The 57671-nt window shown below is 36.6% G+C and carries 66 protein-coding genes, 1 tRNA gene and 1 riboswitch (1 of these 68 running past the window's edge); of the genes, 66 read left to right on the forward strand and 1 reads right to left on the reverse strand.

What is annotated here, in order from left to right; translation table 11 throughout:
• Positions 1-8: 8 nt before the first annotated feature.
• From N0K73_RS03170 to N0K73_RS03200, 7 genes are all read left to right on the forward strand, one after another.
• A tRNA-Pro gene (locus N0K73_RS03170) sits at positions 9-82 on the forward strand.
• A 128-nt stretch (positions 83-210) separates the two neighbouring features.
• The gene (locus N0K73_RS03175; RefSeq protein WP_112250656.1) at positions 211-678 is read left to right on the forward strand and encodes a CtsR family transcriptional regulator; all 468 of its coding nucleotides are present in this window, start codon (positions 211-213) and stop codon (positions 676-678) included.
• A gap of 14 nt (positions 679-692) precedes the next feature.
• Positions 693-3173 (forward strand): ATP-dependent Clp protease ATP-binding subunit, encoded by a 2481-nt coding sequence (locus tag N0K73_RS03180; RefSeq protein WP_112250654.1) that lies wholly within the window; start codon positions 693-695, stop codon positions 3171-3173.
• Positions 3174-3281: 108 nt separating this feature from the next.
• On the forward strand, positions 3282-4628 hold the full coding sequence (gorA, locus tag N0K73_RS03185) for a glutathione-disulfide reductase (RefSeq protein WP_112250652.1): 1347 nt from the start codon (positions 3282-3284) through the stop codon (positions 4626-4628).
• A gap of 265 nt (positions 4629-4893) precedes the next feature.
• Positions 4894-8484 (forward strand): DNA-directed RNA polymerase subunit beta, encoded by a 3591-nt coding sequence (gene rpoB / locus N0K73_RS03190; RefSeq protein WP_181647393.1) that lies wholly within the window; start codon positions 4894-4896, stop codon positions 8482-8484.
• A gap of 95 nt (positions 8485-8579) precedes the next feature.
• Complete coding sequence (rpoC, locus tag N0K73_RS03195; RefSeq protein ID WP_057974649.1) at positions 8580-12233, forward strand: DNA-directed RNA polymerase subunit beta'; 3654 nt, start codon at positions 8580-8582, stop codon at positions 12231-12233.
• A gap of 144 nt (positions 12234-12377) precedes the next feature.
• Positions 12378-12475, forward strand: a riboswitch (purine riboswitch).
• Between the two features lie 64 nt (positions 12476-12539).
• Complete coding sequence (locus tag N0K73_RS03200) at positions 12540-13865, forward strand: nucleobase:cation symporter-2 family protein (RefSeq protein WP_112250650.1); 1326 nt, start codon at positions 12540-12542, stop codon at positions 13863-13865.
• Between the two features lie 35 nt (positions 13866-13900).
• Here the strand turns inward: N0K73_RS03200 and N0K73_RS03205 are convergent, their stop codons facing one another.
• Positions 13901-14593, reverse strand: coding sequence for a prepilin peptidase (locus N0K73_RS03205; protein WP_112250648.1), 693 nt, complete (start codon positions 14591-14593; stop codon positions 13901-13903).
• A gap of 252 nt (positions 14594-14845) precedes the next feature.
• Between N0K73_RS03205 and rpsL the strand changes: the two genes are divergently transcribed.
• The 59 genes from rpsL to N0K73_RS03500 form a co-directional block, all read left to right on the forward strand.
• A complete protein-coding gene (gene rpsL / locus N0K73_RS03210) occupies positions 14846-15256 on the forward strand; it encodes a 30S ribosomal protein S12 (protein ID WP_057974646.1) in 411 nt (136 codons plus the stop codon).
• Positions 15257-15301: 45 nt separating this feature from the next.
• On the forward strand, positions 15302-15772 hold the full coding sequence (gene rpsG / locus N0K73_RS03215) for a 30S ribosomal protein S7 (protein WP_057974645.1): 471 nt from the start codon (positions 15302-15304) through the stop codon (positions 15770-15772).
• Between the two features lie 93 nt (positions 15773-15865).
• Complete coding sequence (gene fusA, locus N0K73_RS03220; protein ID WP_057974644.1) at positions 15866-17959, forward strand: elongation factor G; 2094 nt, start codon at positions 15866-15868, stop codon at positions 17957-17959.
• Between the two features lie 344 nt (positions 17960-18303).
• Positions 18304-18612: a 30S ribosomal protein S10 gene (gene rpsJ, locus N0K73_RS03225; RefSeq protein ID WP_057974643.1), complete on the forward strand. Its 309-nt coding sequence runs from the start codon at positions 18304-18306 to the stop codon at positions 18610-18612.
• Positions 18613-18657: 45 nt separating this feature from the next.
• Complete coding sequence (rplC, locus tag N0K73_RS03230) at positions 18658-19290, forward strand: 50S ribosomal protein L3 (RefSeq protein ID WP_057974642.1); 633 nt, start codon at positions 18658-18660, stop codon at positions 19288-19290.
• 20 nt (positions 19291-19310) lie between these two features.
• On the forward strand, positions 19311-19934 hold the full coding sequence (rplD, locus tag N0K73_RS03235) for a 50S ribosomal protein L4 (RefSeq protein ID WP_057974641.1): 624 nt from the start codon (positions 19311-19313) through the stop codon (positions 19932-19934).
• Positions 19934-20218: a 50S ribosomal protein L23 gene (gene rplW, locus N0K73_RS03240; protein WP_057974640.1), complete on the forward strand. Its 285-nt coding sequence runs from the start codon at positions 19934-19936 to the stop codon at positions 20216-20218. Before rplD ends, rplW begins: the two co-directional genes overlap by 1 nt.
• 31 nt (positions 20219-20249) lie before the next feature.
• On the forward strand, positions 20250-21083 hold the full coding sequence (rplB, locus tag N0K73_RS03245) for a 50S ribosomal protein L2 (RefSeq protein ID WP_057974639.1): 834 nt from the start codon (positions 20250-20252) through the stop codon (positions 21081-21083).
• 45 nt (positions 21084-21128) lie between these two features.
• Positions 21129-21410, forward strand: a complete 282-nt coding sequence (gene rpsS / locus N0K73_RS03250) for a 30S ribosomal protein S19 (protein WP_057974638.1) — start codon at positions 21129-21131, stop codon at positions 21408-21410.
• 14 nt (positions 21411-21424) lie between these two features.
• Positions 21425-21778 (forward strand): 50S ribosomal protein L22, encoded by a 354-nt coding sequence (gene rplV / locus N0K73_RS03255; protein ID WP_057974637.1) that lies wholly within the window; start codon positions 21425-21427, stop codon positions 21776-21778.
• Positions 21779-21791: 13 nt separating this feature from the next.
• A complete protein-coding gene (gene rpsC / locus N0K73_RS03260; RefSeq protein WP_057974636.1) occupies positions 21792-22448 on the forward strand; it encodes a 30S ribosomal protein S3 in 657 nt (218 codons plus the stop codon).
• A gap of 3 nt (positions 22449-22451) precedes the next feature.
• Positions 22452-22886: a 50S ribosomal protein L16 gene (rplP, locus tag N0K73_RS03265; RefSeq protein WP_057974635.1), complete on the forward strand. Its 435-nt coding sequence runs from the start codon at positions 22452-22454 to the stop codon at positions 22884-22886.
• Positions 22876-23070, forward strand: a complete 195-nt coding sequence (gene rpmC, locus N0K73_RS03270) for a 50S ribosomal protein L29 (RefSeq protein WP_057974634.1) — start codon at positions 22876-22878, stop codon at positions 23068-23070. Before rplP ends, rpmC begins: the two co-directional genes overlap by 11 nt.
• 25 nt (positions 23071-23095) lie before the next feature.
• Complete coding sequence (gene rpsQ, locus N0K73_RS03275; protein WP_057974633.1) at positions 23096-23362, forward strand: 30S ribosomal protein S17; 267 nt, start codon at positions 23096-23098, stop codon at positions 23360-23362.
• Positions 23363-23414: 52 nt separating this feature from the next.
• Positions 23415-23783, forward strand: a complete 369-nt coding sequence (gene rplN, locus N0K73_RS03280; protein ID WP_057974632.1) for a 50S ribosomal protein L14 — start codon at positions 23415-23417, stop codon at positions 23781-23783.
• Between the two features lie 32 nt (positions 23784-23815).
• The gene (gene rplX, locus N0K73_RS03285) at positions 23816-24124 is read left to right on the forward strand and encodes a 50S ribosomal protein L24 (protein WP_057974631.1); all 309 of its coding nucleotides are present in this window, start codon (positions 23816-23818) and stop codon (positions 24122-24124) included.
• A gap of 27 nt (positions 24125-24151) precedes the next feature.
• The gene (gene rplE, locus N0K73_RS03290; RefSeq protein WP_057974630.1) at positions 24152-24694 is read left to right on the forward strand and encodes a 50S ribosomal protein L5; all 543 of its coding nucleotides are present in this window, start codon (positions 24152-24154) and stop codon (positions 24692-24694) included.
• 18 nt (positions 24695-24712) lie between these two features.
• A complete protein-coding gene (locus N0K73_RS03295; RefSeq protein ID WP_057974629.1) occupies positions 24713-24898 on the forward strand; it encodes a type Z 30S ribosomal protein S14 in 186 nt (61 codons plus the stop codon).
• Positions 24899-24932: 34 nt separating this feature from the next.
• Entirely contained in the window at positions 24933-25331 is a 399-nt protein-coding gene (gene rpsH, locus N0K73_RS03300) for a 30S ribosomal protein S8 (protein ID WP_057974628.1), read from the forward strand.
• Positions 25332-25361: 30 nt separating this feature from the next.
• Positions 25362-25898, forward strand: a complete 537-nt coding sequence (gene rplF, locus N0K73_RS03305; RefSeq protein WP_057974627.1) for a 50S ribosomal protein L6 — start codon at positions 25362-25364, stop codon at positions 25896-25898.
• 53 nt (positions 25899-25951) lie between these two features.
• Complete coding sequence (gene rplR / locus N0K73_RS03310) at positions 25952-26308, forward strand: 50S ribosomal protein L18 (protein WP_083478987.1); 357 nt, start codon at positions 25952-25954, stop codon at positions 26306-26308.
• A gap of 19 nt (positions 26309-26327) precedes the next feature.
• The gene (gene rpsE / locus N0K73_RS03315; protein WP_057974625.1) at positions 26328-26828 is read left to right on the forward strand and encodes a 30S ribosomal protein S5; all 501 of its coding nucleotides are present in this window, start codon (positions 26328-26330) and stop codon (positions 26826-26828) included.
• Positions 26829-26840: 12 nt separating this feature from the next.
• Positions 26841-27023, forward strand: coding sequence for a 50S ribosomal protein L30 (rpmD, locus tag N0K73_RS03320; RefSeq protein WP_057974624.1), 183 nt, complete (start codon positions 26841-26843; stop codon positions 27021-27023).
• A gap of 45 nt (positions 27024-27068) precedes the next feature.
• Positions 27069-27503 (forward strand): 50S ribosomal protein L15, encoded by a 435-nt coding sequence (rplO, locus tag N0K73_RS03325; RefSeq protein WP_112250646.1) that lies wholly within the window; start codon positions 27069-27071, stop codon positions 27501-27503.
• On the forward strand, positions 27503-28798 hold the full coding sequence (gene secY / locus N0K73_RS03330) for a preprotein translocase subunit SecY (RefSeq protein WP_057974622.1): 1296 nt from the start codon (positions 27503-27505) through the stop codon (positions 28796-28798). The genes rplO and secY overlap by 1 nt, the downstream gene beginning before the upstream one ends.
• Positions 28799-28873: 75 nt before the next feature.
• Positions 28874-29536 carry an adenylate kinase gene (locus N0K73_RS03335; RefSeq protein ID WP_284060691.1) on the forward strand — a complete coding sequence of 221 codons (663 nt, stop codon included), beginning with the start codon at positions 28874-28876 and terminating at the stop codon, positions 29534-29536.
• 197 nt (positions 29537-29733) lie between these two features.
• Entirely contained in the window at positions 29734-29952 is a 219-nt protein-coding gene (gene infA, locus N0K73_RS03340; protein ID WP_057974621.1) for a translation initiation factor IF-1, read from the forward strand.
• 35 nt (positions 29953-29987) lie between these two features.
• Positions 29988-30104, forward strand: coding sequence for a 50S ribosomal protein L36 (rpmJ, locus tag N0K73_RS03345; protein WP_057756760.1), 117 nt, complete (start codon positions 29988-29990; stop codon positions 30102-30104).
• Between the two features lie 24 nt (positions 30105-30128).
• Positions 30129-30494 (forward strand): 30S ribosomal protein S13, encoded by a 366-nt coding sequence (gene rpsM, locus N0K73_RS03350; protein WP_057974620.1) that lies wholly within the window; start codon positions 30129-30131, stop codon positions 30492-30494.
• A gap of 28 nt (positions 30495-30522) precedes the next feature.
• On the forward strand, positions 30523-30912 hold the full coding sequence (gene rpsK / locus N0K73_RS03355) for a 30S ribosomal protein S11 (RefSeq protein ID WP_057974619.1): 390 nt from the start codon (positions 30523-30525) through the stop codon (positions 30910-30912).
• 85 nt (positions 30913-30997) lie between these two features.
• Positions 30998-31936 (forward strand): DNA-directed RNA polymerase subunit alpha, encoded by a 939-nt coding sequence (locus N0K73_RS03360; protein ID WP_057974618.1) that lies wholly within the window; start codon positions 30998-31000, stop codon positions 31934-31936.
• A 27-nt stretch (positions 31937-31963) separates the two neighbouring features.
• Complete coding sequence (gene rplQ / locus N0K73_RS03365; protein WP_057974617.1) at positions 31964-32344, forward strand: 50S ribosomal protein L17; 381 nt, start codon at positions 31964-31966, stop codon at positions 32342-32344.
• Positions 32345-32597: 253 nt separating this feature from the next.
• Positions 32598-33119, forward strand: a complete 522-nt coding sequence (locus N0K73_RS03370) for a GNAT family N-acetyltransferase (RefSeq protein WP_181647391.1) — start codon at positions 32598-32600, stop codon at positions 33117-33119.
• 169 nt (positions 33120-33288) lie between these two features.
• Entirely contained in the window at positions 33289-34134 is an 846-nt protein-coding gene (locus tag N0K73_RS03375; RefSeq protein ID WP_057974615.1) for an energy-coupling factor ABC transporter ATP-binding protein, read from the forward strand.
• Complete coding sequence (locus N0K73_RS03380; protein WP_112250679.1) at positions 34110-34988, forward strand: energy-coupling factor ABC transporter ATP-binding protein; 879 nt, start codon at positions 34110-34112, stop codon at positions 34986-34988. Before N0K73_RS03375 ends, N0K73_RS03380 begins: the two co-directional genes overlap by 25 nt.
• Complete coding sequence (locus N0K73_RS03385; RefSeq protein ID WP_112250642.1) at positions 34981-35775, forward strand: energy-coupling factor transporter transmembrane component T family protein; 795 nt, start codon at positions 34981-34983, stop codon at positions 35773-35775. Before N0K73_RS03380 ends, N0K73_RS03385 begins: the two co-directional genes overlap by 8 nt.
• Before the next feature lie 12 nt (positions 35776-35787).
• The gene (gene truA, locus N0K73_RS03390; RefSeq protein ID WP_112250640.1) at positions 35788-36552 is read left to right on the forward strand and encodes a tRNA pseudouridine(38-40) synthase TruA; all 765 of its coding nucleotides are present in this window, start codon (positions 35788-35790) and stop codon (positions 36550-36552) included.
• A gap of 202 nt (positions 36553-36754) precedes the next feature.
• A complete protein-coding gene (rplM, locus tag N0K73_RS03395) occupies positions 36755-37198 on the forward strand; it encodes a 50S ribosomal protein L13 (RefSeq protein ID WP_057974611.1) in 444 nt (147 codons plus the stop codon).
• A gap of 13 nt (positions 37199-37211) precedes the next feature.
• The gene (gene rpsI / locus N0K73_RS03400) at positions 37212-37604 is read left to right on the forward strand and encodes a 30S ribosomal protein S9 (protein ID WP_057974610.1); all 393 of its coding nucleotides are present in this window, start codon (positions 37212-37214) and stop codon (positions 37602-37604) included.
• 84 nt (positions 37605-37688) lie between these two features.
• The gene (locus tag N0K73_RS03405) at positions 37689-38240 is read left to right on the forward strand and encodes a hypothetical protein (protein ID WP_112250638.1); all 552 of its coding nucleotides are present in this window, start codon (positions 37689-37691) and stop codon (positions 38238-38240) included.
• A gap of 88 nt (positions 38241-38328) precedes the next feature.
• Positions 38329-38712, forward strand: coding sequence for a hypothetical protein (locus N0K73_RS03410; protein ID WP_225416496.1), 384 nt, complete (start codon positions 38329-38331; stop codon positions 38710-38712).
• Positions 38713-39110: 398 nt separating this feature from the next.
• On the forward strand, positions 39111-39830 hold the full coding sequence (locus N0K73_RS03415) for an endonuclease/exonuclease/phosphatase family protein (RefSeq protein WP_112250636.1): 720 nt from the start codon (positions 39111-39113) through the stop codon (positions 39828-39830).
• Between the two features lie 41 nt (positions 39831-39871).
• Positions 39872-41509 carry a DUF6994 family protein gene (locus N0K73_RS03420; RefSeq protein ID WP_112250634.1) on the forward strand — a complete coding sequence of 546 codons (1638 nt, stop codon included), beginning with the start codon at positions 39872-39874 and terminating at the stop codon, positions 41507-41509.
• A gap of 683 nt (positions 41510-42192) precedes the next feature.
• Positions 42193-42996, forward strand: a complete 804-nt coding sequence (locus N0K73_RS03425; RefSeq protein ID WP_112250632.1) for a metallophosphoesterase — start codon at positions 42193-42195, stop codon at positions 42994-42996.
• Positions 42997-43099: 103 nt separating this feature from the next.
• A complete protein-coding gene (locus N0K73_RS03430; RefSeq protein WP_112250630.1) occupies positions 43100-43714 on the forward strand; it encodes a hypothetical protein in 615 nt (204 codons plus the stop codon).
• Between the two features lie 294 nt (positions 43715-44008).
• A complete protein-coding gene (locus tag N0K73_RS03435) occupies positions 44009-44548 on the forward strand; it encodes a metallophosphoesterase (RefSeq protein WP_112250628.1) in 540 nt (179 codons plus the stop codon).
• Between the two features lie 315 nt (positions 44549-44863).
• Entirely contained in the window at positions 44864-45322 is a 459-nt protein-coding gene (locus N0K73_RS03440; protein WP_146744983.1) for a protein-tyrosine phosphatase family protein, read from the forward strand.
• A gap of 1083 nt (positions 45323-46405) precedes the next feature.
• Positions 46406-47890 (forward strand): DUF6287 domain-containing protein, encoded by a 1485-nt coding sequence (locus N0K73_RS03445; RefSeq protein ID WP_112250624.1) that lies wholly within the window; start codon positions 46406-46408, stop codon positions 47888-47890.
• A gap of 365 nt (positions 47891-48255) precedes the next feature.
• Positions 48256-49776, forward strand: coding sequence for a ribosomal protection-like ABC-F family protein (gene abc-f / locus N0K73_RS03450; RefSeq protein WP_225416495.1), 1521 nt, complete (start codon positions 48256-48258; stop codon positions 49774-49776).
• Between the two features lie 229 nt (positions 49777-50005).
• Positions 50006-50149, forward strand: a complete 144-nt coding sequence (locus N0K73_RS03455) for a hypothetical protein (protein WP_057974603.1) — start codon at positions 50006-50008, stop codon at positions 50147-50149.
• Positions 50150-50275: 126 nt separating this feature from the next.
• Positions 50276-50905, forward strand: coding sequence for an endonuclease III domain-containing protein (locus tag N0K73_RS03460; RefSeq protein ID WP_112250622.1), 630 nt, complete (start codon positions 50276-50278; stop codon positions 50903-50905).
• A gap of 132 nt (positions 50906-51037) precedes the next feature.
• Positions 51038-52915 (forward strand): glycoside hydrolase family 2 TIM barrel-domain containing protein, encoded by a 1878-nt coding sequence (locus N0K73_RS03465; RefSeq protein ID WP_112250620.1) that lies wholly within the window; start codon positions 51038-51040, stop codon positions 52913-52915.
• Positions 52899-53855 (forward strand): beta-galactosidase small subunit, encoded by a 957-nt coding sequence (locus N0K73_RS03470; protein ID WP_112250618.1) that lies wholly within the window; start codon positions 52899-52901, stop codon positions 53853-53855. The genes N0K73_RS03465 and N0K73_RS03470 overlap by 17 nt, the downstream gene beginning before the upstream one ends.
• A 155-nt stretch (positions 53856-54010) precedes the next feature.
• On the forward strand, positions 54011-54226 hold the full coding sequence (locus N0K73_RS03475; RefSeq protein ID WP_057974599.1) for a helix-turn-helix transcriptional regulator: 216 nt from the start codon (positions 54011-54013) through the stop codon (positions 54224-54226).
• Between the two features lies 1 nt (position 54227).
• Positions 54228-54665: a hypothetical protein gene (locus N0K73_RS03480; RefSeq protein ID WP_112250616.1), complete on the forward strand. Its 438-nt coding sequence runs from the start codon at positions 54228-54230 to the stop codon at positions 54663-54665.
• A 120-nt stretch (positions 54666-54785) separates the two neighbouring features.
• Positions 54786-56537 carry a DNA helicase RecQ gene (gene recQ / locus N0K73_RS03485; protein WP_112250614.1) on the forward strand — a complete coding sequence of 584 codons (1752 nt, stop codon included), beginning with the start codon at positions 54786-54788 and terminating at the stop codon, positions 56535-56537.
• A 20-nt stretch (positions 56538-56557) separates the two neighbouring features.
• Positions 56558-57019 carry an ASCH domain-containing protein gene (locus tag N0K73_RS03490; protein ID WP_112250612.1) on the forward strand — a complete coding sequence of 154 codons (462 nt, stop codon included), beginning with the start codon at positions 56558-56560 and terminating at the stop codon, positions 57017-57019.
• 2 nt (positions 57020-57021) lie between these two features.
• A complete protein-coding gene (locus N0K73_RS03495; RefSeq protein WP_112250610.1) occupies positions 57022-57402 on the forward strand; it encodes a VOC family protein in 381 nt (126 codons plus the stop codon).
• Between the two features lie 114 nt (positions 57403-57516).
• On the forward strand, positions 57517-57671 hold the beginning of the coding sequence (locus tag N0K73_RS03500) for a Gfo/Idh/MocA family protein (RefSeq protein ID WP_112250608.1). 790 nt of this gene lie beyond the right edge of the window; the window shows 155 of its 945 coding nt (coding positions 1-155); it begins with the start codon at positions 57517-57519; its stop codon lies off the right edge, out of view.

The raw sequence follows: 57671 nt of genomic DNA on the forward strand, positions 1-57671 counted from the left end.
TTTGTGTTCGGGAAATAGCTCAGCTTGGTAGAGCACCTGGTTTGGGACCAGGGGGTCGCAGGTTCGAATCCTGTTTTCCCGATTAATTAAAAAAGAACCTAAACGTAATGTTTAGGTTCTTTTTTTGTCTCAAGACAAATGACTTTCAATTTTGATATATATTTCGTATAATTAAAGTCAACATTAGTCAAACTATTTGAGGTGATGAATATGCAGGGTCAGAATATTTCTGATGTGATTGAAAAGTACTTCAAAAAATTTCTGTTGGATGAAAAAGCAATCGTTATTAAACGCTCTGAAGTTGCTGAATTATTTAATTGTGTACCATCGCAGATAAATTACGTAATAAATACTCGCTTCACTATCCAAAATGGATACGTGGTTGAGAGTAAACGTGGTGGCGGTGGGTATATAAAAATTGAAAAAGTAAACCTTTTTGCGGATCAAGAATTTATTCAAACACTAGAAAATTTAATTGGCACGGATGTGTCTCAGCAAGAAGGATACGATATTATACAAAGCTTATATGATGAAAAAACGTTAACGAAAAAAGAATCTAATTTAATTTTGGCCACGATAAAAAAAGATGCTTTTCTTGGGATGGATACCAACTTGGAAAACACGGTACGTGCTAAAATGTTAGTTAATTTAATTAATCGCTTACGATATGAAGAGTAGAAAGAGGTAATATTATGGATAATTTATTTACTCCGAGCGCAAAGGAAGTTCTTATCAGGGCTCAGGAAGCGGCCAAACATTATCGTCAACAAGCTGTCGGTACTGAACATTTACTTTTAGCCTTATCTGAAGTTCAAAATGGTGTTGCAGATAAAGTGTTAAAGCAGTTTGATGTTGATCCAGAAGATATAATGGAAGAGATTGAAAGATTTACCGGTTATGGTTCATTGAGATTAACCAAAAATGACACTTATTTACCATATTCACCAAAGGCAAAAATGATTTTATCAATTGCTAATGATGAGGCTAAAAATTTAAATGCAAGTAAAGTCGGTACGGAACATCTTCTGCTAGCACTTACAAGTAATAATGAGATATTGTCATCGAGAATTATGGGCAGTCTGAGTGCAGATATTAAACAGGTTCGTAAGATAATATTCCGTCAACTTGGCGTTAGTGAAGTTCAAATGAGACAGAAAAATCGTGGTAATAAAGATAATGCAGAGCAAGGTACGCCCACATTAGATGAATTAGCTCGTGATTTAACTAAAATGGCACGTGACAAACAGATTGATCCTGTGATTGGCCGAGATTCTGAAGTGAAAAGATTAACTCAAGTCCTAAGTCGCCGAACGAAGAATAACCCCGTATTAATTGGTGAACCTGGTGTTGGTAAAACGGCGATTGCCGAGGGATTCGCACAACGATTAGTTGACGAAAATGTTCCCGAAGATATGATTGGTAAACGATTAATGATGCTCGATATGGGTTCATTAGTTGCGGGCACAAAATATCGTGGTGAATTTGAAGATCGATTGAAAAAGATTTTGAAGGAAGTTTACACAACTAAAGATGTTATTTTATTTATTGATGAATTGCACACGTTAATTGGTGCCGGCGGTGCTGAAGGCGCTATTGATGCATCAAATATCTTGAAACCAGCTTTGGCTCGTGGTGAGGTCCAAGTTATTGGCGCAACCACTTTAGACGAATATCAAAAATATATTGAGTCTGATGCCGCTTTGGAACGTCGTTTTGCAACAATAACGATTAAAGAACCAACGGAAGCACAAACGGTTGATATTTTAAAGGGTCTTCGACCTAAGTACGAGGCGCATCATCATGTTCAAATTACTGATGACGCAATTGAAGCGGCTGTAGAATTGGGAAATAGATATATTACTGATCGTTTCTTACCAGATAAGGCCATTGATTTAATGGATGAGGCTGCTGCTCAAGTTCGTATTGAACGTCCAAGTACTAAATCAAAATTAAGTAAAAAACAAGATCAGCTTGATGAATTACGTCAACAAAAGGATGATGCGGTTAGTCAACAAGATTTTGAGTTGGCTGCGGGCATTCGAACAAAGGAAATGCGTGTTAAGAAACAGGTTGAAGATTTAGAAGCTGAAAAGGTTGCTGCTGTTGAATCTGAGACGGAACACTATGATATAAAAGTAACTAGTGAAGAAGTTGCAAGTATCGTTTCTGATTGGACGGGAGTCCCACTTCAACAACTAAATAAAAGTGAAAGTGATCGCTTACTTCACCTTGAGGACGTCCTGCATAAACGGGTTGTTGGTCAGAATGAGGCAGTTAGCTCAATTTCAAAAGCAATTCGACGTGCTAGAAGTGGTTTGAAAAATCCAATGAGACCAATTGGATCATTTATGTTCCTTGGCCCAACTGGTGTTGGTAAAACAGAATTAGCCAAGGCACTTGCTGAGGCAATGTTTGGTTCTGAAGAGGCAATGATTCGAGTTGACATGTCGGAATACATGGAAAAATATAGTACGAGTCGTTTGATTGGTTCGCCACCAGGATATGTTGGATATGACGAGGGTGGGCAATTAACTGAAAAAGTTCGTCAAACACCTTATTCTGTTGTCCTTTTAGATGAAGTTGAAAAAGCACATCCTGATGTTTTTAATATCTTACTTCAGGTCTTAGATGATGGGTACTTAACAGATTCTAAAGGTCGCAGAATTGATTTTAGAAATACGATTATTATTATGACATCTAACTTAGGTGCAACTGCCATTCGTGATGAAAAATTTGTTGGGTTTGGTATTGAATCTGAGAAAGATGAATATAAAGCAATGTCCGAAAAAATTCGTGCGGCTCTGAAAAAATCGTTCCGTCCTGAATTTTTGAATCGAATTGATGAATCAATTATTTTCCATTCATTAACTAAAGATGAACTACATGAAATTGTGAAGTTGATGACTAAGGAAGTTCTTGATCGTTTGAAGGAACAAGGCATTAAAGTAAAAATTTCATCTGCCGCAATTGATGTTATTGCTAAGGTTGGTTTTGATCCTGAGTATGGTGCTCGACCAATTCGTCGCGCATTACAAACAGAGGTTGAAGATCGATTAAGTGATATTCTTCTTTCGGGTCAGATAAAAAACAATGATAACGTGATGATTGGTGCAGTAAAAGGTGTCATTAAAGTAACCGTTAAGGAACCAAAAATTAAAGTAATAGCGAAATAAGTCTTAAAGGGTGTAACTATTTATGTGGTTGCGCCCTTTTTAGGCATTAAAATATGAGAATTTAGTAATTCAATCTATAATCAAGCTAGTAGAAAAGGAGGGTCACACATGGAAAAATTTGATTTTATTGCAATCGGTGGTGGATCTGCCGGTATTGCCGCAGCAAACCGTGCCGGATCTTTTGGCAAAAAAGTATTATTAATTGAAGGAAATGAAATTGGTGGGACCTGTGTCAATGTGGGATGTGTACCAAAAAAAATTATGTGGTCAGCGGCATCAATGGCTCAAGACTTTAATTTAGCTGCTGATTATGGATTCGATGTCCAGAAACCTCAGCTGGAATTTGCAAAATTAGTTGCTAATCGTTCCGCATATATTGATCGGTTGCACGGTTCTTATTTTAGAAATCTTGATAAGAATCATGTTCAAGTTATTAAGGGTTATGCAAAGTTTGTTGATAATCGTACGGTTGAGGTTAATGGCTCGCGGTACGAATCAGATCATATTTTAATCGCGGTTGGAGGTACACCAGATATTCCTGATATTTCTGGCGCGGAATATGGTATCGAATCAAATCAGTTTTTTAATGAGTTAAACGAGCTACCTACCAGTGTTGCAATTATCGGAAACGGTTATGTTGGTACTGAGCTTGCGGGTACTTTAAATGCGTTAGGGTCAAAAGTGCATATGTATGCGAAATATGATGCACTTTTACCTAAATTTGATGAATTAATTTCAACGAATGTGACGAAATCGTATGAAAAAAAAGGAATTGATATTAGTTTTAAATCAGAAATAGCTGAGATAAAGAAGACTAGTGACGGTAAACTTGAAGTAGTTGCCAATGATGGCACAATCATTGTAGACCGTGTTATCTGGGCTGTTGGACGTCATCCGGTGACTGATAAAATTAATATTTCGGCGACGGACGTTGTGTTAAATGATGATGGTACTATTATGGTCGATGACTATCAAAACACGTCTGTTGCTGGCGTTTACGCAACCGGTGATGTGATTGGTAAAATGGATCTAACACCCGTTGCGATTGCTGCCAGTCGCCGATTGATGGAACGCGTCTTTAACAACAAGCCAACTGAACATTTGGATTACCAACTTGTACCGTCGGTTGTTTTCTCTCACCCAGTTGCCGGAACCATTGGTCTAACTGAGGCGGAAGCAATACTGGAATATGGTGAAGATAATCTCAAAATATATCGATCGACATTTACACCGATGCGTTATAGTTTGGGTGATGTTAAAGAGACCGAGAATTTGAAATTAATTACATTCGGTGAGAACGAACGTATTATTGGCTTGCATGGTGTTGGCGAAGGTATGGACGAGATGTTACAAGGTTTTGCAGTTGCTATTAAGATGGGTGCAACTAAAAAAGATTTCGACGATACAGTTGCTATACATCCAACAAGCGCCGAAGAATTTGTGACAATGACATAGCGAACAGGAACTGTTGACATCTGATTCAAGAACGTATATGATAATTAAATGTATAATACTGTGAATTTTTATAGCTGATTACGATCTATTGTCCGTAAGAAGCCTTATAGAGAAACAAAAATGGTTATTGTTTAAAAAATAAATAAACTATTTTTGTTTTTTCTTTTGTCAAAAAAACCGATTTTTTCGTCTAGTATGCAATTTGTAATCAAATTGTAATATAAAATCATCGACTTTTGGCAGATTTACAGAATAAATTTGAGAGGTGACTAATTTGGCTGGACATTTAGTAAACTACGGTAAACACAGTACACGTAGAAGTTACGCACGTATCAAAGAAGTTTTAGATTTACCTAATTTAATCGAAATTCAAAGTGATTCTTACCAATGGTTCTTGGATGAAGGTCTTCGTGAAATGTTTGAAGATATCATGCCAATTGACGATTTTGCTGGTAACTTATCATTAGAATTTGTTGATTACCAATTATTAGAACCTAAATATACTGTAGATGAAGCACGCGCACATGATGCGAATTATTCTGCTCCACTACATGTAACATTACGTTTAACTAACCATGAAACTGGCGAAATTAAATCACAAGATGTTTTCTTTGGTGATTTCCCATTAATGACTGAACAAGGAACCTTTATTATTAATGGTGCCGAACGAGTTATCGTTTCTCAATTAGTTCGTTCACCAGGTGTCTACTATAATGGTTCATTAGATAAAAATGGCCGTGAAACATACGGCACAACAGTTATTCCTAACCGTGGTGCATGGTTAGAATATGAATCTGATGCTAAAAACATTTCGTATGTACGTATTGATCGTACACGTAAAATTCCATTAACTGAATTGGTCCGCGCTTTAGGATTTGGTTCTGATGATGAAATTATTGAAATGTTGGGAAACAACGATAGCTTAATGCTAACGCTTGAAAAAGATGTTCATAAAAATACAGATGATTCACGTGTTGAAGAATCTTTAAAAGATGTTTATGAACGACTACGTCCCGGCGAACCTAAAACGGCTGATAGCTCACGTAGTTTATTGACGGCTCGTTTCTTTGATCCAAAACGTTACGACTTGGCTCCAGTTGGTCGTTACAAAATCAATAAGAAATTAAGCTTGAAAACACGTTTATTGAATCAAACATTAGCTGAGACATTGGCTGATCCAGATACTGGTGAAGTGCTTGCACAAAAAGATACCGTAATTGATAAACAAGTTATGGAAACTTTAGCACCATACCTTGATCGTCAAGATTTCAAAACGGTGACTTACCATCCATCAGAAGATGGGGTTGTTACTGAACCAATGGTTCTTCAAATCGTTAAGGTTTACTCTCAAGTAGATCCAGAACGTGAAATGCCAATGATTGGTAACGGTAATATTGACTTACAATATAAACATATTGTACCTGCTGATATTATTGCTTCAATGAACTACTTCTTTAACTTGAAAGAAAACATCGGTTCCGTGGATGATATTGATCATTTAGGTAACCGTCGGATTCGTTCAGTTGGTGAATTACTACAAAATCAATTTAGAATTGGTTTATCACGAATGGAACGTGTCGTTCGTGAACGTATGTCAATTCAAGATACAACAACTGTGACGCCACAACAATTGATTAACATTCGTCCTGTTGTGGCTTCAATTAAAGAATTCTTTGGTTCATCTCAATTGTCACAATTCATGGATCAAACTAATCCACTTGGTGAATTGACGCATAAACGTCGTCTTTCTGCCTTAGGACCTGGTGGTTTGACTCGTGATCGTGCCGGATATGAAGTTCGTGATGTTCATTACACGCATTACGGTCGTATGTGTCCAATTGAAACGCCTGAAGGACCTAATATCGGTTTGATTAATAGTTTATCAAGCTACGCACGTGTTAACCGTTATGGTTTTATCGAAACACCATATCGTCGTGTGAGCTGGGAATCACATCAAGTAACTGAAAAAATCGATTACTTGACTGCTGACGAAGAAGATAACTATGTTATTGCACAGGCTAACTCACCATTAAATGAAGATGATTCATTCGTGAATGAACTTGTAATGGCTCGTAACCGTTCAGAAAATATCGAAATTGGTATTGATAAAGTCGATTACATGGATGTTTCACCTAAACAAGTTGTGGCTGTTGCTACAGCATGTATTCCTTTCTTGGAAAATGATGATTCTAACCGTGCCTTAATGGGTGCCAACATGCAACGTCAAGCTGTTCCTTTAATCAATCCTCATTCACCACTTGTTGGTACGGGTATTGAATATAAGGCAGCTCATGATTCTGGTGTGGCTTTAATTAACAAAAACGAAGGTACTGTTGAATATGTTGATGCGCGTGAAATTCGTGTTCGTCGTGAAGATGGTGCTTTAGATAAATACAAATTAATGAAATTCCATCGTTCAAATGGTGGTAAAAACTACAACCAACGTCCAATCGTTCGTGTGAATGACCATGTCGATGCTGATGAAATTTTAGCTGATGGTCCTTCAATGGAAAATGGGGAATTAGCTTTAGGCCAAAACCCATTAGTTGCCTTCATGACATGGAATGGTTATAACTTTGAAGATGCTGTTATTATCAATGAACGTCTTGTTCGTGATGATGTTTATACATCAATTCATATTGAAGAATTTGAATCAGAAGCACGCGATACGAAATTAGGACCTGAAGAAATTACTCGTGAAATTCCTAATGTTGGTGAAGATTCATTAAAAGATCTTGATGAATTTGGTATCGTTCGTATTGGTGCTGAAGTTAATGATGGTGATATCTTAGTCGGTAAAGTAACGCCTAAAGGGGTTACTGAATTATCTGCTGAAGAACGTTTATTACATGCTATCTTTGGAGAAAAAGCTCGTGAAGTACGCGATACTTCATTGAAAGTTCCTCATGGTGGTGGCGGTATTGTTCAAGATGTTAAAATCTTTACTCGTGAAGCAGGGGATGAATTAAGTCCTGGTGTTAACATGATGGTTCGTATCTACATCGCACAAAAACGTAAGTTACGTGTTGGTGATAAGATGGCTGGACGTCATGGTAACAAAGGGGTTGTTTCAATCGTTGTGCCTTCTGAAGATATGCCTTATATGCCAGATGGTACACCAGTTGATATTCTCTTGAATCCCATGGGTGTTCCTTCTCGTATGAATATTGGACAAGTATTAGATCTTCATTTAGGTATGGCTGCTCGTAAATTAGGTATCCACGTTGCAACACCTGTTTTTGATGGTGCTCGTGATTCAGATATCTGGAATGTCTTTAAAGAAGCTGGAATCTCAGAAGATGGTAAGACAATTTTATATGATGGACGTACTGGTGATGCATTTGATAACCGTGTCTCTGTAGGGGTTATGTACTACATGAAACTTGCTCACATGGTTGATGATAAAATCCATGCTCGTTCAATAGGACCATACTCATTAGTAACGCAACAACCTTTAGGTGGTAAAGCACAATTTGGTGGACAACGTTTTGGTGAAATGGAAGTTTGGGCACTTGAAGCTTATGGTGCCGCTTATACGTTACAAGAAATTTTAACGTATAAATCTGATGATGTTGTGGGTCGTGTGAAAACATACGAAGCAATTGTCAAAGGTGAACCAATTCCTAAACCAGGTGTTCCTGAATCATTCCGTGTTCTTGTTAAAGAATTACAGTCATTAGGATTAGATATGAAAGTACTTGATGCTAAGAAAGCTGAAATTGAATTACGTGACATGGATGATGACGATGATGATATCGTTAATGTAGATGCGTTAAGCAAATTAGCTAACGAACAAAAAGAGAAAAAAGCTAAAGAAGAAGCCGAAAAAATGGCTGCTGAAATGAACAAAGAATAATTTCGGCTTAGTTACTGAACTTGAATTTGTGTTGATGAAGCTAATTTCAGTTTAAGAAATTCAATACACTATAAAACTAAAGGGAGGTCGGTCCTTTGATCGATGTCAATAAATTTGATAGCATGCAAATTGGCTTAGCATCTTCTGATAAGATTAGAAGCTGGTCATACGGTGAAGTTAAAAAGCCTGAAACAATTAATTATCGTACATTAAAACCTGAAAAAGATGGATTATTCGATGAACGTATTTTCGGACCAACAAAAGATTGGGAATGTGCCTGTGGTAAATACAAACGTATTCGCTATAAAGGTATTGTCTGTGATCGTTGTGGGGTTGAAGTTACACGTTCTAAAGTACGTCGCGAACGTATGGGTCATATCGAACTAGCTGCACCAGTTACACATATCTGGTACTTTAAAGGAATTCCAAGTCGTATGGGTCTTGTCTTAGACATGAGCCCCCGTGCTTTGGAAGAAGTTATTTACTTTGCTTCTTACGTTGTTACTGAACCTGGTAACACACCTCTTGAAAAGAAACAGTTATTAACAGAACGTGAATATCGTGAAAAACGTGAAGAATACGGAACTGAATTCGAAGCTGGAATGGGTGCCGATGCTATTCGTCATTTATTACGCGATGTTAATCTTTCTGGTGAATCTGAAGAATTAAAAGAAGAATTGAAAGATGCTACTGGCCAAAAGAGAACGCGTGCCGTTCGTCGTTTGGATATTTTAGAAGCATTCTTACTTTCTCAAAATGAACCTTCATGGATGGTTATGGACGCTGTTCCTATCATTCCGCCTGATTTACGTCCAATGGTTCAATTAGAAGGTGGCCGTTTTGCCACTTCTGATTTGAATGATTTATACAGACGGGTTATTAACCGAAATAACCGACTAAAACGTTTATTAGATTTGAATGCTCCTGGTATTATTGTTCAAAATGAAAAACGTATGTTACAAGAAGCTGTTGATGCATTGATTGATAATGGTCGTCGTGGCCGTCCAGTTACTGGACCAGGTAACCGACCATTGAAATCTCTTTCACATATGTTGAAAGGTAAACAAGGACGTTTCCGTCAAAATTTACTTGGAAAACGTGTTGATTATTCAGGCCGTTCAGTTATTGCTGTTGGACCAACGTTACAAATGAATCAATGTGGTATTCCTCGTGAAATGGCTTTGGAATTATTCAAACCATTTATGATGAAAGAACTTGTTAAACGCGAAATGGCATCAAATATTAAAAATGCTAAACGTAAGCTTGATCGTCGCGATGAAGACATCTGGGATGTTTTAGAAGAAGTTATTGTTGAACATCCAGTTCTTCTTAACCGCGCACCAACACTTCATCGTCTTGGTATTCAAGCTTTCGAACCAATTTTAGTTGATGGTAAAGCAATTCGTCTTCATCCTTTGGCTTGTGAAGCTTACAATGCCGATTTTGATGGAGATCAAATGGCTATCCATGTACCTTTATCTGATGAAGCACAGGCAGAAGCTCGTTTGCTTATGTTAGCTGCTCATCATATCTTGGCACCTAAAGATGGTAAACCAGTTGTAACACCTTCTCAAGATATGGTTTTAGGTAACTACTACCTTACAATGGAAGAAGCTGGTCGCGAAGGCGAAGGCATGATCTTTAAAGATGCTAACGAAGCAGTGATGGCTTACCGTAATGGTTACGTTCATTTGCACACTCGTATTGGATTACAAACAGCAACACTTGCTGCTGAAGGTAAACCATTTACGGATTGGCAAAAAGAACGCATTATGATAACAACTGTTGGTAAAGCAATCTTTAATGAAATCTTACCTAAAGAATTTGCTTATATTAACGAACCTAAGAATGATAACTTAATTAACCAGACAGCCGATAAATATTTCGTTGAACCTGGCGATAATATTGGCGATATGATTAAAGCGCAAGAAATTATTTTACCTTTCAAAAAAGGCTTCTTGAGCGATATCATTTCTGAAGTTTATAAACGATTTAAAGTAACTGAAACTTCTAAGATGTTAGATCGTCTTAAAAACTTGGGTTACGATCAATCAACACATGCTGGTATCACAGTTGGTATTTCTGATGTAACTGACTTGAAGGAAAAACCTGCAATTATCGAAGAAGCTCATAAACAAGTTGCTTTGGTTGCAAAACAATTCCGTCGTGGTTTGATTACAGAAGATGAACGCTATGAACGCGTTATTGCTATCTGGACACAAGCAAAAGATGACATCCAACAAAAACTGATGGAAGCATTGGGCACACAAAATCCTATCCAAATGATGAGTGATTCTGGCGCCCGTGGTAATATCTCTAACTTTACTCAATTAGCTGGTATGCGTGGTTTGATGGCAGCTCCTAATGGTAAAACAATGGAATTACCTATTATTTCTAACTTCCGTGAAGGTTTGTCTGTGTTGGAAATGTTTATCTCAACTCATGGGGCTCGTAAAGGGATGACTGATACGGCCTTGAAGACTGCCGATTCTGGATACTTGACTCGTCGACTTGTTGATGTTGCTCAAGATGTTATTATTCGTGAAAAAGATTGTTTCACTGATCGTGGCTTAGATGTATCAGCCATCAAAGAAGGAAATGAAATGATCGAACCATTGTATGACCGTATTTTAGGTCGTTACGCAATGAAGACCGTTAAAGATCCTAAAACTGGTGATGTTATTGTCACTTCAAATGAAATGATCGAAGAAAGCAAAGCGCAAGCAATTATCGCTGCTGGAATCGAACAAGTAACAATCCGCTCAGCATTTACATGTAACACGAAGCATGGGGTTTGTGAACATTGTTATGGCCGTAATATGGCTACTGGCGACCAGGTTGAAGTTGGTGAAGCAGTTGGTACTGTTGCTGCTCAATCAATCGGTGAACCCGGAACTCAATTAACAATGCGTACTTTCCATACTGGTGGGGTTGCCGGAGATGATATTACACAAGGTTTACCTCGTGTTCAAGAAATCTTCGAAGCACGTAATCCTAAAGGTCGTGCCGAAATTACAGAAGTAACTGGTGTGATTGAAGCGATTGAAGAAAATCCTGCTGAACGTACTAAAGAAGTAACAGTTAAAGGTGAAACTGATACACGAACATATAGCTTGCCTTATACTGCTGTTCTTAAAGTTGCCGAAGGCGATAAGATTCATCGTGGTGAAGCACTTACAGTTGGTTCAATTGATCCTAAACAATTAATTCAAGTTCGTGATGTTCTTTCAACGGAGAACTACATTCTTCGTGAAGTTCAAAAAGTATATCGTATGCAAGGGGTAGAAATCTCTGATAAGCATGTGGAGGTTATGTCTCGTCAAATGTTACGTAAGGTTCGCGTTATGGATCCCGGTGACACAGACGTATTGCCAGGTACTTTGATGGATATCATGGATCTTAAAGAAGATAACTATAAGACATTGATTAAGGGTGGCATTCCGGCTACTTCACGTCCTGTCTTGCTTGGTATCACTAAAGCTTCTCTTGAAACAAACAGTTTCTTATCAGCTGCATCATTCCAAGAAACAACTCGTGTTCTTACGGATGCTGCTATTCGCGGTAAGAATGATCCATTAATTGGTCTTAAAGAAAATGTTATTATTGGTAAGATTATTCCTGCCGGTACTGGTATGCCAGATTACCGTCAAATCAAACCAAAAGAAACAGGTTCAATTTCGGCTAATGTTTATTCAATCTCAGACATTGAGAAACGAATGAAAGAAGAAGAAGCTGGCGTGAATGACTAACGTTAAAGCAAAAAAAGAACAATTCTTATTAATTTAAGGATTGTTCTTTTTTTTGTGCTTTATAAACGAACGATAGATGTAATAAGTAAAAAAACATCCGTGAACCATTGAATGAATAAATAGACTGTGTTAATATTGTCATACAATAAAAAAATACCAATCACCTATATAATGTCATGATATGGATGCTAGTCTCTACCCGGAGCCGTAAATTCCGGACTATATGTGAGTTAAATTAAGCGCGTATTAAGAGCGAAGTCCATAAAAACCTGACTTATTAGTGTGCAGGATAACGTGGAGGATTGAATGAAAAATAGCACGGAATTAGAAGATAGTAGTTTGGATGAATCTAACTTATCAAATTTTAAAGCATCAATATTAGGGTTGCAGCATTTATTAGCCATGTATTCGGGCGATATTTTAGTACCATTGTTAGTTGGAGCTGCACTTGGGTTTAGTACAAAACAAATTACTTATTTAGTTTCGATGGATATTTTTATGTGTGGGATTGCAACATTGCTGCAATTAAAACGCACACGTTTTACCGGGATTGGTTTACCAGTAGTGCTTGGGTGTGCAATTGAGTATGTAGCGCCATTATCAGCCGTAGGGAAACATTTTGGACTGGGAACAATGTACGGATCAATTATTGCCGCCGGGATTTTTATTTTCTTAATCGCAGGTTTTTTTGCGAATATTAGAAAGTTTTTCCCACCAGTAGTGACGGGTTCATTGATTACATTGATTGGGTTAACATTAATTCCGGTTGCCTTTACTAACATGGGTGGCGGGGATATTACGACTAAATCATTCGGAAGTATTCCTAATCTGATTGTTGCCGGTGTAACAGTCCTTGTTATTTTAGGGTTGAACATTTGGGGACGCGGCTTTATCCAACAAGTCGGAATCTTAATTGGTATCCTGGTAGGTGTTGTAGTCGCTTCGTTCATGGGTGAGGTATCATTAGAGCCTGTGAGTCAGGCAAGTTGGTTCCAACTTCCTCATGTCTTCATGTTTGCTGCTCCAAAATTTGAATGGTCATCAATTGTGACGATGATTCTAGCTGCTTTGACAACAATGATTGAGTCGACTGGTGTGTTCTTTGCATTAGGTGATATCGTTGGTCGTCCTATCAAAAAGGATGATTTGAAAAAAGGGTACCGTGCTGAGGGACTTGCAGCTATTCTGGGTGGTATTTTCAATACATTCCCTTATTCAACTTTTTCACAAAATGTTGGGATCGTTCAATTATCAGGAATTAAAACAAAAAAACCGGTATACTTTTCTGCCTTCTTTTTAATTGCATTGGGTCTACTTCCAAAAATTGGTGCAACGGCAACCGTCATTCCCGCATCTGTTCTAGGTGGCGCCATGTTGGTAATGTTCGGAATGGTTGGTGCGCAAGGAATTAAAATGTTGCGTGAAGTCGAAGGTAGTAATAGCAATTTATTAATTATTGGTATTTCAGTCAGTTTAGGTTTGGGCGTAACCGTTCAACCAGCGTTGTTACAAGCCTTACCTTTAACGATTCAAACTATTTTTGGCAACGGACTTGTTGTTGGTAGTTTGTCAGCCGTTATATTAAACGTTTTATTCAATTATGGTCATTTAAATGACGCAATCGAAGACTAAATTAAAGGCCGAGCATAGTTGCTCAGCCTTTTTGTTTATATATAGAAAGATAATGCAAAAGTTAGATAGGTGCCTAACGTTAAATGGGGAACGAATGCAAAAATCTGATATCTCGTTTTATTTGCGCAGATAAAATATAGGAGTGCACTTATACAAGCGAAAAGCGTCACAATCAAACAAAAATGGATGCCAAATGTTAGTTGAATGACAAGCAGTAGTATGAAATCGCCGACCCCCATTTTTTGTTGAAAGCATAATACAAATAAAAACAGGCTAAATAATAATATTTCCAATAATGAGTCTGGTAAGCCGAGCAATAAATAGTGCCAAACAATAAATATGAGACCACCACCAATAGTTAGACGACTAGAAATAAGTCGATTAGTAAAATCCATAACAGATAAAAAAGTGAGATAAAATAAAAATGCGGTAACCAGTATAAATAGTGGCGGGGAAAGTTTGGCGAAAGCCAGAGGCAGCATAATAGCCAAACTGCATTCAAAAATAAATGAATATGCTGGAAATTGCCCCTTGCAGAATCGACAATGTCCACGTAATCTAAGATAAGCGTAAATCGGAATAAGGTCTCGCCAAGGGATGTTTACCCCACAATAGTCGCACATCGATCTTTGACCGAGTTGACTTTGATTCAACGCATGGCGTGTCGCAGTACAGGTAATAAATGATCCCAGGCAGGCGCCTAGTAAAAATAAGTAGCTAATTAACATAATTTATATCCTCCTATGTAAAAAATACGCTTTTTAATACAAATACCATTGACGAAAATAAAATACCATGCTATTCTGTGTAAGGTGCTTTTTGTGAACAGTTAATTCATCTACATAGTTGAGATTCTGTATAACAGCAGCGCATTATAAGCCAGACGTCTAGGACGTTATTTTTTATTATTAAAAAATGAACCACCTGGATGTGTGGACTTAAAAACAATTAACCTATAATAAGGAAGGAGGAAACTTTAGATGCCAACAATTAATCAATTAGTTCGTAAAGGTCGTAATTCTAAAGGTTCAAAATCTGGTGCACCCGCATTAAACTTCGGGTATAACAGTTACAAGAAAGTTCAAACAGATAATCCTGCACCACAAAAACGTGGGGTTGCTACTCGTGTCGGAACAATGACACCTAAAAAGCCTAACTCTGCTTTACGTAAATATGCGCGTGTTCGTTTATCTAACCTTCTTGAAGTTACAGCATACATTCCTGGTATTGGACATAACTTACAAGAACATAGTGTTGTTCTTATTCGTGGTGGCCGTGTAAAAGATTTACCTGGGGTACGTTACCATGTTATCCGTGGTGCTCTTGATACAGCCGGTGTTGCTGATCGTAAACAAAGTCGTTCAAAATACGGCGCAAAGAGACCTAAATAAGTTTAGGTCATTCTAATAAAAATAGAATCTAAGGAGGTTATTTAGATGCCAAGAAAAGGCCCAGCTCCAAAAAGAGAAGTATTGCCTGATCCAATTTACAATTCTAAATTAGTAACACGTTTAATCAACCGTTTAATGTTAGATGGTCGTCGTGGTACTGCATCAAAGATCTTGTATGATGCATTCGAAATGATTAAAGAACAAACAGGAAACGAACCTAATGAAGTTTTTGATGAAGCTATGAAAAACATCATGCCCGTACTTGAAGTTAAAGCTCGCCGTGTCGGTGGTTCTAACTACCAAGTGCCAATTGAAGTTCGCCCTGATCGTCGTTCAACTTTAGGTTTACGTTGGTTAGTAAGTTACGCACGTTTACGTGGGGAACATACAATGCCAGAACGTTTAGCTAAAGAAATCATGGATGCAGCAAACAATACTGGTGCATCAGTTAAGAAACGTGAAGACACACATAAAATGGCTGACGCTAACAAAGCATTCGCACATTACCGCTGGTAATTTTATAAAAGGATGGCTATTATATGATTTTGATAATCGATATAGTAGTCATTTTTTTGGATATATTTTAGAATTGGAAGGAGATCATACAAAATGGCAAATAAACGCGAATTTCCACTAGAAAAAACGCGTAATATTGGTATTGTTGCTCATATCGATGCTGGTAAGACAACAACTACTGAACGTATTTTATACTATACGGGTAAAATTCATAAAATTGGTGAAACTCATGAAGGAGCTTCACAAATGGATTGGATGGAACAAGAACAAGAACGTGGTATTACAATCACATCAGCTGCTACAACAGCTGAATGGAAAGAACATCGTATTAATATCATCGATACTCCAGGACATGTGGATTTCACTATTGAAGTTGAACGTTCACTTCGTGTCTTAGATGGAGCCGTTGTTGTTTTAGATGGTCAATCTGGTGTTGAACCACAAACTGAAAATGTTTGGCGTCAAGCAACAACATACTCAGTTCCTCGTATTGTATTCATCAATAAGATGGATAAAATGGGTGCTAACTTTGATTACTCAGTAGGTACAATCAAAGATCGTCTTCAAGTAAATGCTGTTCCTATCCAAATGCCAATTGGCGCTGAAGATGATTTTGAAGGTGTTATTGATTTAATCGAAATGAAAGCCGATTTATATGATAACGAAGATTTAGGTGCTACATGGGAAAGTATTGACGTTCCTGAAGAATATTTAGAAGAAGCTACAAAACGTCGCGAAGCTTTAGTTGAAGCCGTTGCTGATGTTGATGAAAAGCTTATGGAAAAATATCTTGATGGCGTTGAAATTACTAAAGATGAAATCAAAGCTGCTATCCGTAAAGCAACATTAAACCTTGAAATGTACCCAGTTCTTGCTGGTTCAGCATTTAAAAACAAGGGTGTTCAAATGATGTTGGATGCTGTTAATGATTTCTTACCATCTCCTTTAGATGTTAAACCTTATAACGCAACTGATCCTAAAACGGACGAACAAGTTGAAATTACAGCTGGCGATGATAAAGATTTCGCTGCTTTAGCTTTCAAAATTGCAACGGATCCATTCGTTGGTCGTTTGACATTCTTCCGTGTTTACTCAGGTACATTACAAGCTGGTTCATATGTTTTGAATTCTACTAAAGACACGCGTGAACGTGTTGGTCGTATTCTTCAAATGCATTCAAATCACCGTAATGAAATTCCTGAAGTATTCTCAGGTGATATCGCTGCTGCTATTGGTTTGAAAAACACGACAACTGGTGATTCTTTAACGGATGAAAAACACCCATTAATTCTTGAATCAATGGAATTCCCTGAACCAGTTATCCAAGTTTCTATCGAACCAAAAACAAAAGCTGATCAAGATAAGATGGATATCGGTTTACAAAAACTAGCTGAAGAAGATCCTTCATTCAAGGCAGAAACTAACCCTGAAACTGGTGAAACTTTAATCGCTGGGATGGGTGAATTGCATTTGGATATCATCGTTGATCGTATGAGACGTGAATTTAACGTTGAAGCTACTGTTGGTGAACCACAAGTTGCCTACCGTGAAACATTTACAAAAACTGTTTCTGCACAAGGTAAATTCGTTCGTCAATCCGGTGGTAAAGGTCAATATGGGGATGTTACGGTTGAATTCTCACCTAATGAAGAGGGTGGCGGTTTCGCATTCGAAGACGCTATCGTTGGTGGTGTTGTTCCTCGTGAATACATTCCTTCAGTTGAACAAGGTTTGAGAGAAGCTATGCAAAACGGTGTTCTTGCAGGATACCCACTTATTGATGTTAAAGCCAAGTTATATGATGGATCATATCATGATGTCGATTCTAATGAATCAGCATTTAAAGTAGCTGCTTCAATGTCATTGAGAAATGCTGCTAAGAGTGCTGGTGCTGTTATCCTTGAACCAATGATGAAGGTTGAAGTTGTTGCTCCAGAAGATTACTTAGGTGATGTTATGGGACATGTAACTGCTCGTCGTGGACGTGTTGAAGGTATGGAAGCTCGCGGAAACGCACAAGTTGTTAACGCAATGGTTCCTCTTTCTGGTATGTTCGGTTACGCAACTACTTTACGTTCTTCAACACAAGGACGTGGTACATTTACAATGACATTTGATCATTATGAAGCTGTACCAAAAGCAATCCAAGAAGAAATTATGAAGAAAAACGGAACATCTGCTGATTAGTCAGCCGTTCTGAATTTTTAAAAGAAGTTATCGTTTATCGTTAGCTTCTTTTTTTGTGTTAAAATAACGATTGAATAAAAGTTGTTTCTGAAAAAAAGTGAATTATGATTTTCTAATGAGAAACTTTGAAAAAAAGAAAGAAAGCACTTGCCATAAGGCTTTATCTTTAGTAGTATAGATAAGTACCCAAAAACAGATGGCGTAGTTTGCCCTGTGACAGGGTTTCATAGAATGAGCTAAGATGTGAAAGATTGCGACACGCCCGGCAGCTTTGCCACGCAAGGCGTGTCGGTCACTTACACGGAGCTAGTCTTATTTTTAAAATAGACGAAGGAGGGAACAAAATGGCAAAACAAAAAATTCGTATTCGCCTAAAGGCTTACGAACACCGTATTTTAGATCAATCTGCTGACAAGATTGTTGAAACTGCAAAAAGAACAGGGGCAACAATTTCTGGACCAATTCCATTGCCAACAGAACGTACATTATACACAGTTTTACGTTCACCACATAAGCATAAAGATTCACGTGAACAATTCGAAATGCTTACACATAAACGTTTGATTGATATCGTTAACCCAACACCTAAGACAGTTGATTCATTGATGAAACTTGACTTACCTAGTGGCGTTGATATTGAAATCAAATTATAAAACTCAGCAACAAAAATAAATTATAAACATATTGGAGGTGTACTTATGACTACAAAAGGAATCTTAGGAAAAAAAGTCGGTATGACACAAGTTTTTACTGAAAATGGTGAATTGGTACCAGTTACAGTGATTGAATCTACGCCAAATGTTGTTTTACAATTGAAAACAATTGAAAATGATGGTTACGAAGCAATTCAATTAGGTTACCAAGACAAACGTGAAGTATTAACAAACAAACCTGCTAAAGGTCATGCAGCAAAAGCAAATACTACTCCTAAGCGCTTCGTTCGTGAAATTAACGATGTCGTGCTTGGAGATTATACTGTGGGTGACGAAATCAAAGTTGATACTTTCTCAGCTGGAGACGTCGTTAACGTCACAGGTACGTCTAAGGGACATGGTTTCCAAGGAAATATCAAACGTTGGGGACAATCACGAGGTCCTATGACTCATGGTTCTCGTTACCATCGTCGTCCTGGTTCAATGGGTGCCGTTATTAACCGTGTATTCAAGGGTAAGAGATTACCAGGTCGCATGGGTGGCAAGCGCGTAACTGTCAAAAACTTGGAAGTTATCCGCGTTGACGTTGAAAGCAATGTTATCTTGATTAAAGGTAACGTACCAGGCGCAAACAAATCATTAGTTACAATTAAAAACGTCACTAAAGACGCTAAATAACAGGAAGGAGGAATTTCAAAATGCCAACAGTCGCATTATTAAAACAAGATGGTACTAAAAATGGTGAAGTTGAATTAAACGACGCTATTTTTGGAATCGAACCTAACGACAATGTCATTTTTGACGCCGTAATCATGCAACGTGCATCATTACGTCAAGGAACTCATTCAGTTAAAAACAAAAGTGCAGTTTCAGGTGGTGGTAGAAAACCATGGCGCCAAAAAGGTACAGGTCGTGCTCGTCAAGGATCTATCCGTAGCCCACAATGGCGTGGTGGTGGTGTCGTATTTGGCCCTACTCCTCGTTCATACAGTTACAAATTACCTAAAAAAGTTCGTCGTTTAGCTCTTAAATCAGTACTTTCACAAAAAGTATTGGATAATGGCGTGGTTATGGTCGATGCTCTTAGCTTCGAACAACCAAAAACAAAAGCTTTCAAAGAAGTTTTAAGTAACTTAGATATCAACAAAAAAGTATTAATAGTTCTTGAACCTGGCAATGATTTCGTTGCTTTAGCAGCTCGTAACTTACCAAATGTTACAGTAGTAGAAGCTAAAGGTGTTAACGTTCTTGACGTTATCAACAACGACAAATTAGTCATGACTCAAGCAGCTCTTTCTCAAGTAGAGGAGGCTCTTTCATAATGGAATCAAGAGATATTATCTTACGCCCAGTCATCACCGAAGCAGCAATGGACAGAATGGCTGATAAAGTTTACACATTCGACGTTGATACTCGCGCAACTAAAATTGAAGTCAAAAAAGCTATCGAAGATATTTTTGGCGTTAAAGTTGTTAAAGTAAATATCATGAATGTTAAAGGTAAGTTAAAGCGTCAAGGTCGCTATGCCGGTTATACTAAAAAACGCCGTAAAGCAATCGTTACTTTAACTGCCGACTCAAAAGAAATTCAATTATTCGAAGAATAATCTAAAATTTTGTAAATAGGAGGAAAATAACGTGGGAATTAAAAAATTCAAACCAACCACTAACGGTCGTCGTAATATGACTGGTTCTGATTTCTCAGAAATTACTAAATCAACTCCTGAAAAATCATTACTAGAATCAAAAAGCAGAACTGCCGGCCGTAATAACTATGGTCGCATTACTGTTCGTCACCGTGGTGGTGGTCACAAACGTCAATACCGTTTGATCGATTTCAAGCGTGTTAAAGACAATGTAACAGCAACTGTTAAAGCAATCGAATATGATCCAAACCGTTCAGCTAATATTGCATTATTACAATATACTGATGGTATCAAATCATACATCATTGCTCCTAAAGGATTAGAAGTTGGCATGATGGTTCAATCTGGTAAAGAAGCAGATATCAAGGTTGGTAACGCATTAGCTCTTCAAGATATCCCAGTTGGTACAATCATCCATAATATCGAATTAAAACCAGGTAAGGGTGGACAACTTGCTCGTTCAGCCGGTGCTTCAGCACAATTACTTGGTAAAGAAGGTAAATACGTTCTTGTTCGTTTGACATCAGGCGAAGTTCGCATGATCTTGTCAACATGTCGTGCATCTATCGGTGCTGTCGGTAACGAACAACACGAATTAATCAAAATCGGTAAAGCTGGTCGTGCTCGTTGGGCTGGTAAACGTCCTACAGTTCGTGGATCAGTTATGAATCCTAACGATCATCCTCATGGTGGTGGTGAAGGTAAAGCTCCAATTGGTCGTCCATCACCTATGTCTCCTTGGGGTCAAAAGACGATGGGTTACAAAACACGTTCAAAGAAAAACCAATCAGACAAATTTATCGTACGTGGACGCAACAAAAAATAATAATTTGCTTGTTGCTTAAGCTATATTCCGGAAGGAGGATTCACATTGAGTCGTAGTCTAAAAAAAGGACCATTCGTCGATGAACATTTGATGAAAAAGGTCGAAGCACAAACTGATCAAGAAAAGAAAACAGTTATCAAGACATGGTCACGTCGTTCAACAATCTTCCCTAACTTCATTGGTCTAACAATCGCTGTATATGATGGACGCAAACACGTTCCAGTATTTATGCAAGAAGATATGGTTGGTCATAAGTTGGGTGAATTTGTTCCAACACGTACTTTCCGTGGTCACGGATCTGACGATAAGAAAACTACAGTTAAATAAAGGAGGTTATACACATGGCTGAACAAGTAACATCAGCAAAAGCAACCGCCAAAACTGTTCGTATTCCAGCGCGTAAAGCTCGCTTGGTAATCGATCTTATCAGAGGTAAAAGTGTTGCTGAAGCTATCGGTATTTTGAGATTTACTCCCAGAGCCGGAAGCCCAATCATTGAAAAAGTTTTACTTTCTGCTGTAGCTAATGCAGAAAATAATTTTGATTTAGATGGTGAAAACTTAATTATTAGTGATATCTTTGCTAACGAAGGACCAACGTTAAAACGTTTCCGTCCTCGTGCCAAAGGATCAGCTTCACCAATTAATAAACGTACGAGTCACATTACAGTAGTTGTATCTGAAGCTACAAAATAAGGAGGGATAACGCGTGGGTCAAAAAATAAATCCAACGGGATTACGTGTAGGTATCATTCGTGATTGGGATTCAAAATGGTATGCAGAAAAAGATTTTGCAAACTACCTTCATGAAGATTTACACATCCGTAAATACATTCAAGAAAAATTAACCGACGCTTCTGTCTCTATCGTTGAAATCGAACGCGCTGCAAAACGTGTTAACGTTTCAATCCATACTGCTAAACCTGGTATGGTTATCGGTAAAGGTGGAGCTGAAGTTGAAAAACTTCGTAAAGAATTAAATGATTTAACAGGTAAACGTGTGCATATCAACATTGTTGAAATCAAACGTCCTGATTTAGATGCTCAATTAGTCGGCGAAAACGTTGCGGAACAATTAGAAAACCGTGTCGCTTTCCGTCGTGCCGTTAAACAAGCTATGCAACGTACAATGCGCTCTGGTGCCAAAGGTATCAAAGTTCAAGTTGCTGGCCGTCTTAACGGAGCTGATATGTCTCGTGTTGAAAGCTACTCAGATGGTACAGTTCCATTACATACCTTAAGAGCAGATATTGACTACGCTTGGGTTGAAGCAATGACTACTTATGGTAAATTAGGCGTAAAAGTCTGGATCTACCGTGGCGAAATCTTACCAGCTAAGAAAAACGCTGTGAAAGGAGGGAAATAACCTATGTTAGTACCTAAACGTACAAAATTCCGTCGTGAATTCCGTGGTAAAATGCGTGGGGAAGCTAAAGGTGGCAAAGAAGTCGCTTTTGGAGAATTCGGTTTACAGGCTCTTGAATCATCATGGATCACTAACCGTCAAATCGAAGCTTCTCGTGTCGCAATTAACCGTCATATGAAACGTGGTGGGAAAGTATGGATTAAAATTTTCCCTCATAAATCATATACTGCAAAAGCAATTGGTGTTCGAATGGGTTCTGGTAAAGGTGCTCCTGAAGGATGGGTAGCTCCAGTTAAACGTGGAAAGATCATGTTTGAAGTTGCCGGTGTTCCCGAAGAAGTTGCTCGCGAAGCTTTACGCTTAGCATCAAACAAACTTCCAGTGAGAACTAAAATTGTAAAACGTGAGGAAGTAGGTGGCGAATCACATGAAGGCTAAGGAAATTAATGAATTAACCACTGCTGAAATGATTACCAAAGAACAAGAATTTAAAGATGAATTGTTTAACTTACGCTTCCAATTAGCTACCGGTCAATTAGAAAATACCGCACGCTTAAGTGAAGTACGTAAAACAATTGCTCGTATTAAAACGGCATTACGCCAACAAGAATTAAACAAGTAGATTACGAAAGGGAGGCCATTTACGCATGAGTGAAACTCGTAACCAACGTAAAGTCTATCAAGGACGCGTTGTATCCGACAAAATGGATAAAACGATTAGTGTTCTTATCGAAACATACAAGACACACAAAACCTACGGTAAACGTGTGACTTATTCTAAAAAATTCTATGCACATGATGAAAATAACGAAGCAAAAATCGGCGATATCGTTCAAATTATGGAAACTCGTCCGTTGTCAGCAACTAAGAGATTCCGTTTATTAGATATCGTTGAAAAAGCAGTTATTGCTTAAGCATAATTGCCATTCGTATTTCTAATTTGCTATTGAAAGGAGGACACTTACTGTGATACAAACAGAAAGTCGTTTAAAAATTGCCGACAATTCAGGCGCAAAAGAAATCTTAACTATTAAAGTTTTAGGTGGATCAAAGCGTAGAACTGCTAATATCGGTGACGTTATTGTTGCTACTGTTAAACATGCAACACCAGGTGGTGTTGTCAAAAAAGGTGAAGTTGTTAAAGCCGTAATCGTACGTACAAAATCAGGTGCTCATCGTGCTGATGGTTCTTACATCAAATTTGATGAAAATGCTGCTGTTATCATCCAAGATGACAAGAGCCCTAAAGGTACACGTATCTTTGGACCTGTTGCACGTGAATTACGTGATAACAATTTCATGAAGATTGTTTCTTTAGCACCCGAAGTATTATAAGAAATCCATCGGAAAACAAGGAGGTGCGCTAAATGTTCGTCAAAACTGGTGATAAAGTTCAATTAATTGCAGGTAAAGATAAAGGTAAACAAGGTACTGTTACTAAAGTTTTCCTTAAACAAGACCGTGTGATTGTTGAAGGTATCAATATTGCAAAAAAACATCAAAAACCTAGTAACTCGAATCCACAAGGTGGCATCGTGGATATTGAAGCACCAATTCACGTTTCAAACGTGATGCTTGTCGACCCTTCTACAAATGAACCAACTCGTGTTGGCTTCAAAGTTGTAGATGGTAAGAAAGTTAGAGTTTCTAAAAAATCAGGTGAAACTGTTAAATAGACCTACTGAAAGGAGGACACTTTCTTCATGACTAACCGTTTAAAAGAAAAGTTCACTAATGAAATTACACCATCTATGATGGAAAAATTTAACTACACATCAATTATGCAAACACCTCAAGTTGATAAAATTGTTATCAACATGGGTGTTGGTGATGCTGTTACTAATGCTAAAAATTTAGATAAAGCTGTTGAAGAATTAGCTTTGATCTCTGGTCAAAAACCATTGGTTACTAAAGCTAAGAAATCAATCGCTGGCTTCCGTTTACGTGAAGGTATGCCAATCGGTGCTAAAGTTACTTTACGTGGCGAACGCATGTACGATTTCTTAGATAAATTAGTTTCAGTTTCATTACCTCGTGTGCGTGATTTCCGTGGCGTTAGCAATAAAGCCTTTGATGGCCGTGGTAACTATACTTTAGGTGTTCGCGAACAATTAATTTTCCCAGAAATCGATTTTGATGATGTGGATAAGGTTCGTGGAATGGATATTGTTATTGTTACAACTGCTAATACTGATGAGGAATCAAAAGAATTACTCACACAATTGGGTATGCCGTTTTCTAAATAATAAGGAGGTTACAAAGCTTTGGCTAAAAAATCATTGATTGCAAAGAACAAACGTCCCGCAAAATTCTCTACGCAAGCTTACACACGTTGCGAACGTTGTGGTCGTCCACATTCTGTTTATCGTAAATTTAAATTATGCCGTATTTGTCTTCGTGACCTTGCTCACAAAGGCCAAATTCCTGGTATGAAAAAAGCTAGTTGGTAAATTTAAAAAGATAAGTTAAAGGAGGGTAAACTCAATGGTCATGACTGATCCGATCGCAGACTTTTTAACTCGTATCCGTAATGCAAACATGGTACGGCATGAGTCTTTAGAAGTACCTGCTTCAAAAATCAAACGTGATATCGCTGAAATCCTTAAAAATGAAGGTTTCGTACGTGATATCGAATACATCGATGATGACAAACAAGGTATTATCCGTGTATTTTTAAAATTTGGAAAAGACAATGAACGTGTAATCTCTGGTATTAAACGTATTTCAAAACCAGGATTACGTACGTACGTTCAAGCTGATGCAGTTCCTAAAGTATTAAATGGTTTAGGAATCGCAGTTATCTCAACATCAGAAGGTGTGATGACAGATAAAGATGCACGCGCCAAACAAATTGGTGGCGAAGTCTTAGCATACATCTGGTAATCAATTAATTCGTAAGGAGGTGTCACTCGCGTGAGTCGTATAGGTTATAAAGAAATCGTTCTTCCTGCTGGTGTAGAAGTTACACAAGAAGGTCAAATGGTTACAGTAAAAGGCCCCAAAGGTGAATTAACTCGTAAGTTTTCTAGTGCTATTACAATGCATGTAGAAGGTCTTTCAGTTAAATTTACTCGTGAAAGTGACGATAAAAGCACTCGTGCCTTACATGGTACAATGCGTGCCAACGTAAACAACATGGTTCTTGGAGTTACAGAAGGTTTCAAAAAAGAACTTGAGTTGATTGGTGTTGGTTATCGTGCACAATTACAAGGGAAAAAATTAGTATTAAATGTTGGTTATTCACATCCAGTGGATTTTGAAGAACGCGCAAACTTAACTGTTGAAGTTCCTGCAAATACAAGCATTATTATTTCAGGTATCAGTAAACAAGAAGTTGGCGATCTTGCCGCAGAAATTCGTGCCGTTCGTCCTCCAGAACCTTATAAAGGTAAGGGAATTCGTTACGTTGGCGAACATGTTCGTCGTAAAGAAGGTAAAACAGGTAAATAATGCTGCTTAGCATTACTTACTTTGTTTTTGAATAAAATCAAGAGGTGAAAATTGTGATTACAAAACCAGATAGAAATAAAACACGTTCAAAGCGTCATTTACGTGTTCGTGGTAAGATTTCTGGAACTGCAGAGTGCCCACGCTTAAACGTATTCCGTTCAAATAACCACATCTACGCTCAAGTAATTGATGACGTAGCGGGTGTAACGCTAGCAAGTGCCTCAACAATGGATAGTGATGTAACAGGCGATAGCAAAGTAGCAAAAGCTACTGCTGTCGGCGCATTAGTTGCTAAACGCGCTAATGACAAAGGTATCAAAGCTGTTGTTTTTGATCGTGGCGGATACTTATACCATGGACGCGTTGCTGCTTTAGCTGAAGCAGCTCGTGAAAATGGATTAGAATTCTAAGAAAGGGAGGAAATAGTTTATGACTTTCATTGATCCAACTCATTTAGATTTAGAAGATCGTGTTGTTGCGATTAACCGTGTTACTAAAGTTGTAAAAGGTGGACGTCGTCTACGTTTTGCTGCATTAGTTATTGTCGGTGATCACAATGGTCATGTAGGCTTCGGTACAGGTAAAGCTCAAGAAGTTCCTGAAGCAATCCGTAAAGCAGTTGAAGATGCTAAAAAGAACTTGATTGACGTACCTATGGTCGGTACGACACTTCCTCACGAAGTTCTCGGTCAATACAGTGGTGGACGCATTATGCTTAAACCAGCTGTTGAAGGTTCTGGAGTTGCCGCTGGTGGTTCAGTTCGTGCCGTTATGGAACTTGCTGGAGTATCAGATGTAACAAGTAAATCATTAGGTTCAAATACACCAATCAACGTTGTTCGCGCAACAATGGATGGTTTAAAGAAAATGAAGAGTGCTGAAGAAGTTGCTGCATTGCGTGGCGTTTCTATCCAACACTTAGCTGACTAGGAGGACTAAAACATGACAGATTTGAAAATTACATTAAAACGCAGTGTCATCGGACGTCCTCAAAATCAACGCGAAATCGTTAAAGCTTTCGGTTTACACCGTATTAGCAGCTCTGTTATTCGTCCTAACGACGCAGTAACACGAGGCGTTATCGCAAAGATTTCTCATTTAGTGGACGTTGAAGAAGTTAAATAACATCAACATCTTGTTTGCAGTTTAAAATAAGGAGGTGCCAACCCTATGAAATTACATGAATTAAAACCAAGTGAAGGTTCTCGCTCAGTACGTAACCGTGTCGGACGTGGAACATCTTCTGGTAATGGTAAAACTTCTGGACGTGGTCAAAAAGGCCAAAAAGCCCGTAGTAAAGTACGTTTAGGTTTTGAAGGTGGACAAATGCCTTTATTCCGTCGTATGCCAAAACGTGGATTTAACAACATTAACCGTAAAGAATATGCAGTTGTCAATTTAGATAGCTTAAACAAATTCGAAAACGGTGCTGAAGTAACACCAGCTTTACTTGTTGAATCAGGTATTGTTAAGAACGAAAAATCAGGAATTAAAATTTTAGCTTCCGGCGAACTTAACAAGAAATTAACTGTTAAAGCAGGTAAATTCTCAGCTGCTGCTAAAGAAGCTATTGAAGCTGCCGGTGGTCAAACAGAGGTGATCTAATGCTTAAAGTGATGAAAAATGCATTAGCCGTGAAAGAAATCCGTCAAAAGATTTTTTTCACTTTATGCGTTTTAATTGTCTTTCGCTTAGGTACTTTTATAACAGTTCCTGGAATTAACCATGCTGCAATTGCTAGTGCAACAAGTAGTAACTTAGTTAGTCTTCTTAACACTTTTAGTGGTGGTGGATTAACTAACTACTCGATTTTCGCAATGGGGGTTTCACCCTACATTACCGCTCAAATTGTTATCCAATTACTACAGATGGACATTGTTCCTCGTTTTGTAGAATGGAGTAAGCAAGGTGAAGTTGGTCGTCGTAAATTGAATCAAGCTACGCGTTACCTAACAATTGTTTTAGCATTTGTTCAGTCTGTGGGTATCACTGCAGGGTTAGACTCATTGAGTAGTTTAGGTTTGGTTAAAAATCCAAGTACGGAGACATATGTTGTTCTGGGCATTATTTTAACAGCCGGAACAATGTTGACGACTTGGTTAGGTGATATGATTACTGAACGAGGTATTGGGAATGGTGTTTCCATGTTAATCATGGCAGGTATCGTTTCTCGTATCCCGGGTGGTATTAAACAGATTTTTAATGAACAAATTGTCCAAGCTGATAAAGGTGATCTTTGGGGGGGCATCTTGTTCATAGTAATCTTGTTCGTTGCAATTTTTGCAATCGTAACTTTTGTAACATATGTTCAACAGGCTAACTATAAGATTCCAATTCAATACACAAGACGAGTTGCTGGTGCGACAGATAGTTCATATCTGCCACTTAAGGTAAACGTTGCGGGTGTTATCCCCGTTATTTTTGCGAGTTCATTCATTGCAACTCCCCAAACTGTGCTTTTGGCTTTCCAAAGCTCACAAGGGGACGCGACTTGGTACAAAGTATTGAGTCAAGTTTTCAATATGCAAACGACATACGGTGCCATTCTTTATACCGTATTAATTGTCTTGTTCACATTCTTCTACGCTTTCGTTCAGGTAAATCCTGAGAAACTCTCAGAGAACTTACAAAAACAAGGAAGTTACATTCCAAGTGTTTGGCCTGGTAAAGCAACAGAAAAATATGTTTCAAAATTATTGATGCGTTTAAGTACCGTTGGTTCATTATTCTTAGGATTTGTTGCTTTAATTCCATTATTAGCATCAAGTATGTTTGGATTAGATGAATCAATTGGTTTAGGTGGTACTAGTCTGTTGATTGTTGTTGGTGTTGCTCTTGAAACAATTCGTCAATTAGAGGGTATGATGATGAAACGTAAGTACGTTGGATTCATTAGATAATCGATAAAAACAAATTTTAAACTGAGAATTAGGTTAGGCTGATGCCTAACCATTTCTCATATTAGGAGGATATTCATGACTAAAATGAACCTGATGTTAATGGGTTTACCTGGTGCAGGTAAGGGAACACAAGCTGAAAAGATTGTCGACGCTTTCCACATCGCTCATATCTCTACGGGGGACATCTTCCGTGCAGCAATGAAAAATGAAACACCAATGGGACTTGAAGCTAAAAAGTATATTGATCGTGGCGATCTTGTTCCTGATGAAGTCACAAATGGCATTGTCAAAGAACGATTAGCTGAGGATGATATTCAAGATGGCTACATGCTTGATGGTTTTCCAAGAAATATGGCGCAAGCTGTTGCCTTGGACGAAATCGGTAAAGACCTTGGAAAACCTCTTAACGCAGTCATTGACATTCATGTCGATCCTGAATCTCTAATTGAACGTTTAACTGGTCGTTACATTTGTCGCAACTGTGGTGCCACTTATCACAAAATCTTTAACCCCACAAAGGTTGAAGGTACATGTGATCGTTGTGGTCATCATGAATTTTATCAACGTGAAGATGACAAGCTTGAAACGGTTAAGAACCGTTTAGAAGTTAACATCAAAATGAATACACCGTTATTAGATTTTTATGAACAACGTCATCTATTGTATACAGTAGATGGCAACCGTGATATTGAAGATGTATTTGCAGATATTGAAACGATTTTAAACAATCTCAAGTAATCTGAGTATTCCGCCGCAAAGTAATTGTGCCGGAGTGACTAACTTGCATCTGAGATAGCGGTATGATAGAATAATTCCGGTTTATCTTTTCAGGAGGATATTTTTTATTAATATCCTGATAAGAACGGGTGAGAGTCTCTATTTCTCACCATTTTTACATGTAAAGTTAAAACACGATTTTAAGGAGGTACATTTACGTGGCGAAAGAAGAAGTAATTGAGATTGAGGGTACGGTCCGTGAAACGTTACCCAATGCGACTTTTCGAGTAGTACTTGAAAATGATCATGAAATTTTAGCTCATGTCTCAGGTAAAATTCGTAAGAATTATATTCGTATTTTACCTGGTGATAAAGTGACGGTTGAAATGTCTCCTTACGATTTAAGTAAGGGTCGTATTACTTATCGCTTTAAATAGATTGTACTTCAAAAACTTTTAGGAGGTATAATTCAATGAAAGTAAGACCATCAGTAAAACCAATGTGTGAACATTGTAAAGTTATCAAGCGCAAAGGTCGAGTTATGATCATTTGTAGCGCAAATCCAAAACATAAACAACGTCAAGGATAATAAAAATTAGGAGGTGTAATTGTTATGGCTCGTATTGCAGGTATTGATATTCCACGTGATAAAAGAATCGTGGTAGCATTAACTTACATTTATGGAATCGGTAATACTACTGCTGCTAAGATCTTGGTAGAAGCAGAAGTATCAGAAGATATTAGAACTCGTGATTTAACAACTGACCAAGAGGATGCAATCCGTAAAGTTGTTGATCAATTCAAAATTGAAGGTGACTTACGTCGCGAAATCAGTTTGAACATTAAACGTCTCCAAGAAATTGGAACGTACCGAGGCATGCGTCATCGTCGTGGTTTACCAGTTCGTGGACAAAACACGAAAAACAACGCTCGAACACGTAAAGGCCCAGCTACATCAATTGCAGGCCGCAAGAAATAATTACTAGATTAAGGAGGTAATACTATTTATGGCAACTAAGAAAGTTTCTCGCAAACGCCGTGTTAAAAAACATATTGAAGCCGGTGTTGCACATATTCATTCTACTTTTAACAATACACTTGTTATGATTACTGATGTTAACGGTAACGCCGTTGCATGGTCATCAGCTGGTGCATTAGGTTTTAGAGGTAGTCGTAAATCTACACCATTCGCAGCACAAATGGCAGCAGAAGCTGCAGCTAAAGGCTCAATGGAAAACGGTATGAAAACCGTTGAAGTAGCTGTTAAAGGACCTGGTTCTGGCCGTGAAGCCGCAATCCGTGCTTTACAAACTACTGGTCTCGAAGTAACCGCAATTCGCGATGTTACTCCGGTGCCTCATAATGGATGTCGTCCTCCAAAACGCCGTCGTGTTTAACGTGGATTAATATTCATTACGGAGTTGAACTTCATAATGTTTTCACTAGATTACACGTTACGTTTTGAAAGGGGTAAAGATAAGAATGATTGAATTTGAAAAACCAAATATTCATAAGATAGATGAAAGTCCTAACTATGGTAAATTTGTTGTAGAGCCACTTGAACGCGGTTATGGTACGACATTAGGTAATTCACTTCGTCGGATTCTACTATCTTCCTTACCAGGTGCATCTATTACTAATATTCAAATTGATGGTGTCTTACATGAGTTTTCAACTATTGAAGGCGTATTGGAAGATGTTACTCAAATTATCTTGAATATTAAGAAAGTTGCTTTGAAGTTAGCTGCTGACGAAGACCAATCCATCGAAATTGATGTGAAAGGTCCCGCAGAAGTTACTGCCGGTGACATCATTGGCAACAGTGATGTTGAAGTGTTAAATCCCGACTTGTACATTTGTACAGTCGCAGAAGGCGCATCTTTTCATGTTCGCATGAACGCTAGTAATGGTCGTGGATATGTATCCGCTGATCAAAACAAAGCGGAAGATATGCCAATCGGCGTATTACCAATTGACTCCATTTATACCCCAATCGAACGTGTGAACTACCAAGTAGAAAAAACACGTGTTGGTCAAAAAGATGATTATGACAAATTGACACTTGATGTTTGGACTAACGGTTCAATTACACCAAGCGAAGCCATTAGTTTGTCGGCTAAAATTTTAACTGAGCATTTGACTTTATTCGTTGATTTAACCGATGAAGCTAAAAATGCCGAAATTATGGTTGAAAAAGAAGAAACGCATAAAGAAAAAATGCTCGAAATGACGATTGAAGAACTTGATTTATCAGTTCGTTCATACAATTGTTTGAAACGTGCTGGTATCAACACGGTTCAAGAATTGACGAATAAATCCGAAGCTGACATGATGAAGGTCCGTAACTTAGGACGTAAATCATTGGAAGAAGTTAAAGCTAAATTAGCTGCGCTTGATTTATCATTACGTCATGATGACTAATATTATATAGAGGGAGGGAACCTATTCATGAGTTACCGCAAATTAGGACGTACAAGTTCTCAACGTAAAGCAATGTTACGTGATTTAACAACAAGTCTTATTATCAACGAACGAATTGTGACTACTGAAGCTCGCGCTAAAGAAGTACGCAAATCTGCCGATAAAATGATTTCTTTAGGTAAACGTGGTGATTTGGCTTCACGTCGTCGTGCTGCTGCTTTCGTAAGAAACACAGTTGCTGACGTGAAAGAAGATGGTGACGATGTCACTGTTCAATCAGCATTACAAAAATTATTTTCTGATGTAGCTCCTCGTTACGCTGAACGTAATGGTGGATACACTAGAACTATGAAGACAATGCCTCGTCGTGGCGATGCCGCACAAATGGTTATTATTGAATTAGTATAATTCGTTAACAGATAATTTTTCACTTTGATTGATGATTAAAAACAAACGTTATGATGATGGAGTAATCTTAGTCTAGTTTGAAGGTCTTTCACGTTTGTGAATTTCCGGTCATCCTTCATAGTGATTTTTTATTGTCTAATGAGATTTTTAAAAGGGTTCTAAACACATTCAAGTAATGTGTTTAGAACCCTTTTTTTATGTCTAGAAACCTAGTATGATAATAATATTCTTAATCCAATCAGGAGGTAGCCCGATGTCGATTGAAGGTAGTCAACTTTATCGGTATGATCCTAAATATTTATCCGAAATTATTGCATTGTTTAATCGAACTGTTCAAGTCGTTAATCGACAGGATTATTCGCAATTAGAAATTAATGAATGGGTACAAGTACACCCCGATTTGGACGAGTGGCATCAACGGTTAACTCAGACGTATAGTTTGGTTGCCATAAGTGACGGGAAGGTTGTTGGGTTTAGTAATATTGATGAAGACGGGCAGATAGATTTATTGTATGTTTCGAGTCTTATGATTCGGCAACAAATCGGTACACGATTGCTTGCTGGATTAACCAACTATCAAAGACGTTATTTACAAACAAAAATACAATCAGTAGATGCTTCAATAACAGCCGTTCCTTTTTTTGAACAACAAGGTTTTAAAGTGGTTCGAAAACAAAATAACTACCGACGACAACAAAATTTAATTAATTATTGCATGGTGAGAACTATTGGACCAGAATACGGTTCTCAGCCTGTTCTGAGCAGTCACAACTAAATCTCCATCAATAAGTGATAAGTGCCTTATAATTGAAAATTTGACTCATAATGATGAAGATATAATCGGATTAGCACGCATAATTAAAAGTATAAAGTTACCGGGTTAATTTTTGCCTGTGATATAATTCAAAACGTAATCTATTTTGTGAAGTGTGAGGACAAGCGGCATGACTGAAGTAATTAAAGTTGATCATTTAAATTATCAATATGAAGCACAAAAAGAACTGAATGAAATGGCGCTCAAAGATGTCTCCTTTACGATTAATAAAGGAGAGTGGGTCGCTATCATCGGTCATAATGGTAGTGGTAAAAGCACGCTATCAAAAAATATTAATGGCCTATTGGCTCCTAAGTCTGGTGAAATTACGGTTGATGGACTTGTGCTATCAACTGAAACAGTTTGGGATATTCGCCGTAAAATTGGAATTGTCTTTCAAAATCCAGATAATCAGTTCGTTGGAGCAACAGTTGAAGACGATGTGGCATTTGGACTTGAAAATAATGGTATTGAACGTAAAGAAATGCAAGAACGTGTCAGAGACGCGCTTGAACGTGTTGACATGTGGCAGTTTGCGGCCAAAGAACCGGCCAGATTATCTGGTGGGCAGAAACAACGGGTCGCAATCGCAGGAATTGTCGCTCTAAGGCCAGAAGTCATCATCTTGGATGAATCAACCAGTATGTTGGATCCTGAAGGTCGTGACGAGGTTTTGAGCTTAATTCATCAACTTAAAGATGAACGTGGGTTAACAATCATTTCAATTACACATGATATTAATGAAGCGGCAAGTGCCGATAAAATTATGGTGATGGATGGCGGACAACTTGTTAAACAGGGAACACCTGCCGAAATTTTTGCGCTTGGTGAACAATTAGTGGATATGGGTTTAGATGTCCCTTATCCGGAACGCTTAAAGGCAGCACTTAAAAAACGTCATTTTGACATTCCGGACGACTATATGACAGAGGAAGGCATGGTAGATTGGTTATGGCAATTAAATTCAACGAAGTAGCCTTTACCTACCAAAAAGGCACGCCTTTCGAAAGTCAGGCTCTGCATGATATCAATCTGGAAATTGAGGATGGATCATTTACGGCAATCGTCGGGCATACAGGTTCTGGTAAATCGACACTATTACAACATTTAAATGGGCTATTAAAGCCCACTGAAGGTGAAATTCAGATTGGTGAGCAGATAATAACGCCAGAAACGCCTAATAAAGCGCTGAACGATTTACGCAAACAGGTTGGAATTGTTTTTCAATTTCCAGAAGCACAACTCTTTGAAGAGACCGTCATTAAAGACGTAGCTTTTGCGCCAAAAAATTTCGGTAAAACAGAATCTGAGGCAGAAGCTATTGCCGAAAAAATGCTGCAACTAGTTGGATTGCCAGAGAGTATCTATCAACAGTCTCCATTTGACCTCTCAGGGGGCCAAATGCGTCGAGTAGCGATAGCCGGTATCTTAGCTATGGAGCCTAAAATCCTTGTTTTAGACGAACCTACGGCAGGGTTAGATCCTAGGGGCCGCGTTGACATGATGGCAATGTTCGAGGAACTTCATCGTGAACAAAATCTCACAATAATTTTAGTGACGCATCAAATGGATGACGTGGCGAATTATGCAGATTATGCGATTATTATGTCTAAAGGGACGATTATTAAATCGGGTACGCCGAGGGCTGTTTTTTCGGATCCGGATTTCTTATTGAATAACCATTTGAATGTGCCAACGACGACCTTATTTTCAAAAAGATTAACTGAAAAAGGGTTCTCTTTCGCCAATATACCTTTAACGGAAGCTGAGCTCGCTGATGACCTTGTCGAACTATTAAGTCGAAAAGGAGGTCACGACGCAAATGAATAAATTAATTTTAGGACGTTACATAGCAGGTGATTCACTTATTCATCGTCTTGATCCCCGAGCTAAATTAGTTCTGAGTTTCTATTTTGTCGGAATCATCTTCATGGCGAACAACTGGCAAAGTTTCTCGATGCTCCTAATCTTTACGTTGGGCTGTATCTTGGCCTCAAAAATTAGTCTGAGTTTCTTTCTAAAAGGTGTCCGGCCATTAATTTGGCTGATTATTTTCACGGTTGCTCTACAAATGCTATTTTCAAGTGGCGGCCAGATGTATTGGCACTGGGGAATCTTCAAAATTTCGGAGTTTGGTGTGACAAATGGATTATATATTTTTTGTCGATTTATTTTAATTATTTTTATGTCGACATTATTAACGTTATCGACGGCGCCATTACAATTAGCAGACGCGATTGAATCGTTATTGAAACCCCTGAAAGCCATTAAATTTCCAGTTTACGAAATTGCCTTGATGTTATCAATTGCGTTACGATTTGTGCCAACATTGATGGATGAAACGGCTAAAATTATGAATGCGCAACGTGCTCGAGGCGTGAATTTTGGTCAAGGGCCGTTGATTAAACAAATGCAGTCAATTATTCCTTTGTTAATTCCATTATTCGTTAGTTCGTTCAATCGGGCGGAAGATTTAGCCATTGCGATGGAATCGCGTGGTTATCAAGGCGGCGAAGGCCGTACGAAATACCGAGTGCTTAAATGGCAAACAACGGATACGATGGCTTTTGTCTTATTCGCAGTCGTGACCGTTGCATTAGTCTATCTCAAAAATTAAGGATGAAGAAATATGTCAGTACGTTATAAAATTACAGTTGCTTATGATGGGGCAGCCTTTGCCGGCTTTCAACGGCAACCAAACCAACGAACTGTTGAATCCGTGTTGGAAAAAGCAGTCACAATTATGAGTAAGTCAGATGTTCCGGTTAGAATTTATGGTTCTGGCCGAACGGATGCAGGCGTTCATGCATTAGGTCAAGTTTTTCATTTTGATTTCATGCATGAAATCCCAGAAATGAGTATGTTAAGGGCTTTGAATAGTTTATTACCATTGGATGTTCAAGTTAAAAAAGCTGAACTGGTTAGTGATGATTTCCACTCACGGTATAGTACGCACGGTAAACGCTACATGTATCGTGTGTCACAAGGAGAGTTCACGGATCCATTCAAACGATTCTACACGGGTCATTATAAATATAAAATCGATATCGCAAAAATTGAAGAAGCGTTACCTGATTTAGTTGGGGAACATGATTTTTCGAGTTTTGTGGCTGCAGGTAGTCAGGTCACCGATCATGTTCGAACGATTTATGAGGCAACCGTGAGAGAAGATAAAGAAAATCATGAAATTATTTTTGAATTTTATGGTAATGGATTTCTCTACAATATGGTCCGGATTTTAGTTGCAACACTCCTAGAAATAGGGAACGGGCGGCGTCCAGCCCATGATATTCTAAGGTTATATGAAGTGAAAGATCGACAACAGGCTCGAGAAACAGCTCCAGCCAGTGGATTATATTTAAAAAAGGTTTATTATCCGGATGAACTAGGGTAATATGGTAGTTATTGACAATATGAATACTAAGGCAATTCTAAATCTGAAAAGGTGTTATTTATTTGTGGGATGCCCATAAATTAGATTGACAAATTGACTTTTAATAGTTAATATTATAAATGGTATTGTTTGCCCCACTGATAGGCCCCGGAAACTTATTTGAGTGTCAAACAAACAACATGAAAAAACGGAGGAAACAATCGTGCGTACAACTTATTTAGCAAAAAAAGGCGAAATAGAACGTAAATGGTATGTTATTGATGCAACCGATATCTCTTTAGGTCGCTTATCAACTGTCGTTGCTTCTATCTTACGCGGTAAAAACAAACCAACATTCACACCTAATGTGGATACTGGTGATAACGTTATTGTTATCAATGCAGAAAAGGTTGGTTTAACTGGTCACAAAGCTGACAGAAAATTATACCAACATCATACAGATCATCCAGGTGGTTTAAAGACTCGTACTGCCGGTGATTTCCGTGCCAACGATCCTGAAAAATTGATTGCTTTCTCTGTTAAAGGTATGCTTCCAAAAGGTACTCTTGGTAAAGAACAAGCATTGAAATTACACGTATATCGTGGTGCAGAACATGATCAACAAGCACAACAACCAGAAACTTTAGATATTACAAACTTAATTTAAGGAGGCAATTGAAATGGCTCAAGTCGTATATTCAGGAACAGGTCGTCGTAAAAACTCAGTAGCTCGCGTACGTTTAGTACCAGGTACTGGTAAAATTACTATTAACAACAAAGCAATTGAAGATTACATTCCATTTGCTAACTTACGTGAAGTTGTCTTACAACCATTCAACGCTACAGAAACATTAGGTAGTTATGATGTTTTAGTTAACGCTAATGGTGGTGGCTTCTCAGGTCAAGCTGGCGCAGTTCGCCATGGTATTTCTCGCGCATTGCTTACAGTAGATCCAGATTTCCGTGCCGCTCTTAAATCTGCAGGATTACTTACACGTGATCCTCGTATGAAAGAACGTAAGAAACCAGGTCTTAAGAAAGCTCGTAAAGCAAGTCAATTCTCAAAACGTTAATATATGGACACTTCACGATACATATCGTGAAGTGTTTTTTTATAAGATTTTAATTAGAACATAAATTAAGGAAGGAATAATAGTATGTCTGACTACTTTCAAGTAAGGATATCTCAAACATGTGCGACTTATTTCCAAGAAATAAAAAAAATTTATGAAAAAGAGCAAGGCGAAGTAATGACTCAAGGTGCAATTATTTCGAGAGTTGTTGATGAAGTATCAGCACTAAATCAGTGGAATCAAGTTATTGAAAGTAATCCCTTAAAGATAGAAAATAATATAAAATTAACTGAAAATAATTTAAGAATTCGAGCTAAAATAAGTCCAATAGTTGAGGAATCTATTAATAATTACAAATATTACTTAATGCCTCGGTTTACGGGTACTAGAAGCGTAACGCTAGGTGTGACACTTACGTATCTATTTAAGGCAGTTCTTTTGATAAGAAAGAACCCGAAATTAGTGGCATTTAATAGATTAAAAGATTTTGAAAGTATTATATTAAGTTATGAAAGTAGGATGAAAGAATTTGTTGCTCCAGCCAATATACCGGCATTTAATGACATGTGGAAAGAATTAACAGTGGATTTAAAAAGGATATCTGTGGATAATAGTGAAGAACAAAAGAAAAACTAACCATAAAAAAACTTGTAAAACACGAGTAAGTGTGTTAATTTATGAGTAGTCGAAAATTAACGCGGTTAATTGATGGGAGGTGTAAATCTTGAGAATTCAAATGAGATTATCTAGAGAAGGACGTATAGTGCTGGAGGAACTTAAATTAGACTATCTAATAAATGGGGAAACAAAAACCTCAGGAGAAATTATTGATGAAATTTTTGAATCTTTCAGAGTAGAAATTTATGATATTGATTGGAGTTTGGTTTTAAATAATCCAGAGTATGATGGAGTGTTGGCTGATTATACATCCGTTAACCCTACTACGCTCAATTTAAATCAAGATACGATCAATACGATGGATGAATTTAAAGAGTTCTTTAATCAAAAATTGGGTATGAAACGTACTGTATACCGCTCTTTCATTATTAGAATAATATTAAAAGCATTCCGGTTGCAAAAAGATGGTATTAATATTCATATTAGATGATGTAAATTCATTTAATATGATTTTTAACGTTATGGGTAGTCGAAAATTAACGAAATACAAGAATATATACATATGTACACCGATGTAGTGTTAAAAATATTTTATATGTTAAATTGTGCATCTTTAACGTAGATCAATGGTTAGATTTGAAAATGAGATTACCAAAATACAAAATGATGTCCAAAGGACTTTACTTTGTATGACCGATGTATTATACTAAATCTAGTTCCTTAGGACGTCAAAATACATTGATTTAAAAACTTATTACATAAATAATAAATTAGGAGGACAAAAACAAAATATGATGGTATTTATATGAAATAATAAATATTTTATAAACCTATGGGTAGTCTAAGTTTAACTAAGTGCATAAAATAAATTGTAATGGAGCAAATAATATGAAGACAAATTTTAAAATCATATCACTTAATATGAATTTTTTAAATGAAAATGCTACAAGTAAAAGAACTATTGACGATGTTCTTTTGGAATTATCTAATTCAGATAATACATTCATTTCAATCCAAGAATTTGGAAAGAAATCAGTAAATGGAGATCTAAACGGTATTGAAATTCAGAATCGATTAGCTGAGTTGGGTTATGATGTATTACTACCGAATAAAGAAGGGAAAAATCCAGTTAATGTTAGATTATTTTATCGAAGGTCAGAAGTAACCTTTCTTGAGAAAGAATTACCTATTTCAAATGAATATTTGAATAGGCAATGTGGTGGGAGTTTTTTTGTTGGCGGTGAAGAAATTTCGGTCTATTCTCTGTACCTTCCTTTGGCATCTGATGATTTTGTGGGAAAAGAACTGTATTGGGATGATATTTTAAATTTTGCATTAAAAAAAGTTTTAGCAAACGAAAAAATAATTTTAACGGGTGATTTTAATGAATCCGAAATGAAACGGGATGATACAAAATATTATTTAAAGATCAGTGAGTTAGGAAAATTGTTTTCAGAAAAAGATAAAGAAAGTACATGGGAAAATAAGCGGTTAGATCATATTTTTGTTTCACCAGCGTTAGAAAAAAAAGTTGAAACATTTGAAACATATCCAGTCGGAATTAGTAATCATAAAAAGATAAGCGTAAAAATAAATTTAGCACGATAAGAAATAACTAACATATTAAAATAAATTGATGAGGTATTAAAGTGAAATTAGATAATTATATTGGTAAAAATGATCTAACGGTAGATGATTTTTTAAAACTTGATGAGAAACAAGCAATAAAATTTGATTTTTTAACGCAAGGTGACGAGGCAGATCGGACTAATTTAAATAAGGGAATATATCATAAGATTTTTCCTTGGTATAATGAAGAAGAGCAAAATGGCGATACACTAAACACTTATAGAATAGCAATAAAGAAATATTACGGGAGTTATTATAGATTCTTAAACCGAGACGTACAACTTGAAATCATTGATATTATAAAAAAATATACGCTACATGATGATAATCAATTGTTTGAATTTGAAGCTGTGGATGGAAATGGAAATGCATATTTTCAAGTGTGCAATAATTATCAATTGGGAAATTTTGGAATATTACCTATTCGTGGTGGTATTAATCCTAAAAGAGCTCAAAATCCATATTTAGATTACTTTGATCAGTTTTTGTATGAATTAAATTCATTCTACGAGGGTGAAAGTGATATGAATGGTGACCTTCAAAAATCAATTTTAGATCGTGAGGATTACTTTAATCAATTTAATAATCTTGAAGGTTTTATTGAAAAAAACCTTTTGTGGGATTTTTTAGAAACAGATGAAGATGATAATCTGAATCTTAAATACTTATCGGATATTGAAGATTTTGAAGAATATATTTCTGCAGTTACTGATATTATTTATAAACGAGGTCGCTTAATTTATCGGATGTTACATGGAATCTTAGATGAATTAAATGTGGAACTGAGTTCAACCAAAAAAAATTTAGAAAAAGAAGTTCAAGATTCAAGTGTATCAATTAGAAAAAAATATTCCGTTGATAAAGAAACGGCTGAAAAACTGGCAAAGGTGATAAAATATAGAGATTTTCTTGAAACTAGATTGAATTTATATATAAAATATGATGAACTTTTGGAGAACTCTAAAAAAGAGAACAAAACTATAATTAGTAAAGAAGAAAATGATTATTTAGAAAAAAAATTTGAGTGGACTCGTTGGTGGTACTGGATAATATTATTTTGTGTTATATCCTTTATTGATACGATAGTTAAAAGACAACCTAACATTTCGTGGTCAGAAATAGAAACAATACATAATTTTCTTTATTTATTGTTTTGGGGAAGTATAATAACAAAAATTATTTATAATGTTAAATATTATGAAAGAAATAAGGTGTTTGAAGCCGTTAAAGTAAATAAACTAGATAATTTACACAAGCAGCTAGAAAATAATCAAGATAAATTATTAGATCAATACAATGAAAAACTTGCGATACTTGATGATAATAATGAATATATTATGGAACTTGGTGGACAGCTTCCTGCAGAATATCAAAATTATTCTGACGCTTATGACATAATTGAAAATATCTTGGATGGTAAGGTTGATACTTTTAAGGAGTCATATGAAAAATTTGAAAATGATAAACACCGAAGGGTAATGGAAGAAGAAGCGATGAAGGGAACTGTAGCGGCAGAGGAAGTAGCGAGGATGCAACAACAAGCGGCTCAAGCCAACATAGATAATGCTAAACGACAATCAGAAATTGCAGAGCAACATTTAATAGAAACAGAAAGGCATAATCGTGAAGTGGAATATAGGCAGGATCATAAAAATTAATAGATCATTTTTTAGATTACTTACGATTAATAATCACAATCTAAAAATGAAATAGTAAACGGTCAAAAAATTAGCAAATTGTGAGGTAGTATGGCTGAAAAAAGCTCTGGGGTTAATAATACTAGTAATTATATTTATTATGGGTAGAGAAGTTATATATCATCAAAATTTGGAAAATGCTCAAAAAATAGATGGACGTATGAAAAATATAAATAGGGAAGTAACAGTCTAAAAAAAGAAAATAATGAAAGTAAACAATTTAAAGAATTAGAAAAATTATTAAAAAAGTAGATAAATATGGCAAGGAAAAAGAGTTGAAAATAATAAAGTATTATGACGATTCGGTTTTTCAAGCTAGAAAACTACTTAAAAATATGAATAAAAAAGATTTTAAAAATAGCAAAATTGATGATAGTGGAACTATAAATTACGATTGAAAATTTCTAAGATAACTCAAAAATGTGTATCAATCAAATTTAAACGAGAAATTATGCAGGTATTAAAGGCGTTTAGGAAAATAAATTAGTATTTCGGATTCGGCAATGAAATCTAAAGTAGCTAGAGAGTACTCTGGAGGGATAATTTTTTAATAGGATGCAATACTATTTATTTGAATAGAAAGTGAATTTATATAGGTAGTTCTATATTTATAATAAAATAGAAATGTCTGGGAGGATACCAGAATGTCAAAAATATATGCTATAAGTGATATTCATGGATTTTATGATGAGATGAAGGACACATTGAGTTTAGTTGATTTGAAGACGGATAGCACGAATAAACTTATCTTTTGCGGCGATTATATAGATAGAGGCCCAAGTAGTTTTGAGGTTCTTGGTTACATTAAAAAATTAGAAGAAAAATATCCTGATCAAGTAGAAGTACTTATCGGGAATCATGATCAGATGTTTCTTGATTTTATGTTTGGAGATGATTTATTACAGTGGATCAGTGATGATTCGGAACTAAGGACAACAAAAAGTTTTTTTACTTCAAATGATGAATTTAAAGAGTTGCTAAAAAAAGCGATAACAGGGCATAGCTATGAAAGAATGAGTTCCTTTTTTAAGGATTCATTAAAAAGAAATCATGAAGAATTACTAAGTTGGTTATGGGATAAACGGAATAATTTTTACTATGAAACTAGTCAACAAATTTACGTTCATGCTGGAATTGTTGAATTACCAAATATTTGGAAGACATCCACTCCTCCTGAAGATTTCACTTGGAAGCGACCAGAAGGGAAAAACATATCTTTTTCTAAAGATATAGTAGCAGGACACAGCTTCTCCTATCTTGTCGCCAATGATATATCTTTTTTGGGAAAAATTTTTTATGATAACTCACATTTTTTTATTGATGGAGCAACTGTAGTGTCTGGAAGAATTCCATTGCTTAAATATGATACAAAAAATAAGATATACACTAGTTTTGAAAAAGATGATAATGATAATTGGAATGAAGTTGTGATAAAAAAATATGATTAAAATGTTAAAAGTGGATTTATAAAATTAATGTGAAATTGGTAGTTACGCGTTCCGTACCTAAAATTAAAAATAAATAAATTTAAATTTGAAAGGGGAACTAAGTATGATATTAACTAATAAAATGTTACATTTTTGTTATTTTGGGGAAAAAGAACCTGAAGATTCTGGTTGGAAAATATTTACTGCAGGAATATATTATAGATTAGATAATAAAGAGATTGAACGAAGTATTGATCCGTATAATTTTACAGTGGTTGAGGATAATGGGAGATTAATTGAAAAACTTCCTCATGGGTTTATGTTTTGTGAAACGATAAGAAAAGAAAGAAGCGGTCATCATGTTTTTGAAATACGTACAAAAAATAAAAATAATGACTGGCAGAATTGGCAAATATTAACGGGTAACGAATTTGACGTTTATAGTGTCGAGATGCACTGCAATGAATTATATATTAAGTTTCCTATTGAAGATGAAATTGCCAAATTGAGTGATTTTTTTCAAATTAGACACGGTGGATTACTTTATGTTAATAATTATGGTGAAAGACAAGTTATTACTGAAGATGGAATGATAAATGAAATTGATAACGGAACAAATAAAATAAAATGTTTTATTGATTCTGGTAATCAATGCTGGTCATTTGATGAACGGGTTAAAGCTTTACAAGAGTTTGAAAATAAGTATTATATTTATAATAGTGATGGGAAAAGGCTTTAAAACAGAACTTTAAATGTGAAAGGGAACAGTTAAGAAAATATAATTTAGTCTCTCAATCAGTTTCAGATAAGCGTGCAGGTACCCGAAACTAATTGGAATCTTAATGAAGTTGATCGATAACTTGCGTTTACTTTCTTACCTTGCGCGGATGAGGAGTTACCGGTAGTACGTCGCGATATGGGTGGAATCGATATTTGGCGTAGTGGTGTATATATACGTAGAACGACATATGTTTTGAGTTTTTTTGTTAAAATTAGTAAATATTATAAAATTTAAAGAACGGGATATAAAATCATGAAATATTTTATCGCTGATACACACTTTTGCCATAAGGATATAATTGGATTTAGTCGCCGTCCATTTGATAACATTGAAGACATGAATAAACAATTAATAAGTAATTGGAATAAAACTGTTAAATCAGATGATGATATTTATATACTCGGAGATTTTTTGTTTATGGAATCCAGTCGATGGGCAACTAAAATATTGAAGCAATTAAATGGAAAAAAATATCTTATTAAAGGAAATCATGAAGAATATTTGAACGATACCAATTTTGATGATTCACAATTTGAATGGATAAAGGATTATTATTCTTTTGAATTCGATAATCGAAAATTTGTTTTATTTCATTATCCAATAATAGAATGGGATGGATATTATGAACGCGCAATTCATCTATATGGGCACGTTCATAATATGAAAACTGATTATTTTAAAAATATATTGGGGATAAATGCAATGAATGTGGGTGTAGATATGATTGGGTACAGGCCAATTAGTATTGAACAGGTATTATGTATAATCAATGAAAGAGAGATGTCATGTTAAATATATATAGCGGTTCTTGTTTTTAAAATATGTAACTTTAATTTTTGATTTTAAAACTTGTAAATGAAAATATTGTTAATATTAGGCGGCGTAAACATAAATTGAGATAATAATTATTATCTAATTAGAAATAAAGAAATAATTTTGTAAGGAAAAAATTTCAAGATAACCGCTTTTAGTGAATTGACGGTTGGTGTATTTGTGATTTTTCGATTTTTAGAAAGTATATTTTTTCTCATTTGTGTAATGAAATTGTTAATAATAAAAATACTAAATCAAATATAGAAAGAAGAAATAGATATGAGAGTTACAATTATGAGTCGAGAAAAATATTTATCAGAATATAAACCCCCAAAGGAAAATATGGTTGCTATCAGGATTAGTACTGAAGCTCCAGTTAGAGATATTAGAGATAAATTATTTGATGATGTTTTATATCTAGGCTTCGAGGATTATCTTTATGGGGAAACAGATGTTGTAGGACACCATAGATTTTCAGATGATGAAAAAATACAAATCGATAAATTTATCGAAAAATATGCGGATAGGGATTTTGTAGTTCATTGTCAAAAAGGAGCAAGTAGGAGCCCAGCGGTTGGCTATTATATTTTAAAAACGCTTGGGGAGACAGAGGAATTAATAGAAAAACGTAAAACGGGATTATATAGTCCCAACATTGATGTATATGTAACTTTAAATGGAGAAACATTGGATCCTAAAAATCCTGAGATTAGAGAAAAATTTAAAAATGAAATAAAAACAATTACAGATTAACATTTAGAATTTATAAAAATTTTCAAGGAAATTCAAGAAATACTGGTGTACGTACTAGGATAAGCCTTGAAATATATGAGGAATTAAAATGGACAAATATATATAGGATGTATAAAAGATCTTATTAATTTGGGTGAGGAAAAAGCAATACGATATAATTTCAGTATTCACACGTTTGACTCCTTCAATGTTGAAAATTTATAAAGAAATATTTATGATATATCGTAAAGAATATCAATATATGGAATAAAAAAACTTTATTGATTGGAGAACGAGTGGAGAAACACTAGATACGTATAGAACTGCTTGTCTTAGCGGGCAGCGTATATGGTTCAATAATAGATGAAGTTCCTGATGAAGAGAAAAATGAAATCAATAAAATTATTGATAAATATATGCTAGGAAATAATATGCATGATAGGTATCCAAATTAACATGAAGAAACGTCGATTCGTAAATGTCTGGAATGTAAAAAGATAGCTATCAATTAAGCAATTTTGGAGTTCTGCCATTGAAAAAGACTACTAATACAAATGGTCCAATCACAATTAATTCTCTTAAAGAGGCAATGGTAAGAGGCAGTTAATTCATTTGACAGATTAGAGCTCTACTGATTTTGATATTAAAGATCTTGAAGCGAATATTATTAAAGTTGATAATATTATTGAAGCAAGGGGAAGAACGATGTACAGAGTATTAAAAGAAAAAACAGATAAAAAACGAATAATGATAAATTAATTTTTTGTACGTGGAAAAATGTAGATCGACAAATTATAAATCTAGGAAGTTAAAATAAGCGGGTAAATATAAAGTAGAGATTTCTGTGAAGAGGCATGATGCAGGTTGGTAGTGCTTCTTCTGTCCCCTTTAATTTGGGAGTGCACATTACACACGTCCAATGCTGAGGGGTCACCTCAGTTAACAAATCATTGATCGCTTATTTAAAAAAGATACGTAACATAATTTCATTGTGTTGTTATTAACACCATAGGCTATTAGTATAAATGTGAGGTGTTAGTAGACGGATGGTTAACGAAGGCCTAACGTGCTCGTGGGAGTCAATAAATTACGGAGGTAATAGGAATGAAGAACAAAAAAGTTGTATGGATTGTATCAATTATAATTATTTTGGGTGGTACATTTTACATATATAATCAGAAGCAAGATAATGGGCCAAAGATAGAGGAACAGTTAAAAGGAATAGATAAAGAGTCAGTAGCTTTTGAAAAAGAAAAGAATGAAAGTAAGCAATTTAAAGAATTAGAAAAATTGATTAAAGAGTCAGACGAGTACAAAAAAGGAACAGAAAAAAATAAAAAAGTCATAAAACGTTATGATGATTCAATTTATCAAGCTAGAAAATTACTGAAAGATAAAAATGAGACAACGTATGAAGAGAGTAAGATTACAAATCTTTCTAAAGCATCAACTAGAAATATCACGATGAAGGTAAATTCATTAAAGGTACTTTCTAAAAGATTAGAGATACAAGATGTGACTGTTTACGATAAAAAAGAACTTAATAATTTCAAATCAAAAGTAACTACTTTGAGGAAATCTTATGATAAACAACTTAACAAATCGGATAGCGAGTCAGACCAAAAGTCAGAATCCGCATCAACGAAAGTAAATGAACAACCAGATCAAACAATGGATTTTTCAAAGATTAAGCAAGGAGATTACACAAGTTTATTAGGCAATTGGAAAGAGGTTGCCACGTCTGCTAATCGTCATGACGGAGCAGGTGACAAATGGTCTGTGGGCGGGACTCATCAGTTGACCATATCGAAGAATCAAATTTCAGACGGATTTATGAAATTTAGCGGAGAGCATATAACGGCTAACGACCAGACTGGATCAGTAGCATTTAAAGAAGAAGGAGGCGTATTGACGACAAATTCTTCGGTTGGGGCAACAGCATATAATTTATCTTTCTATCCTAGGGGGATAGAAATGACCGAATCGGATTGGGGACCGGACGTGCCAACGGTTATCGATAATTCAAAAGACCGTTTTATTATTCGTTCAAGCGGTAGCAATTACGTACAGGTTTTTGAAAGAATTAACAGTAGCAGTATTGATGAACAGAACACAAGTGGGCGCTCCAATGACATCTCAGAAATGAATACGAAACAAATTCAGGAGGGAGATTATTCAAGTATTAAGGGAGAATGGAAAAACGGACGTGGTAAAAAAATTAGTGTTACAACTGATATAATGAAATTTACTGATATTACGGGCGTTAATCAAGGTGGAAGCGTTGAAGGATTGAAGATTGATATTCCAGAAATGAATTTACCGGATGGAACACCAAAATTAACAACATATGGTTTTAGTGATGTTAAAGTAAAATCGTATGACCAACAATTAAAAGTTAGTGAATCCAAAGAGGGACTATCGATGGCTAGTCGTATACCAGGCGCCGTAGAGTATGTGTCCTTCCTACCGAAGGGGACAATGGGAGACTTGCAGGAAGGAAACCGTAATCAAGATAAAATTATAGCGGTAATGACACAGAATAATGCGACATCAGTACAAAAATCAGAAGTTTATTATAGAGTTGACTAGTGACTAGTGACTAGTCTTGATAATATATGAACTAAATATAAGTATTCGTTATAATTATAAAAATTCTAAAACAGAAAATATGGTTTTCGGATCTGAAAAGATGTTTTGATATCTGGAACGTTTATGTTAAAATGATAATCTATAAACAATTAATAAACAGGGAGTGTGAAGAACATTGAAAAATACAAATCGTTAATCGAATATCTGTCGGCCAAGCATGGGGCGAAGTGTGTCCTTTTATGCGGGTTGGCTATTCAAACGGTTTGCAATTTCAATTCTTTTTCACATCTTAAAGAACCATTTTTTGATGCGTAACGATTGAAGAGCATATAACTGTATGCTCTTTTTTTGTGGACCCAAGTTGAATGGGCCAATGGTCGACCTCACAAAGAAATGAGGTAATTACCATAGGAACAATACAAATTGAACAATTAAGTTTTCAATATGATGGTCAGTTAACACCAATTTTTAACCGAGTTGATTTACAGTTAGACGCGAGTTGGAAGTTAGGGTTGATTGGTAGAAATGGTCGTGGAAAGACGACCTTATTTAGAATTTTACAGAACCAACTGCAGTATCAAGGGAAAATTAGAACCGATTTAGAATTTCAATACTTCCCTCAAACTGTTGAAAAACCGGAAGAATCCGTCTGGTTAGTTATTAGGCGTGTGACAGGTTTAGAAGATTACGATCAGTGGCAGATTTTAATTGAATTAGATAAGTTGGGTTTGCCTGAAAGTATTCTGGCAGAACCGTTTAACCAATTAAGTCCGGGACAAAAAACGAAGATATTGTTAGCTAGTTTGTTTGTGGGCGAAGGTAAGTTTCAACTAATTGACGAACCAACGAATCATTTAGATGAAACTGGACGCCAGGTTATTTCTGACTATTTAAGACAAAAATCAGGTTTTATCTTAATTAGTCATGACCGATATTTTTTAAATGCCATTATCGACCATGTTATTTCCATTGACCGAGCTAAGATTAGCCAGTTTAAAGGAAATTACCGAACATGGGATGAAGAAAATACGGCGCGTAATAACTGGGAGCTTAATGAAAAAGAAAAATTACAGCGCGATATTAAACGGTTAGAAAGTGCATCTCAGAAAAAAACGGGTTGGGCTAATCAAACGGAAGCCAAAGTCTCCAGTGCAGTCGACCGTGGATTTATTAGTCACAAGTCCGCGAAATCGATGAAACGTGCATTAAGTATCAAAAAAAGAGCCAACAAAGCAGTAGAAGAAAAACAGTCGCTCCTTAAGAATATCGATGTGGCAGAACCTTTAACCTTGAATTTTAAGCGTATCTCGTCAGGAAAATCATTATTAGAAGTTATTGATTTATCGGCCTTACGAAAGGAAATAGCAGTCAATAATCCCGTCTCTTTTAAAGTGAAATCAACGGAGCGACTTGTTATTCAAGGTGAGAATGGATCTGGTAAATCTAGTGTTGTTTCAGCTATTTTGAATCATTTAGATTATCAAGGACAACGGCAACTAGCAGCGCCTTTAAAAGTCAGTTGGTTGCCGCAAGATTTTGATGGACTATCTGGCTCATTACAAGATTTTGCCGCAGAAAAGGCTGTTTCATATTCGTTATTATTAGATATGTTAAGAAAATTAGGCTTCGAACGGGATGAATTTACGAAAGATATTAGCCAAATGAGTATGGGGCAGAAGCGAAAAGTAGCGTTAAGTCGCTCATTAGTTGAACCGGCCGATTTATATATTTGGGATGAACCACTTAATTATTTGGACGTGATCACGCGACAACAAATTCAAGATGTCATTATGACGTTTCAACCACCAATGCTAATCATTGATCACGATAAGGAATTTGTTGAGTCAGTGGGGACGAAATTTGTTGAAATTAAACGATGTATTTGAAAGCTAAACCTTAGCTATTTAACGCTTCTATTGATATAAAGTGAGTCATAATGATATACTGTTACAAGCATCGTTATTTGATTGTATGTCAGTAAGTAATGCATACAAAATTGAAAGAGACCTAGAAGTTGATGATTCAAGAATCGACTTTATTTGAAGGCATTTATTCAGTAGAAGAATCTTTAACTTTGAAAAAATTGTTAATTACGAGAGCAAGGAGGATACACCAATGGCTGATAAAGCAAAGACAGACAGAGAAAAAATGTTAGAAATTATTAAAAAGAAACAAACTGACGGTGGTAACTTCAACAAGAAGGCAACTGCTCGAAATGATCGCACTAAAATGCGTAAAGGTCCTAAAATATTTAAATAGTTGTAGGGAGAATAGTTCAGATAATATCTGGGCTATTTTTTTGCAATAAATTTAGGTGTAATCGATAGTTAGGTTGATGCCAATATGATAAACTTAGCCCATCTAAATACGTCAAGGAGACCTTTAATGAAAACAGATAAAGATATAATTAAAGTGCTTAACCGGTTATCAGACCATTACGGCCCACAATACTGGTGGTCAAATGAAAATCCAATTTCTGATTGGGTGACGATGATTCTTATCCAACAATCTACTGGTGTCAATGTGGAGAAGGCGATGGTTAAACTAGACGGTTATTTAACGGTTGAGCAACTTCAGTCAATGGACATTGAAGACTTACAAGAGCGCATTCGATCGGCAGGATTTTACAAACAAAAAAGTGCCTATATTAAAAATTTAATTAACTGGTTCGCTGGACACGGAGCAGATTTTGCTGATTTTGAAGAAATAACGACGACAGATTTACGTCAAGAATTATTGGCAATTAAAGGTATTGGACCGGAAACGGCAGATGACATATTATTATATACGTTTGGCCGCAATGTCTTCATCGCAGATCAATACGCAATGCGTTTGTTTGGCCGCCTAGGTTTTGGCGAATACAAATCTTACAAAAAAATGCAGATTGATTTTACGGAAGCTGCTGAGAAGGTCCCACTAAACTTGTGTCGTGAATGGCATGCGGTGATTGATGAACATGGTAAAGCTTTTCGGAAAAATAAGAATCTGGACGAAAGTTGGTTACTTGCAGATTAGAAAATTTGGCTACTTTGGTAGTCTTATTTTTTTGTCGGTAATCGTACGATACCCGTTTTGACATCCCTCGTGGAAACAATTATACTTCAAATATGAAAGCGTTTTAAAAAGACTAAATGGGGGTTAAATAAAATGATTCCAGAGATTGAATGGTTAGATTCACCAGCAGTTTTCCGAGAGGGCCAGTTACCGGCTCATAGTGATCACCGTTACTACGCTACGGAAGCTGAGATGGCACTACAGAAGAGTTCATTTGAACAATCTTTGAACGGAACATGGCAATTTAGTTATAGTCCAAATGCAGCAAGCCGGCCAAAAAATTTCTTTCAGACAGATTTTGATGCGGAACAGTTTGATCAAATTACGGTTCCGCAGCATATCGAATTGGCGGGTTATGATCAATTCCATTATATAAATACGATGTATCCGTGGGAAGGTCATGAATATCGACGACCCGCTTTTTCGGAATTTAATCAAGATCATTTCACGGGGATGTTCAGCGCTGCAGAATATAATCCGGTCGGCTCGTATTTGCAGCACTTTGATTTGGATCCCGCACTGCAAAATAAACGCGTTATTATTCGCTTCTCGGGAGTCGAACAGGCAATGTATGTTTGGTTAAATGGTCACTTCTTAGGTTATGCAGAAGATAGTTTCACACCATCCGAATTTGATCTGACGCCTTATTTAAAAGCGGAAGATAACCATTTAGCGGTGGAGGTTCATAAACGAAGTTCTGCAGCCTTTATTGAAGATCAAGACTTTTTCCGTTTCTTCGGAATTTTCCGAGATGTGACTTTATTAGCGCAACCGGAAACCCATTTAGATGACTTATGGGTTATTCCTGAATATGATGTTAACCAACAAACGGGACAATTAAATTTACAACTGCATTTTAGTGGTGCAACACGACGAGTACGCGTCACGTTTAAAGATCAAGAAAATCTGTTATTTAGTGATGAATTAACGAGTGCGCCAACCGTTGAGCAACACTACGATTTGGAACAGCCAGTTGTTGCCTGGCAAAATGAACGCCCTTATTTATATACGTTACAATTAGAAATTATGACTGATGAGGGCCAAGTTATTGAGGTGATTCAACAATTATTCGGTTTCCGGAAAATTGAGATTAAAGATCGCGTAATGTTATTGAATGGTGAGCGTTTAATTATTAATGGTGTTAACCGACACGAATGGAATCCTAAAACGGGACGGACAATTTCTGATGCTGATGAGGCATGGGATGTTGACGCCATGTTACGTAATAACATTAATGCAGTCCGGACATCACATTATCCGGATCGGTTATCTTTCTATGATCGTTGTGACCAAGCCGGTATTTATATGATGGCTGAAACGAACTTGGAATCACATGGCTCATGGCAGAAAATGGGTGCGGTTGAACCTTCTTGGAATGTTCCTGGTTCAATGAATGAGTGGGAACCAGCTGTTTTAGATCGTGCTAAAAGTAATTTTGAACTTTTTAAAAATCATCCCTCAGTCTTGTTCTGGTCGTTAGGCAATGAATCATATGCCGGTAGCGTGCTAGAAAAAATGAATGCTTACTATAAACAACGAGATGCAACACGATTAGTTCATTACGAAGGTGTTTTCCGTGCAACTGAGTATAAGGACACGATTTCGGATGTTGAAAGTCGGATGTATGCAACACCAGATGAAATTAAAGCTTATTTAGACAACTCACCAAAGAAACCATTTATTTTGTGCGAATATATGCATGATATGGGGAATTCACTAGGCGGAATGAAATCTTATATTGATTTATTGCAACAGTATGAGTCATACCAAGGTGGGTTTATTTGGGACTTTATTGATCAGGGACTGTTGGTTGAAGACCCAGTAACGGGACAATCTGAGTTACGTTATGGTGGCGATTTTGATGATCGCCCATCTGATTATGAATTTTCAGGTGATGGACTTGTTTTTGCAACGCGTGAAGAAAAACCAGCTATGCAGGAGGTGAAATACTACTATGGCACAGACAAATAAGCAGTTAGCCGTAATTTATGGGGATGTGACGCTTGGATTGAAAGGAGACGATTTCCATTATATCTTCTCTTACCAAACGGGTGGTCCAGAATCTTTTAGAATTCAAGGCAAAGAGTGGCTATATCGTTCACCTAAACCAACTTTTTGGCGAGCGACTACCGATAATGATCGCGGTAATAAGTTTCCAGTGAAATCTGCAATGTGGTTGGGCGCCGATCAGTTTAGTCATAACCAATCAGTGTCTGTTGCCATTAATGGACAACCGATTGACTTACCCATTGCACCTGAAAATAATCGTTATACTGACCATGAAGTCGCCGAAAAAGTTGAGATAAGTTACACTTACCTCACGACGACTGTACCAGAAACGCAGGTGACGGTGACCTATACGGTTGAGCCAACCGGTAAGATGAATGTCGCAGTTGCTTATAAAGGACAAAAAGGATTACCATCTTTACCTGTCTTTGGGTTACGATTTATTATGCCAACGACGGCAACGCGTTTCTCTTACCAAGGCCTTTCTGGTGAAACATATCCGGATCGCATGGCAGGCGGTATACCCGGTCAATACGATGTTCAAGGTTTACCGGTAACGCCTTACCTGGTACCACAAGATTGTGGGATGCATATGCAAACGGATTGGGTGACTGTCTATCGTCAAGCAGTTTTAGATAATCGTATTCGACAAGTACCAGAAACTGGACTGAAATTTAGTGCAGTCAATCAACCTATTGCGTTTTCGTGTTTACCTTATACAGCTGAAGAATTAGAAAATGCGACCCATCATAGTGAATTACCAGCCAAACATCGAACTGTTCTATCTATTCTTGGTGCCGTTCGAGGCGTGGGTGGCATTGACAGTTGGGGCAGTGATGTTGAGTCTGACTATCAAATTGATGCGGAGAAGGATATTGAGTATCAGTTTGATATTTCGTTTTAGAAGGATCCTGTTCTCCAAATAGATTGAAAAAAATATAATAATTACTCTCAAGAACCTTCCAACCAGAAGGTTTTTTTTATTGACTTCAAATAAAAAGAATTATATTATGAAGCTAACTTCACATGAAGTTCATTTCATACTGAGAGGTAACAAACATGCGAAATAAAATTAAACAATACAGGACACAACTTGATTTAACTCAGGAGCAGTTAGCTGAAAAAGTCCAGGTTTCAAGTCGGACCATTATTTCACTTGAAAAAGGGAAGTATAAACCGTCGATTATGTTGGCTTATCGATTGAGTTTATTATTCGATTGTCGAATTGAAGACTTATTTCAGCTAAAAGAAAACTTAGCATTGGAGGAAAGTTAAGATGAAAATTTATAGTTATCGTCATTTTATTACCGGAATATTCTTTACAATTATTGGAATTTCAACAATTTGGACAACGAATTTAACCTTCACGAATACTTTTGATTGGTTAGAGTTAGGGAAATCACTCTTCTTTATTATTTGTTCTTTTTTGATTGCGGGTTACCAATTCTATATCACTTTTTCCAAAAAGGGATTGAAGGAACATGACCTTGAGGAAAAAGATGAACGTAATCAGTTAATCGATAAATCAGTTGATGCCATGATTGGTAAAATTGCGTATAACATGATTTTTGTTTTATCGCTGTTGTTCATTATTTTATGGGCAATTTTTAAAATCGGAACCCTTTTGTGGATTGGGGCGGCATTCTCAATCTTGTATACAACTCTGTTATTTATTTCATTCGCGGTTATTGTCTACTATGAAAAGAAATTGTAGTACGATTTTAGATGTCTTTTTCAATTTGAAAGGCCTCTTTTTAATTCCGAAAAAATAACCTATGCTATAATTTATGTATTAGAGAATTATCCGTGAAAATGAGCAAAGAGAAAGGGCCATATGAATCCACAATCAGTTTTAAAAGAAAAATTTGGTTACGATAATTTTCGTCAAGGCCAACAAGAAGTTATCGACGGTATCCTAGCCGGTGAAGATGTCTTAGCGATTATGCCAACGGGTGGCGGAAAGTCACTCTGTTACCAAATTCCAGCGCTTATCTTGGATGGATTAACGTTAGTTATTTCACCATTAATCTCATTAATGAAAGACCAAGTTGATGCCTTGAATGAAATGGGGATTGCGGCAACGTTTATTAATAGTACGCTAGACTATATGGAAGTTCGTGAACGCTTCAATCAGGCTGCGCGTGGCGAAGTGAAATTACTTTATGTGTCACCCGAACGTTTGGATTCTGATGGATTTATGGCCGATTTATCACAATTGAAAATTGACCTTGTAGCCATTGATGAGGCACATTGTATTTCACAATGGGGGCATGATTTCCGTCCCAGTTATCTACGGCTGACAGAAACAATTCAACGGTTGAGTTCAAATCCAACTATTATTGCGTTGACGGCTACAGCAACGTCACAAGTGGCCGCAGACATCATGCAACGGCTTGCGATTGTACATGAAGTCAAAACGGGATTTTCTCGTGAAAATTTAGCCTTTCAAGTGGTTAAAGACCAAAACAGTGATCGCTTCTTACTTGATTATTTGAAAGCGCAAAAGCAACAATCTGGTATTATTTACGCTAGTACACGAAAAGAAGTTGAACGGTTAACGAAATTAATTAAAAAGGCTAAAATTAAAGTAGCAATGTACCATGGTGGTATGAAAGAAGACGAACGTCGTCAGAATCAGGAAGACTTCTTGTATGATCGTGTACAAGTCATGATTGCGACTAATGCTTTTGGAATGGGTATTGATAAAAGTAATGTTCGATTCGTGATTCATGCTCAGATTCCGGGAAGTTTGGAAGCTTATTACCAAGAAGCTGGACGCGCGGGACGAGATGGGTTACCGAGTGAAGCTGTTTTACTCTTTAATTTAAAAGATGTTCAGATTCAACATTTCTTTATTGATCAGTCTGAGATGGATGAAATTAATAAGAAGCATGAATATCTTAAATTGCAAGAAATGACGCAATATGCGAATACGCAGCAATGTTTACAACAGACAATCGTGAATTATTTTGGCGATGAAGCACCTGAGTGTGGTCGCTGTAGTAATTGTCTGGACACGCGTGATGCGCAAGATATCTCGATTGACGCCCAGAAAGTGTTATCGTGCGTAAAACGTATGGATGAACATTTTGGCAAAGGCTTGGTCGCCCAGGTTTTAACTGGATCGAAGGTACAAAAGGTCATGCAATTCAGATTTGATGAGTTGCCCACTTATGGCTTGATGAAAGATCGTTCGCAAAAAGAAGTTTCAGGATTAATCGATTATTTGGTGGCATCGGGATTCTTACAGGCGTCAAGCGGACAATATCCCGTCTTACAGCTTGCTGCTGATGGTGTTGGGGTTTTGAAAGGCGAGACAAAGGTTACCCGTAAAATGGCCGTTAAAGTACGACAGGCATTACCGGAAGATAACGAATTATTTGAAGAATTGAGACAATTACGTCGTGAATTGGCGGAAGAACAAGGCGTACCGCCATTTGTTATTTTCTCTGATAAAACGTTATATTCAATGTGCGAAATTATGCCGGAAACCTTAACAGAAATGTTAGACGTTAAAGGTGTCGGTGAAAGTAAATTAGAAAAATACGGCGAGTTATTCTTAGATATTTTAAACGCAGAAGATTAAATTCTTGAAGGAGAGTTCACATGACAATTTATGAGTACTGGCAAGCATTTAAAAAGGCAAACAATATTGAACATGATAACTACGATGCATGGGCATTTGGTGCCACTAAAAAAACGTCGCTGGAGTTGGGTCAATTAGTACTGGACGGTCTTAAAACAGCAACGTCATCAGCTTATGGTCTATATTTTGATGAAGAACCAATACCTAAAGTTGGCGATTATAACGTTATTGTCGACTACAAAGACAATCCGATGGCTATCACGAAAACAACTAAAGTCTACACGACGCCATATAACGAAGTTACAGAAGCGCATGCTTTTCTTGAAGGGGAAGGTGACCGGACATTAGCTTGTTGGCGTAGTGTTCATCAACCTTTTTTTGAAGAAGATTTAGAGAGTGTCAATAAAACATTTGACGAGACAATGCCTGTCTTATGTGAAGAATTTGAATTGGTTTTTCCAACTGAAATAACGGAGGCATAAAAATGAAAATTGAACATATTGGTTTATGGGTAGCAGACCTCGAAGGCATGCGCGATTTCTACGTGACAAACTTTAACGCTACGTTTGGCGAACGTTATGATAATGTCACTAAAGGATTCTCTTCATATTTTATGAGTTTTCCGGACGGTCAAGCCCGTTTAGAGATTATGACAAGAACGGACGTTACAACGCGCTATCCGACTGGTCATGGCTACGCGCATCTTGCGTTTTCCGTTGGCAGTCATGCAATTGTTGACCAAATGGTCGTTGATTTCAAGGCTGCCGGGATAGAGGTAATTGGCGAGCCTCGGATAACTGGGGATGGCTACTATGAAGCTGTAATCCTAGATCCTGAAGGTAATCAAATTGAACTTGTTGGTTAAATAAATAGCGCTCATTTATTGAGCGTTATTTTTTTGGTCAAAATTAAATTGGTACTTAACAAGTAAGTCATTTATAATTAAATGAAAGCGATTTAAAAGAAACGGAGAATACTCATGAATTTTGGCATAATTGGTTACGGTAATATTGCGAAGCGTTTTTTCAACAGCATACAACACACAGAAAATGGACGGGTAACGGCAATTGGATCGAAATCATTAGCCGTTAACGACCGATTCAAAATAGAGAATCCTGGTATAACTGTTTATGA

Source organism: Dellaglioa algida, assembly GCF_030127605.1.
GTDB lineage: Bacteria > Bacillota > Bacilli > Lactobacillales > Lactobacillaceae > Dellaglioa > Dellaglioa algida.

What these genes read in the sequence shown, in the direction of transcription:
- N0K73_RS03490 (WP_112250612.1), top strand. Translation starts at nt 56,558, where the DNA reads ATGACAATTTATGAGTACTGGCAAGCATTTAAAAAGGCAAACAATATT.
- rplC (WP_057974642.1), top strand. Translation starts at nt 18,658, where the DNA reads ATGACTACAAAAGGAATCTTAGGAAAAAAAGTCGGTATGACACAAGTT.
- rpsJ (WP_057974643.1), top strand. Translation starts at nt 18,304, where the DNA reads ATGGCAAAACAAAAAATTCGTATTCGCCTAAAGGCTTACGAACACCGT.
- rpsM (WP_057974620.1), top strand. Translation starts at nt 30,129, where the DNA reads ATGGCTCGTATTGCAGGTATTGATATTCCACGTGATAAAAGAATCGTG.
- N0K73_RS03480 (WP_112250616.1), top strand. Translation starts at nt 54,228, where the DNA reads ATGAAAATTTATAGTTATCGTCATTTTATTACCGGAATATTCTTTACA.
- N0K73_RS03470 (WP_112250618.1), top strand. Translation starts at nt 52,899, where the DNA reads ATGGCACAGACAAATAAGCAGTTAGCCGTAATTTATGGGGATGTGACG.
- N0K73_RS03375 (WP_057974615.1), top strand. Translation starts at nt 33,289, where the DNA reads ATGACTGAAGTAATTAAAGTTGATCATTTAAATTATCAATATGAAGCA.
- N0K73_RS03200 (WP_112250650.1), top strand. Translation starts at nt 12,540, where the DNA reads ATGAAAAATAGCACGGAATTAGAAGATAGTAGTTTGGATGAATCTAAC.
- rpsQ (WP_057974633.1), top strand. Translation starts at nt 23,096, where the DNA reads ATGAGTGAAACTCGTAACCAACGTAAAGTCTATCAAGGACGCGTTGTA.
- N0K73_RS03415 (WP_112250636.1), top strand. Translation starts at nt 39,111, where the DNA reads ATGAAGACAAATTTTAAAATCATATCACTTAATATGAATTTTTTAAAT.
- N0K73_RS03360 (WP_057974618.1), top strand. Translation starts at nt 30,998, where the DNA reads ATGATTGAATTTGAAAAACCAAATATTCATAAGATAGATGAAAGTCCT.
- rpsL (WP_057974646.1), top strand. Translation starts at nt 14,846, where the DNA reads ATGCCAACAATTAATCAATTAGTTCGTAAAGGTCGTAATTCTAAAGGT.
- N0K73_RS03370 (WP_181647391.1), top strand. Translation starts at nt 32,598, where the DNA reads ATGTCGATTGAAGGTAGTCAACTTTATCGGTATGATCCTAAATATTTA.
- N0K73_RS03430 (WP_112250630.1), top strand. Translation starts at nt 43,100, where the DNA reads ATGATATTAACTAATAAAATGTTACATTTTTGTTATTTTGGGGAAAAA.
- rpsE (WP_057974625.1), top strand. Translation starts at nt 26,328, where the DNA reads ATGACTTTCATTGATCCAACTCATTTAGATTTAGAAGATCGTGTTGTT.
- N0K73_RS03385 (WP_112250642.1), top strand. Translation starts at nt 34,981, where the DNA reads ATGAATAAATTAATTTTAGGACGTTACATAGCAGGTGATTCACTTATT.
- rplE (WP_057974630.1), top strand. Translation starts at nt 24,152, where the DNA reads ATGACTAACCGTTTAAAAGAAAAGTTCACTAATGAAATTACACCATCT.
- N0K73_RS03335 (WP_284060691.1), top strand. Translation starts at nt 28,874, where the DNA reads ATGACTAAAATGAACCTGATGTTAATGGGTTTACCTGGTGCAGGTAAG.
- N0K73_RS03205 (WP_112250648.1), bottom strand. Translation starts at nt 14,593, where the DNA reads ATGTTAATTAGCTACTTATTTTTACTAGGCGCCTGCCTGGGATCATTT.
- N0K73_RS03425 (WP_112250632.1), top strand. Translation starts at nt 42,193, where the DNA reads ATGTCAAAAATATATGCTATAAGTGATATTCATGGATTTTATGATGAG.
- gorA (WP_112250652.1), top strand. Translation starts at nt 3,282, where the DNA reads ATGGAAAAATTTGATTTTATTGCAATCGGTGGTGGATCTGCCGGTATT.
- recQ (WP_112250614.1), top strand. Translation starts at nt 54,786, where the DNA reads ATGAATCCACAATCAGTTTTAAAAGAAAAATTTGGTTACGATAATTTT.
- truA (WP_112250640.1), top strand. Translation starts at nt 35,788, where the DNA reads ATGTCAGTACGTTATAAAATTACAGTTGCTTATGATGGGGCAGCCTTT.
- fusA (WP_057974644.1), top strand. Translation starts at nt 15,866, where the DNA reads ATGGCAAATAAACGCGAATTTCCACTAGAAAAAACGCGTAATATTGGT.
- N0K73_RS03405 (WP_112250638.1), top strand. Translation starts at nt 37,689, where the DNA reads ATGTCTGACTACTTTCAAGTAAGGATATCTCAAACATGTGCGACTTAT.
- rplV (WP_057974637.1), top strand. Translation starts at nt 21,425, where the DNA reads ATGGCTGAACAAGTAACATCAGCAAAAGCAACCGCCAAAACTGTTCGT.
- N0K73_RS03465 (WP_112250620.1), top strand. Translation starts at nt 51,038, where the DNA reads ATGATTCCAGAGATTGAATGGTTAGATTCACCAGCAGTTTTCCGAGAG.
- rpsG (WP_057974645.1), top strand. Translation starts at nt 15,302, where the DNA reads ATGCCAAGAAAAGGCCCAGCTCCAAAAAGAGAAGTATTGCCTGATCCA.
- rplO (WP_112250646.1), top strand. Translation starts at nt 27,069, where the DNA reads ATGAAATTACATGAATTAAAACCAAGTGAAGGTTCTCGCTCAGTACGT.
- secY (WP_057974622.1), top strand. Translation starts at nt 27,503, where the DNA reads ATGCTTAAAGTGATGAAAAATGCATTAGCCGTGAAAGAAATCCGTCAA.
- rplW (WP_057974640.1), top strand. Translation starts at nt 19,934, where the DNA reads ATGGAATCAAGAGATATTATCTTACGCCCAGTCATCACCGAAGCAGCA.
- N0K73_RS03180 (WP_112250654.1), top strand. Translation starts at nt 693, where the DNA reads ATGGATAATTTATTTACTCCGAGCGCAAAGGAAGTTCTTATCAGGGCT.
- N0K73_RS03495 (WP_112250610.1), top strand. Translation starts at nt 57,022, where the DNA reads ATGAAAATTGAACATATTGGTTTATGGGTAGCAGACCTCGAAGGCATG.
- rpmD (WP_057974624.1), top strand. Translation starts at nt 26,841, where the DNA reads ATGACAGATTTGAAAATTACATTAAAACGCAGTGTCATCGGACGTCCT.
- abc-f (WP_225416495.1), top strand. Translation starts at nt 48,256, where the DNA reads ATGGGCCAATGGTCGACCTCACAAAGAAATGAGGTAATTACCATAGGA.
- rpsI (WP_057974610.1), top strand. Translation starts at nt 37,212, where the DNA reads ATGGCTCAAGTCGTATATTCAGGAACAGGTCGTCGTAAAAACTCAGTA.
- N0K73_RS03435 (WP_112250628.1), top strand. Translation starts at nt 44,009, where the DNA reads ATGAAATATTTTATCGCTGATACACACTTTTGCCATAAGGATATAATT.
- rpmJ (WP_057756760.1), top strand. Translation starts at nt 29,988, where the DNA reads ATGAAAGTAAGACCATCAGTAAAACCAATGTGTGAACATTGTAAAGTT.
- rpmC (WP_057974634.1), top strand. Translation starts at nt 22,876, where the DNA reads ATGAAGGCTAAGGAAATTAATGAATTAACCACTGCTGAAATGATTACC.
- N0K73_RS03440 (WP_146744983.1), top strand. Translation starts at nt 44,864, where the DNA reads ATGAGTCGAGAAAAATATTTATCAGAATATAAACCCCCAAAGGAAAAT.
- N0K73_RS03455 (WP_057974603.1), top strand. Translation starts at nt 50,006, where the DNA reads ATGGCTGATAAAGCAAAGACAGACAGAGAAAAAATGTTAGAAATTATT.
- N0K73_RS03175 (WP_112250656.1), top strand. Translation starts at nt 211, where the DNA reads ATGCAGGGTCAGAATATTTCTGATGTGATTGAAAAGTACTTCAAAAAA.
- rplQ (WP_057974617.1), top strand. Translation starts at nt 31,964, where the DNA reads ATGAGTTACCGCAAATTAGGACGTACAAGTTCTCAACGTAAAGCAATG.
- N0K73_RS03475 (WP_057974599.1), top strand. Translation starts at nt 54,011, where the DNA reads ATGCGAAATAAAATTAAACAATACAGGACACAACTTGATTTAACTCAG.
- rpsH (WP_057974628.1), top strand. Translation starts at nt 24,933, where the DNA reads ATGGTCATGACTGATCCGATCGCAGACTTTTTAACTCGTATCCGTAAT.
- rplP (WP_057974635.1), top strand. Translation starts at nt 22,452, where the DNA reads ATGTTAGTACCTAAACGTACAAAATTCCGTCGTGAATTCCGTGGTAAA.
- N0K73_RS03460 (WP_112250622.1), top strand. Translation starts at nt 50,276, where the DNA reads ATGAAAACAGATAAAGATATAATTAAAGTGCTTAACCGGTTATCAGAC.
- N0K73_RS03380 (WP_112250679.1), top strand. Translation starts at nt 34,110, where the DNA reads ATGGCAATTAAATTCAACGAAGTAGCCTTTACCTACCAAAAAGGCACG.
- rplX (WP_057974631.1), top strand. Translation starts at nt 23,816, where the DNA reads ATGTTCGTCAAAACTGGTGATAAAGTTCAATTAATTGCAGGTAAAGAT.
- N0K73_RS03445 (WP_112250624.1), top strand. Translation starts at nt 46,406, where the DNA reads ATGAAGAACAAAAAAGTTGTATGGATTGTATCAATTATAATTATTTTG.
- rpsK (WP_057974619.1), top strand. Translation starts at nt 30,523, where the DNA reads ATGGCAACTAAGAAAGTTTCTCGCAAACGCCGTGTTAAAAAACATATT.
- rplD (WP_057974641.1), top strand. Translation starts at nt 19,311, where the DNA reads ATGCCAACAGTCGCATTATTAAAACAAGATGGTACTAAAAATGGTGAA.